51 protein-coding genes (1 of these 51 running past the window's edge) are annotated in these 57,671 nt (G+C 48.1%); 25 read left to right on the top strand and 26 right to left on the bottom strand.

The annotated features are described in order from the left end of the window. Together BTV99_RS11740 and BTV99_RS11735 are read left to right on the top strand one after the other, a co-directional pair. Window positions 1–162, top strand: partial view of a nicotinate phosphoribosyltransferase gene (locus BTV99_RS11740; protein ID WP_075102546.1) — the end only. It extends 1,233 nt beyond the left edge of the window; only the last 162 of its 1,395 coding nucleotides appear in the window; its start codon lies off the left edge, out of view; its stop codon occupies window positions 160–162. Continuing rightward, on the top strand, window positions 156–971 hold the full coding sequence (locus BTV99_RS11735; protein WP_075102545.1) for an SGNH/GDSL hydrolase family protein: 816 nt from the start codon (window positions 156–158) through the stop codon (window positions 969–971). Before BTV99_RS11740 ends, BTV99_RS11735 begins: the two co-directional genes overlap by 7 nt. A 90-nt stretch (window positions 972–1,061) precedes the next feature. Here the strand turns inward: BTV99_RS11735 and BTV99_RS11730 are convergent, their stop codons facing one another. Then, a complete protein-coding gene (locus BTV99_RS11730; protein WP_075102544.1) occupies window positions 1,062–1,340 on the bottom strand; it encodes a type B 50S ribosomal protein L31 in 279 nt (92 codons plus the stop codon). A 430-nt stretch (window positions 1,341–1,770) separates the two neighbouring features. Here BTV99_RS11730 and BTV99_RS11725 point away from each other — a divergent pair, with 430 nt between their 5' ends. Beyond that, complete coding sequence (locus tag BTV99_RS11725) at window positions 1,771–2,859, top strand: GNAT family N-acetyltransferase (RefSeq protein WP_075102543.1); 1,089 nt, start codon at window positions 1,771–1,773, stop codon at window positions 2,857–2,859. A 742-nt stretch (window positions 2,860–3,601) separates the two neighbouring features. Then, window positions 3,602–5,125 carry an FAD-dependent oxidoreductase gene (locus tag BTV99_RS11720; protein ID WP_083608643.1) on the top strand — a complete coding sequence of 508 codons (1,524 nt, stop codon included), beginning with the start codon at window positions 3,602–3,604 and terminating at the stop codon, window positions 5,123–5,125. A 194-nt stretch (window positions 5,126–5,319) separates the two neighbouring features. Here BTV99_RS11720 and BTV99_RS11715 read toward each other — a convergent pair whose 3' ends face one another. Next, on the bottom strand, window positions 5,320–6,003 hold the full coding sequence (locus BTV99_RS11715) for a TIGR00730 family Rossman fold protein (protein WP_075102542.1): 684 nt from the start codon (window positions 6,001–6,003) through the stop codon (window positions 5,320–5,322). Between the two features lie 317 nt (window positions 6,004–6,320). Between BTV99_RS11715 and BTV99_RS11710 the strand changes: the two genes are divergently transcribed. Then, the gene (locus BTV99_RS11710) at window positions 6,321–7,232 is read left to right on the top strand and encodes an alpha/beta fold hydrolase (RefSeq protein ID WP_075102541.1); all 912 of its coding nucleotides are present in this window, start codon (window positions 6,321–6,323) and stop codon (window positions 7,230–7,232) included. Between the two features lie 23 nt (window positions 7,233–7,255). On the opposite strand, the gene BTV99_RS11705 is transcribed toward BTV99_RS11710, so the two are convergent. Next, on the bottom strand, window positions 7,256–7,963 hold the full coding sequence (locus BTV99_RS11705; RefSeq protein ID WP_075102555.1) for a putative quorum-sensing-regulated virulence factor: 708 nt from the start codon (window positions 7,961–7,963) through the stop codon (window positions 7,256–7,258). Between the two features lie 200 nt (window positions 7,964–8,163). Here BTV99_RS11705 and BTV99_RS11700 point away from each other — a divergent pair, with 200 nt between their 5' ends. Beyond that, on the top strand, window positions 8,164–8,784 hold the full coding sequence (locus tag BTV99_RS11700) for a M23 family metallopeptidase (protein ID WP_075102540.1): 621 nt from the start codon (window positions 8,164–8,166) through the stop codon (window positions 8,782–8,784). Window positions 8,785–8,871: 87 nt separating this feature from the next. Here the strand turns inward: BTV99_RS11700 and phoR are convergent, their stop codons facing one another. From phoR to dtd, 3 genes are all read right to left on the bottom strand, one after another. Beyond that, window positions 8,872–9,963 carry a phosphate regulon sensor histidine kinase PhoR gene (phoR, locus tag BTV99_RS11695; protein ID WP_256713784.1) on the bottom strand — a complete coding sequence of 364 codons (1,092 nt, stop codon included), beginning with the start codon at window positions 9,961–9,963 and terminating at the stop codon, window positions 8,872–8,874. 169 nt (window positions 9,964–10,132) lie between these two features. Then, window positions 10,133–10,837 (bottom strand): phosphate regulon transcriptional regulator PhoB, encoded by a 705-nt coding sequence (gene phoB / locus BTV99_RS11690; protein ID WP_075102538.1) that lies wholly within the window; start codon window positions 10,835–10,837, stop codon window positions 10,133–10,135. Window positions 10,838–11,024: 187 nt separating this feature from the next. Continuing rightward, a complete protein-coding gene (gene dtd, locus BTV99_RS11685; RefSeq protein ID WP_075102537.1) occupies window positions 11,025–11,480 on the bottom strand; it encodes a D-aminoacyl-tRNA deacylase in 456 nt (151 codons plus the stop codon). Between the two features lie 111 nt (window positions 11,481–11,591). Here dtd and asd point away from each other — a divergent pair, with 111 nt between their 5' ends. Further along, window positions 11,592–12,428 carry an archaetidylserine decarboxylase gene (gene asd / locus BTV99_RS11680; RefSeq protein ID WP_075102554.1) on the top strand — a complete coding sequence of 279 codons (837 nt, stop codon included), beginning with the start codon at window positions 11,592–11,594 and terminating at the stop codon, window positions 12,426–12,428. Between the two features lie 277 nt (window positions 12,429–12,705). Here asd and BTV99_RS11675 read toward each other — a convergent pair whose 3' ends face one another. The 4 genes from BTV99_RS11675 to fadB form a co-directional block, all read right to left on the bottom strand. Beyond that, the gene (locus BTV99_RS11675; RefSeq protein ID WP_075102536.1) at window positions 12,706–13,359 is read right to left on the bottom strand and encodes an HD family hydrolase; all 654 of its coding nucleotides are present in this window, start codon (window positions 13,357–13,359) and stop codon (window positions 12,706–12,708) included. 151 nt (window positions 13,360–13,510) lie between these two features. After that, a complete protein-coding gene (locus BTV99_RS11670) occupies window positions 13,511–14,086 on the bottom strand; it encodes an isochorismatase family protein (protein WP_075102535.1) in 576 nt (191 codons plus the stop codon). A 269-nt stretch (window positions 14,087–14,355) separates the two neighbouring features. Then, on the bottom strand, window positions 14,356–15,528 hold the full coding sequence (gene fadA, locus BTV99_RS11665) for an acetyl-CoA C-acyltransferase FadA (RefSeq protein WP_075102534.1): 1,173 nt from the start codon (window positions 15,526–15,528) through the stop codon (window positions 14,356–14,358). A gap of 217 nt (window positions 15,529–15,745) precedes the next feature. Beyond that, entirely contained in the window at window positions 15,746–17,905 is a 2,160-nt protein-coding gene (gene fadB, locus BTV99_RS11660; RefSeq protein ID WP_075102533.1) for a fatty acid oxidation complex subunit alpha FadB, read from the bottom strand. A gap of 752 nt (window positions 17,906–18,657) precedes the next feature. On the opposite strand from fadB, the gene BTV99_RS11655 reads away from it, so the two are divergent. From BTV99_RS11655 to BTV99_RS11645, 3 genes are all read left to right on the top strand, one after another. Next, a complete protein-coding gene (locus BTV99_RS11655) occupies window positions 18,658–19,719 on the top strand; it encodes a polyprenyl synthetase family protein (RefSeq protein WP_372046642.1) in 1,062 nt (353 codons plus the stop codon). A 40-nt stretch (window positions 19,720–19,759) separates the two neighbouring features. Further along, window positions 19,760–20,578, top strand: coding sequence for a DUF72 domain-containing protein (locus tag BTV99_RS11650; protein ID WP_075102532.1), 819 nt, complete (start codon window positions 19,760–19,762; stop codon window positions 20,576–20,578). A gap of 82 nt (window positions 20,579–20,660) precedes the next feature. Then, window positions 20,661–21,467, top strand: a complete 807-nt coding sequence (locus BTV99_RS11645; RefSeq protein WP_075102531.1) for an HNH endonuclease — start codon at window positions 20,661–20,663, stop codon at window positions 21,465–21,467. A gap of 134 nt (window positions 21,468–21,601) precedes the next feature. Here the strand turns inward: BTV99_RS11645 and BTV99_RS11640 are convergent, their stop codons facing one another. After that, a complete protein-coding gene (locus BTV99_RS11640; protein WP_075102530.1) occupies window positions 21,602–22,231 on the bottom strand; it encodes a superoxide dismutase in 630 nt (209 codons plus the stop codon). Between the two features lie 505 nt (window positions 22,232–22,736). Here BTV99_RS11640 and rdgB point away from each other — a divergent pair. The 6 genes from rdgB to BTV99_RS11610 all read left to right on the top strand — a co-directional run bounded on the left by rdgB (window position 22,737) and on the right by BTV99_RS11610 (window position 30,552). Continuing rightward, the gene (gene rdgB / locus BTV99_RS11635; protein ID WP_075102529.1) at window positions 22,737–23,408 is read left to right on the top strand and encodes an RdgB/HAM1 family non-canonical purine NTP pyrophosphatase; all 672 of its coding nucleotides are present in this window, start codon (window positions 22,737–22,739) and stop codon (window positions 23,406–23,408) included. A gap of 436 nt (window positions 23,409–23,844) precedes the next feature. Further along, window positions 23,845–25,182 carry a trigger factor gene (gene tig / locus BTV99_RS11630; RefSeq protein WP_075102528.1) on the top strand — a complete coding sequence of 446 codons (1,338 nt, stop codon included), beginning with the start codon at window positions 23,845–23,847 and terminating at the stop codon, window positions 25,180–25,182. Between the two features lie 525 nt (window positions 25,183–25,707). After that, window positions 25,708–26,346 (top strand): ATP-dependent Clp endopeptidase proteolytic subunit ClpP, encoded by a 639-nt coding sequence (gene clpP / locus BTV99_RS11625; protein WP_172953052.1) that lies wholly within the window; start codon window positions 25,708–25,710, stop codon window positions 26,344–26,346. A 132-nt stretch (window positions 26,347–26,478) separates the two neighbouring features. Continuing rightward, window positions 26,479–27,750 carry an ATP-dependent protease ATP-binding subunit ClpX gene (gene clpX, locus BTV99_RS11620; RefSeq protein WP_075102527.1) on the top strand — a complete coding sequence of 424 codons (1,272 nt, stop codon included), beginning with the start codon at window positions 26,479–26,481 and terminating at the stop codon, window positions 27,748–27,750. A gap of 329 nt (window positions 27,751–28,079) precedes the next feature. After that, on the top strand, window positions 28,080–29,093 hold the full coding sequence (locus BTV99_RS11615; RefSeq protein ID WP_075102526.1) for an SDR family oxidoreductase: 1,014 nt from the start codon (window positions 28,080–28,082) through the stop codon (window positions 29,091–29,093). A 514-nt stretch (window positions 29,094–29,607) separates the two neighbouring features. Next, window positions 29,608–30,552, top strand: coding sequence for a c-type cytochrome (locus BTV99_RS11610; protein WP_075102525.1), 945 nt, complete (start codon window positions 29,608–29,610; stop codon window positions 30,550–30,552). Between the two features lie 99 nt (window positions 30,553–30,651). Here the strand turns inward: BTV99_RS11610 and BTV99_RS11605 are convergent, their stop codons facing one another. The 3 genes from BTV99_RS11605 to argS form a co-directional block, all read right to left on the bottom strand. Beyond that, window positions 30,652–31,743, bottom strand: coding sequence for a PTS transporter subunit IIC (locus tag BTV99_RS11605; protein ID WP_075102524.1), 1,092 nt, complete (start codon window positions 31,741–31,743; stop codon window positions 30,652–30,654). A 242-nt stretch (window positions 31,744–31,985) separates the two neighbouring features. Continuing rightward, window positions 31,986–32,807, bottom strand: a complete 822-nt coding sequence (locus BTV99_RS11600) for an SPOR domain-containing protein (protein WP_075102523.1) — start codon at window positions 32,805–32,807, stop codon at window positions 31,986–31,988. Between the two features lie 64 nt (window positions 32,808–32,871). Further along, window positions 32,872–34,701 (bottom strand): arginine--tRNA ligase, encoded by a 1,830-nt coding sequence (argS, locus tag BTV99_RS11595; protein ID WP_075102522.1) that lies wholly within the window; start codon window positions 34,699–34,701, stop codon window positions 32,872–32,874. Between the two features lie 478 nt (window positions 34,702–35,179). Between argS and BTV99_RS11590 the strand changes: the two genes are divergently transcribed. Further along, entirely contained in the window at window positions 35,180–35,398 is a 219-nt protein-coding gene (locus BTV99_RS11590; RefSeq protein WP_075102521.1) for a DUF2788 domain-containing protein, read from the top strand. Window positions 35,399–35,494: 96 nt separating this feature from the next. Here the strand turns inward: BTV99_RS11590 and cmoB are convergent, their stop codons facing one another. Together cmoB and cmoA are read right to left on the bottom strand one after the other, a co-directional pair. Further along, window positions 35,495–36,526 (bottom strand): tRNA 5-methoxyuridine(34)/uridine 5-oxyacetic acid(34) synthase CmoB, encoded by a 1,032-nt coding sequence (gene cmoB / locus BTV99_RS11585; RefSeq protein ID WP_075102520.1) that lies wholly within the window; start codon window positions 36,524–36,526, stop codon window positions 35,495–35,497. A gap of 60 nt (window positions 36,527–36,586) precedes the next feature. Next, window positions 36,587–37,363 (bottom strand): carboxy-S-adenosyl-L-methionine synthase CmoA, encoded by a 777-nt coding sequence (gene cmoA / locus BTV99_RS11580; protein WP_075102519.1) that lies wholly within the window; start codon window positions 37,361–37,363, stop codon window positions 36,587–36,589. A gap of 289 nt (window positions 37,364–37,652) precedes the next feature. Between cmoA and msrA the strand changes: the two genes are divergently transcribed. The 4 genes from msrA to BTV99_RS11560 all read left to right on the top strand — a co-directional run bounded on the left by msrA (window position 37,653) and on the right by BTV99_RS11560 (window position 40,875). Continuing rightward, on the top strand, window positions 37,653–38,174 hold the full coding sequence (gene msrA, locus BTV99_RS11575; RefSeq protein WP_075102518.1) for a peptide-methionine (S)-S-oxide reductase MsrA: 522 nt from the start codon (window positions 37,653–37,655) through the stop codon (window positions 38,172–38,174). Next, window positions 38,175–38,435: a hypothetical protein gene (locus BTV99_RS13235; RefSeq protein WP_083608642.1), complete on the top strand. Its 261-nt coding sequence runs from the start codon at window positions 38,175–38,177 to the stop codon at window positions 38,433–38,435. Window positions 38,436–38,454: 19 nt separating this feature from the next. Further along, entirely contained in the window at window positions 38,455–39,168 is a 714-nt protein-coding gene (locus tag BTV99_RS11565) for a DUF1499 domain-containing protein (RefSeq protein ID WP_075102517.1), read from the top strand. Between the two features lie 240 nt (window positions 39,169–39,408). Next, window positions 39,409–40,875 (top strand): lytic murein transglycosylase, encoded by a 1,467-nt coding sequence (locus tag BTV99_RS11560; protein WP_075102516.1) that lies wholly within the window; start codon window positions 39,409–39,411, stop codon window positions 40,873–40,875. 174 nt (window positions 40,876–41,049) lie between these two features. Here the strand turns inward: BTV99_RS11560 and BTV99_RS11555 are convergent, their stop codons facing one another. The 4 genes from BTV99_RS11555 to BTV99_RS11540 form a co-directional block, all read right to left on the bottom strand. Continuing rightward, window positions 41,050–41,349 carry a hypothetical protein gene (locus BTV99_RS11555; protein WP_075102515.1) on the bottom strand — a complete coding sequence of 100 codons (300 nt, stop codon included), beginning with the start codon at window positions 41,347–41,349 and terminating at the stop codon, window positions 41,050–41,052. A gap of 316 nt (window positions 41,350–41,665) precedes the next feature. Beyond that, a complete protein-coding gene (locus BTV99_RS11550; RefSeq protein WP_083608639.1) occupies window positions 41,666–42,694 on the bottom strand; it encodes a DUF4062 domain-containing protein in 1,029 nt (342 codons plus the stop codon). A 186-nt stretch (window positions 42,695–42,880) separates the two neighbouring features. Beyond that, window positions 42,881–43,930: a glutamate racemase gene (gene murI, locus BTV99_RS11545; protein ID WP_143507127.1), complete on the bottom strand. Its 1,050-nt coding sequence runs from the start codon at window positions 43,928–43,930 to the stop codon at window positions 42,881–42,883. 196 nt (window positions 43,931–44,126) lie between these two features. After that, entirely contained in the window at window positions 44,127–44,876 is a 750-nt protein-coding gene (locus BTV99_RS11540) for a DUF1285 domain-containing protein (RefSeq protein WP_075102513.1), read from the bottom strand. Window positions 44,877–45,431: 555 nt separating this feature from the next. On the opposite strand from BTV99_RS11540, the gene BTV99_RS11535 reads away from it, so the two are divergent. Then, complete coding sequence (locus BTV99_RS11535) at window positions 45,432–47,069, top strand: electron transfer flavoprotein-ubiquinone oxidoreductase (RefSeq protein WP_075102551.1); 1,638 nt, start codon at window positions 45,432–45,434, stop codon at window positions 47,067–47,069. Window positions 47,070–47,197: 128 nt separating this feature from the next. Here the strand turns inward: BTV99_RS11535 and BTV99_RS11530 are convergent, their stop codons facing one another. Continuing rightward, window positions 47,198–48,694, bottom strand: a complete 1,497-nt coding sequence (locus tag BTV99_RS11530; RefSeq protein ID WP_075102512.1) for a sodium:alanine symporter family protein — start codon at window positions 48,692–48,694, stop codon at window positions 47,198–47,200. Window positions 48,695–49,372: 678 nt separating this feature from the next. Here BTV99_RS11530 and BTV99_RS11525 point away from each other — a divergent pair. The 3 genes from BTV99_RS11525 to BTV99_RS11515 all read left to right on the top strand — a co-directional run bounded on the left by BTV99_RS11525 (window position 49,373) and on the right by BTV99_RS11515 (window position 52,291). Next, window positions 49,373–49,633 (top strand): DUF4212 domain-containing protein, encoded by a 261-nt coding sequence (locus BTV99_RS11525; protein WP_075102511.1) that lies wholly within the window; start codon window positions 49,373–49,375, stop codon window positions 49,631–49,633. A gap of 3 nt (window positions 49,634–49,636) precedes the next feature. Beyond that, window positions 49,637–51,505, top strand: a complete 1,869-nt coding sequence (locus BTV99_RS11520; RefSeq protein WP_075102510.1) for a sodium:solute symporter family protein — start codon at window positions 49,637–49,639, stop codon at window positions 51,503–51,505. Window positions 51,506–51,742: 237 nt separating this feature from the next. After that, window positions 51,743–52,291, top strand: coding sequence for a hypothetical protein (locus BTV99_RS11515; RefSeq protein ID WP_075102509.1), 549 nt, complete (start codon window positions 51,743–51,745; stop codon window positions 52,289–52,291). Window positions 52,292–52,305: 14 nt separating this feature from the next. On the opposite strand, the gene BTV99_RS11510 is transcribed toward BTV99_RS11515, so the two are convergent. The 5 genes from BTV99_RS11510 to BTV99_RS11490 all read right to left on the bottom strand — a co-directional run bounded on the left by BTV99_RS11510 (window position 52,306) and on the right by BTV99_RS11490 (window position 57,313). Further along, window positions 52,306–52,908 carry a rhomboid family intramembrane serine protease gene (locus tag BTV99_RS11510; protein ID WP_075102508.1) on the bottom strand — a complete coding sequence of 201 codons (603 nt, stop codon included), beginning with the start codon at window positions 52,906–52,908 and terminating at the stop codon, window positions 52,306–52,308. Window positions 52,909–53,138: 230 nt separating this feature from the next. After that, window positions 53,139–54,164: a 5'-nucleotidase gene (locus BTV99_RS11505; RefSeq protein ID WP_075102507.1), complete on the bottom strand. Its 1,026-nt coding sequence runs from the start codon at window positions 54,162–54,164 to the stop codon at window positions 53,139–53,141. A 259-nt stretch (window positions 54,165–54,423) separates the two neighbouring features. Continuing rightward, on the bottom strand, window positions 54,424–55,713 hold the full coding sequence (locus tag BTV99_RS11500; protein ID WP_075102506.1) for a TRAP transporter large permease: 1,290 nt from the start codon (window positions 55,711–55,713) through the stop codon (window positions 54,424–54,426). Beyond that, window positions 55,710–56,237, bottom strand: a complete 528-nt coding sequence (locus BTV99_RS11495; protein WP_075102505.1) for a TRAP transporter small permease — start codon at window positions 56,235–56,237, stop codon at window positions 55,710–55,712. Before BTV99_RS11495 ends, BTV99_RS11500 begins: the two co-directional genes overlap by 4 nt. Before the next feature lie 17 nt (window positions 56,238–56,254). Further along, window positions 56,255–57,313 carry a TRAP transporter substrate-binding protein gene (locus tag BTV99_RS11490; protein ID WP_075102504.1) on the bottom strand — a complete coding sequence of 353 codons (1,059 nt, stop codon included), beginning with the start codon at window positions 57,311–57,313 and terminating at the stop codon, window positions 56,255–56,257. Window positions 57,314–57,671 lie beyond the last annotated feature (358 nt).

Raw genomic sequence — 57,671 nt, 5'->3', positions numbered from 1 at the left:
AAAGGCCGCTTGGCGTTGATCAATCAGACCCAAGGCCAACCAAAAACCATCAAGCTCGACGACTTATCGACTGCTGACAACCTACTACGCGATGTGTATGTCGATGGTAAGCTGTTGATCGACGACAGCCTGACTACTATTCGGGAGCGTGCAGGATGGTAGCTTCTCTAAATTTATCCAAAAAAGATATGCTGCTTGCGCCAATTTATCTGTACCAAGGTATCAAGGTCAAACGTGATACGGTACGCCTCCCTGAGCCTACCGGTGAGAGATGCGGCCGGGTCACTCTAGTATCAGCGACTAAGATGCCCGCCCAAGCATCGAAGCCTGCCCTACAGTTGATGATCGTCGGCGACTCCGCAGCAGCAGGGGTCGGGACGTTGACACAGCAAGAAGCGCTGGCAGGCAAGCTAATCCCCATTCTGCAGCAACAGCCAATTATTCATAGCCAGTTTGCTGAGATTGTCTGGTCGTTGCAGGCGATGACGGGGCACACCAGCTTTGATATTTTGCGGCGATTGTATGTGCTGTCTGCGCCCAGCCAGCCTGTTGATATCATGGTTTTGAGCGTCGGGGTCAATGACACCACAGCAAACGTCTCCCCCGACCAGTGGCAACAGCAACTCGAGCAGATCATCGCCATTGCTCAGCGCAAGTTTGGCGCGCGCAAGATTGTCTTCTCTAGCCTACCGCCGATGGCGCAAATGCCAGCATTACCCGCGCCGCTCAACGCCTTTATCGGTGCCAAAGCCATGGCGCTCGATAAGGTATTACAAAACGTGTGTCAGGCTCAGGGCGGTGTACACTACATGGCGGCTGACTTTGCGATGATGGCCGAAATGCACAGCGGCAGCGGCTCCATTGATAGCGCGGCGATGTTTGCCAGTGATGGCTTTCACCCCAGCAGCTTGACTTATGGCTTGTGGGCGCAGCAGCTGGCAGCACTAATCGCACAGCTCCTTGAGCGCTAACAGATGCTGGCTGATTTGACATAAAAAAACCGCTGAATGATCAGCGGTTTTTTTATACTGCGCCATATAACATGACGCGATAAGCGCATATTACTCAGCAGAGTCAGCCGCTTTTTTGCTACGGCCACCGAATGCACCAAAGCGTTTGTTAAAGCTAGCAACACGGCCTTCAGTAGAGGTTTTACGCTGCTCGCCTGTATAGAATGGGTGCGATGCACTTGAGATATCAAGTGGGAAGTATGGGTATTCTTTACCTTCGTACTCACGAGTGGCTTTTGTGCTGACCGTTGAGCGAGTCAAGAAAAACACATCAGCGTTGGTGTCGTGAAACAAAACTTCTTGGTAGTTAGGATGGATATCTTTACGCATAATAATCTCTCTATGTCCGATGTATGTATCAGGCGGCTTGATGAGCAATCAAACACATGCTGGCATACGTAACTGAGGCACTAAGGACATGTCTAAGAGTGGCAACTGCATCACTGGCTTATTCCAGCACCCAACACCACGCCTCTGTTCACTTAGCCTTTCCCCAGCGGGAAAATCAAACCGCGATTTTAACGGTTTTTGGCATTTGATGCAAGAGCGTGTCCCAACTTTGCGCGGCATCTTTTACCCACACTAGAGCCGTGCTGGCGCTTTTACGCCGATCCCTACTAAATTAAAAACCTGTGCTCAGCCTTCTATATTCAATATATTACATAAAAGCCTTTCTCTTCTTGTTTACCCCTTGGTTTGTTGGTATATTCATATATACGGGTTTATGAATATAAAGGCAAACCTCTGAGGGAGCAGAAGGATGGATACCGTACAGATAGACTTTCTTAATATCGATCAACAGTGGGACAAAAAGATAAAACACTGTCATTTTGATATATATCATTTATCGGGCTGGGTGACGGCTTCGGCGATAGTCGATAAAGGTACGCCGATGGGACTGATGGCCACCTATAAAAACAAACAGCTTTTTTTGCCCATTATCATCCGTGAAATAGACTCGGCATACTGGGATGCAACCACCACTTACGGCTATGGTGGCCCACTGATGGACAAGTCGCTTAGTGATGCGGAGGCAGATTATATGCTGCAGGCAGTGAAAGAGCGGCTTTTTGCTAAAGGCTGCGTGTCGTTATTTATGCGCCTGCACCCTATTATCAATAAAGACTGGATACCGACGGTTGGTAAGGCTTTGACTCATGGTCTTACGCTGATGTCTGATCTGAGTCAGTCTGAGGCCGCGCACTGGAGCGAGACGCAAAACCGTCATCGCCGAGGCATCAAAAAAGCCATCAAGCACAATGTCGTGACCAAAATTGAGCGGCTGACCAAAGCCAGTGCGCTGGTGTTTTCTACCATTTATAAAGAAACCATGGCGCATGTGCAGGCCGATCAATACTACTTTTTTGATGACGATTACTTTTTTAATCTGCTAGAAAACCTACAAGAGCGGATACTACTCATCACCGCCTATCAAGACGATACGCCGATTGCGTCTGCTATTTATACCCTCTGCCGAGAGTCTGGCATCATGCAGTTTCACCTCGGCGGCACGTGCGGTGCCTACTCTCATCTGCAGCCCTCCAAGCTAATTACCCATACCGCCCGCAATTGGGGTAGAGAAAATAACTATCAAATTCTCCACTTAGGCGGCGGTGTGGGCGGGGCGCTGGATTCTTTATACGAGTACAAAAAAGGCTTTAGCTCACAAGAGTTGCTGTTTAAGACCTATAGGCTCATCATCAATCCAGACAAGTATGCCAAGCTGGTAGCCGCGCGTAGACTGACCCCAGACGAGTCACATTCAGACTTTTTCCCCTTATATAGAAAACCTGCCACTACCGTGCGTGCGGTAAAAACCGTACCAGCTGAAGCGCTCGCAGATATATAGAGCGCCCTTCACATTCGTCTTTTATACGACCATCATCTGAATCACCATCACCCTAACCGTCATAAGCCAACACAAAAAGCAGCCACCATCATGGCTGTTCTTGACTAGGGCGTATCTTCATTCTAAAAATATGGATAAAGATAAGACACATTGCTGTCAAATAAAAAAAGTGAAGACCAGTAGCGCTGTCGCTGTTTTAAGGTTTATTCACTATATAGCGCAGGCTAAAAACGCGGCGTTTGTCTCAATATATACTGTTACAAAAGCCGGATTATTTTACAAACATCAACGCTACTTGCAGCGGTCACCCCTTATCGTTTTGGCTAATTTTTATTCTAAAACCACCAGACTGCCTACCTTTTATACCACGGCGCCTTGTCGCTTTATACAGCCTATGGGTTGTCATGCTCTCGGCTCTACTGACAAAACTCATGCATGTACTTACGTATTTGTCATCTTATGCTCGCCTCAACTTTCGTAAAATATCCCCTATATTAAAACAGCTTTATACGAATGATCAGCATTGACTAACAATGACGATAAGATGTTGAAGTTGGCGATAGGCGCACGCATATTAAAAGCGACCGACCCTATAATCAATAAGTGCAGCCTAAGCGCGGCTCAGGCTATCAAGGATATGACAACGACAATGACGCAATCCGTTTATCACAACACCAACTCTAGCCATAGCGGCATACCAGCCAATACAGCCACTGATGCAGCATCGGCGAAGACGGCGGACATGCCGCGACCGGCAAAGCGTGTGGGTATCTTAGGCGGCGGCACGGCAGGCGCGACGATTGCCATTCGCTTGGCTGCATTGGGGCTTGAGACGTATGTGTTTGAAAAAAAACAATCTCTCATCGACGGCCCACCAATGTGCCACTTGCATGCCGGCGGCAACTTGTATCGCGAAATCCCTGATGAAGACTGCGTCGCCTTACTCAAGCAGTGTATCGATATTTTGCGCTTATACCCTTATACCATCGATGTGCGCCCTACCGTGTTCGCCGTCCCGACACGCGATGAAGGCTTGCCTGAGGATTTGTTACCACGCCTTGATATTTTGACAGACGCCTATCGCGAGCTGATTGCGCAGGACCCAAACAATAAAGTCTTGGGCGAGCCTGAGGACTACTATCAGCTCTATAACCATGAGCAGTTGCTGGCGCTGGCCGAGCGTGAGCAAGTCGCCATCCCTCGCACAGTCGATGAGTGGATGATACCAGTTGCCAAGTATCTGGATTTAAACAAAGTCAAGTTCCCGCTTATCGTCGTCCAAGAGTACGGCTGGAATATCTTTCGCCTTGCCGCGTCAGCACAGCTAGCATTGGCAGAGTATGAGCACGCTCATGTGTTTACCGATACCACGGTGACACAGGTCATGCCCGTCGATTGTGAAAACTGTACAAACGCCGATCACCATGTGACCAAATGGCGCATCGACTACCAATCAGCAAGCAGCTCTACAGAGGCGGTGCAAGAAGACGCGATCGAGGTCGACTACCTGATCAATGCGTGCGGATTTCGTACAGGGGTCATCGATGATATGGTCGGTGTCTCCGTCACCCGTATGGTCGAATTTAAGTCCTCCTATATCACCCACTGGGGCGAAGCTGGTGGTCAGATACCCGAGATCATCGTCTATGGCAATCGCGGCACCCCTGAGGGAATGGCACAGCTGACGCCTTATCCTGATGGTTACTTTCAGATTCATGGCATGAGTCATGCCATTACTTTGTTTGATGATGGGTTGGTGGCGTCGAATACTGACAGCGCCCAGCCCAAGCTACCGCAGCAGTACGTACACTACATCGAGGATGGCTGGGACAAAGCGCCGCTACAAGCGCGTAGCCAACAAGCCATCGATTATGTGGCGCAGTTTGTACCGACCTTTCATAGTGCTCGTAGCGTTGGCAATGCCCTGTATGGTGGGCAGCAAATCCCTGGAGAAGACGATACTTTGCGCGTCGCTGACGTCAGCTTGTACGCTGATATCCGCTATGCCCGTGCAGAAAACGTCAAAGCCTCCTCGACCTTGATTGCAGCGGATCAAATCGTCAATGAGCTGGCTGAGCTGGGTTTGGTGACAACAGATACGCCCGCAAACCGTCACCGCTATGCTCATAAATGGCCATATCTGGCGCACAACGATAGCTTAACCATCGATAGTGTGGCTCGCGAGCTGGCTGAGCAGCGCGGTTTTCCAGTGGCCATGGCGGGAGTAAACCATGGTATCCGTGAGGCCATACTGTCCAGCTTATGAGGCATCGCTGATCTTGGCTTATTTTTGCTTCTATCCCGCTCACAGCGCAGACGAAGCAAAACCCCCACTCAATAATTCAATAAAAAAAGCGCAGACCACCGTTATTGGATAGCCTGCGCTTTTTGCCCTCTGAGCGTCTTGCTCTCTGAGAGCTTTAATCTCTGGATTTGGCAGTCTTTGAGTCTTTGCACATTTTAGCTTTCGCTACCCGCCATTTTTTCGGTATCGACAGCATCGTCGATGGTGACCACAGTCTTTAGCATCTCAATCGCTTCACCGATGGTATTACATACCACCAGACGCGCCAAATCTTCTTGCTTCATAAATCCTTGCTCAGCGGTATAGGCTAAGTGATCTATCATTCGGTCATAAAACCCATTGATATTCAGAATAATCATGGGTTTTTCGTGCTGATAAAGCTGACGCCACGTGGCAATCTCCATGATCTCCTCGAGCGTGCCAAGCCCACCTGGTAAGGTGATAAAAGCATCGGCATACTCTGCCATGACGGTTTTGCGCGTGTGCATGGTGTCGGTCAAATGTAGGCGCGTCAACTGATTGTGAGCGATTTCGTGTTTGAGCATAAAGGTTGGAATCACACCGACCGCTTGAGCGCCGCCGTTGACGACCTCATCCGCCACCGCCCCCATCAGCCCGATGCTAGCACCGCCATAGACCAGACCCATGCCGTTTCTTGCCAGCGCAAGACCCAGCTCGCGAGCGGCTTGCTCATACACTTCATGATTACCTAGGCGCGAGCCACAATACACCGCAACCAGTGGCATGGTCAGTGAGGATTTATCGACGGCTTTTTCGATATTGGTGATATCTTGACTGGTGATTACTTCATAAGTGTCGTTATTGATTTTCATTTGCATAGTGTTTCCTTAATTTTTATATTATTGTTTTTAGGTGAGTGCTCAGTTGACAGATGACAATAAAAATGTGACAAAGCGCCGCTCCAGTCATAGCGTATAGAACTTACAAGTCATCATTGCCCGCCTCACCTACCCTCATTTATCTTAACATAAGCGGTGCTGTTACATGAGCTTGATATCATCAAAGCCGCGCATCAGAGCCTCATAACGGACTGACCATCACGCCGTTAGAGCCAGCCGAGCTGCCCAAACCTTGTAGCCGCCATAACCACAAAACGCCAGCCCCCACACTATAGATCAGACCATAAGGCCGACTCATGGAAGAACCGCAAAACCCCCTACCAACAGACAGCCATGTCATAACAACCGATGCCCTGAGTATCATGACTGAACGCAATCAGCCGCTAGCCGCGACAGTATATCGCCCGCAAGATACGATAAAAGCGGCGGTCATGATAGCGCCTGCCACTGGCATTAAACGTCAGTTTTATCACCACTTTGCCACTTATTTGACTACCTGCGGTTTTGGTGTAGTGACCTTTGACAACGAAGGTATCGGCGAGTCGTTAAGCACCGAGCTGTCCAAATGTGACGCCTCATTGATCAGTTGGGGGCGTCACGACCTGCCAGCCGTGCTTGATGCCCTGCAAGATGAGTTTGCCGATACCACATATCACATCATCGGTCACAGTGCCGGCGGTCAGCTGATTGGCTTGATGCCAAACTATCGGACCGTACAGTCTGTATTCAATGTCGCTTGCTCGTCAGGGCAAATCAAAAACATGGACATGCCCTATAAGCTCAAGGCCATGGGTTTTATGGATGCTTTTATTCCACTTAGTAACTTGGTATTAGGCTATACACCAGCGGATAAAATCGGTATGGGCGAGCCATTACCACGCGGCGTTGCTCGGCAGTGGCGCGAGTGGTGCAATGGCGCAGGCTATATCAAAACCGCCTTTGGTCACAGCATACATACTCATTTTTACGATGAGCTTAGCATGCCCGCTTTGTGGCTAGGGTTTAGCGACGATGATATCGCCAACAGCGACAATATAGACGACATGATACGTGTGTTTACCAAGATGCCTGCCAAAAAGCGTTTTTATACCCCACAAGATTTTGGTTTAAGTCATATCGGTCATATGCGCTATTTTAGTCGCCGCACCCATGAAAAAGCCCCAGCACTATGGCAAATGGCGGTGGACTGGTTGGAGCAGCAGTGTTAGGGCATGGCTTTTTAAGGCATGCGTCAATCTTTTTGCGCATCTTCTGCTTTGACGCGTTGGCGTAGAGCAGAGTACAGCGACGGCTGCAAATTATGAATATTACCTAGCATCCACTTGATATAGCCAATGGGCAATTCGGTGATAAGTCGGCCTTTATATTTGCCAAATGGCATCCTACTGGCAGGATTGGCTTGATTGGCGATGGCATGAGCCGCAGCAAAGTCTGTCGGCGCGATTTGTAGACGCGTGCAGCATGCTTGATACAGCAAATAACACATACGGGCGTCACCCAGCGCATCATGGGCGGCGCAGGTCAGCTCACTCGCTGCAGACTTACCCAGCAATTGCTCGATACATTTAGACTGACCGTAGTAGCGCCACTCTGGGAAGGCCACACGGGCGAGCCGCACCGTACAGATCAGCTTGGTAGTCGGACGGCCTATCACGCGCCAGTCAAAGCGCACATTATGGCCGATGAGGTAGGTGGGCAAATCAAACGCTTGTAGATCAAAACGCTCAAGACCCGCCACATCATCGTCGGTGATACCGTGTACTTTGATGACCACCGGTGAGATGGCACGGCCACTATTAAAGTACTTCATCCACTCAAACCCCGTCGCTACGTTGATGGTAGCAACCTGAATCGGTCTTGGGTCACGGCCTTGATCGGTTTCGGTATCGATAACCAAAGCAGTATCAGTCAGACTTGGTATATTGAGGCAATCAGTCATAAAGCTCGCTGTAGCGCGTTGGGTATCCATAATCGATAACAGTCTGTTTTATCCAGCGCAAACAACGCACGGTATCCCATAGACTGCCTTGTGTTTATGGGGCTAAAAGCCAAAGATAACAAGCAGATATAACAATGCGATACAAACCTGCTAGCGCAGGTCTCTTATAATATCTATGACCATACTGACAAAGGATCGCTATGATCGCCGATGGCAACAAGCCACCACCAAGGCCCAATCCACCACCGCGGCCTAGGTTTTTTCGCCGCCTGCTCAAACTGCTGATTAGAGCAGCAGTATTGTTGATGTTATTGTTTGTATTAGACAGATTATGGCCCAGCATCAGCCAGCAAACCCAATCCTTTGTCATCGCCAAATGGCAACAGCTCAGCTTATTGCAGCAAGATCTGCCAACAGAAAACAGCCTGCCCTCGCCACTGCCTCAGCAAAACCTAAGCGACACGTGGGGCGCAGCGCGCAGTCAAGGCCGCACACACGAAGGGATCGATATATTTGCCGCGCGAGGCACACCGATACAAGCGACGACAGCAGGCATCGTCAGTAAGGTTGGCGAAAACACCCTAGGCGGGCGTGTGGTGGTCATCGTCGGTCCTGGCGGCGCTGGCCACTACTATGCGCACTTAGAGGAGTATGCCGATATCGCCCCCAATGACTGGGTCGATGCGGGTGATATCATCGGCTATGTCGGCGATAGCGGCATCGCCAAGGGCACACCGCCGCACTTACATTATGGGATTTATATCCAAGGCAATGCGGTCAACCCCTACCCGCTTTTGCAAAAATCCGAGCCTGCCCGGTAGCCTGTCATGATAAGCACGACGATTGCTTGCGTATCCATCTGACATTGGCTAATAGCCATCAAATATTATATTAATAGCCATCAAACCTCAGCTAATGGCCGCAGAGCGCACGTAATTTGGCGGAAACACCGCACTAAATGTCGAGCCGCTGCCTTCTACCGACTTGATTTGTAGGTTGGTTTCATGCTGGTATAAGACGTGTTTGACGATAGCCAGCCCTAAGCCTGTGCCACCTGTGGCACGGCTACGACCCTTGTCGATACGATAAAAACGCTCTGTCAGGCGGGCAATGTGCTGCGGCGCAATACCGATGCCATTGTCCTCGACGGCGAAACGGCAACCCTCTGCTGTTTTGGTCCAGCTGATGGTGATATCGCCACCTTTTGGCGTGTATTTAATCGCATTGATCACCAGGTTGGATAAGGCACTGGTCAGATATATCTCTGAGCCGTACAGCCCATCATAGGTATCTATCTGTAGATGGATGCTATGACCGTACTCTTGATTGTAGGCCTGTGCATCATCATAGATATGAGTCAGCAGCTTGATCATATCGATATAATGCAGCTCATGAGTCTCTTCGATTTCGATACGCGATAGCAGCAATAAATCATTGACGATTCTATTCATGCGCGCTGTCTGCTGGGTCATCAGCTCAAAGCCGCGCTTCCAGTGCGGCGGCATGTCTGGCTGATCCGAAAAGTTCTCTAAATACCCCATCATCACGGTCAGCGGCGTACGCAGCTCATGCGAAACGTTGGCCACAAAGTCGCGGCGCATCTCTTCTAGATGATGCAGACGCGTCACATCGTAGATGATCAATAGCTTTTCGTCGGCAAATGGGGTCAGCTCACACTTTAAATAGCGCTCAGGCGCGCGCCATGACTTTATATGTACACCTTCGTCAGCCAGCGTCGGCGCTTGATAGTACTGACGAAACTCAGATGCGTCAATAAAGTCAAAAATACATCGGCCTTTATCTGCTGCCTGCAATAATAGTAAATCTTCAGCGGCCTGATTCCACCACTCCAGACCATCACTGTCATTGAGTAAAATCACCGCATCGCGCAGCGCCCGCAGCGCACTTCTTATTTTTTTTAATTGATCGGTGGTGTTTTGTAGCGCTATCGGCTCTGAGATATCTTGTTCGATACATTGCTTTGACATTATGTTACTCATCCATTTTTCGTGACCTATTTTTTGCCCTACTTGTTATCTCGTTATCATAATGATGATTATCTCTATCTGCTAAGTAGCCCTTACTGATAATCACTTACTGATAATTATGGTGATTATAGCTGGACTGGCAACAGAATTGCGGCGGCTATTTTGACAGTATGAGCGCCGATCACTTGGCCTCAACAACGCTTGAGAAGCGATAACCAGTACCGCGCACCGTTTGTATCAGCTTATCGCAGTCATGAGGGCGCAGCAGTTTGCGTAGGCGTTTGATATGCACATCGATGGTTCTGTCTTCGATATAGACATTGCCGCCCCACACTTGATCAAGCAGCTGGGTGCGCGTATAGGCACGCTCAGGATGACTCATAAAAAACGCCAACAACCGATATTCAGTCGGTCCGACATCGATGATTTGCCCAGACGCCATGACTCTCTGGCTTTTGGGGTCGAGGCTTAACTTGCCTATCTCAATAGTCTTGTCGGCGCTCAAAGCATTGCTACGGCGCAACACCGCTTTGATCCTTGAGATCAGCTCGCGCGTCGAAAAAGGCTTGGTCATATAATCATCTGCACCCGCATCCAGACCGTGCACCTTGCTGTCCTCTTCGCTTTTGGCTGTCAGCATGATGACGGGTATCTCAGCGAGTAGCTCATCACTTTTGAGCATACGACAAAAATCAATGCCGCTTTTGTCCCCAGGCAGCATCCAATCTAGCAAAATCAGCGCTGGCCGATGGTCGACCACTTGTTGGTGCGCCTCTGATACGTCCGTTGCCTGCAAGCTATCAAAACCGGCCATCTCTAGCGTCATTACGACCATCTCGCGGATTGCAGGTTCGTCTTCAACAATCAAAATTTGCTCATTATACATAGGGTATTCTCAGTGATAAGGGACAAAACAGACGTATAAAAAAGAGCGATAATCACTCGCCACTGCTTGCCTATTAAACGCGGTAATTGTGACAGTTTGATGACATTTGTCATTTAAGCGGCTGCTATAGACCAAGCCACTTCCCTTAAACAGACGGCACTCACCATCATGATTCACATTTGATGCTTTAGCTCACGTCTAATATAAAATTCAGTGGCCCATCATTGATACTCGCAACCTGCATGTCTGCGCCAAACTGACCCGTCGATACCTGAGGGTGCTGACTGTTGGCATAGTCGACTAGCTGAGCAAACAGTACGCGCGCTGCCTCTGGTGGCATGGCACCGCCAAAATCAGGACGCCGGCCTTTGTCGGTCTTCGCCATCAGGGTGAACTGTGATATCAGCAGCAGCCCGCCAGCGACTTGCTGGACATTTTTGTCCAGTTTGCCATATTTGGTAGGGTCATCGTCGTTTTCAAAAATACGATAGCCAAGGATTTTATCAATCATTCGCTTGGCCGTTTGTAGGTCGTCTTCAGGCCCCAAGCCGATATATGCCAGCACGCCGCGCTCGATACGCCCGACACAACCCCCATCGACGCTGACGCTCGCACCATGTACCCGCTGTATCAATGCTTTCATTTATGCTCCCCTTACCAATTATGCTCATACAAACTTAGGCCGTCCATGATAAAATATCATCATTTATTTGCCTATTTATTACTCTCTCACCTTTATTTTGGTCGCCATATTATGAATGTATTCACCACCTTGCAGCAGCTTGTCCCGCAACAAAAGCTCAGTAAAGTCGCTGGCCGTTTGGCTGCCAGTCGCCACCCCTATGTCAAGCGCACCTTTATTCGTAGCTTTGCAAAAGCCTATCATATCAGCTTGGATGAGTATGAGCGCCAAAACTTAGGTGCTTATGAGAGCTTTAATGACTTTTTTACTCGCGAGTTAAAAGCAGACGCGCGCCCTATCGACGTCACGCCGCAGGGGGTTGTCAGCCCAGCTGACGGCATCATCTCGCAGCTCGGTCAGATTGACGATCATAAGCTTTTGCAAGCCAAAGGGCGCTACTATGATATCGGCCAACTGCTGGCCGATAGCGAAGATGGACATTATTTTGCCGATGGCAGTTTTGCCACAGTCTATCTGGCACCCAGCAATTATCACCGCGTGCATATGCCGTTTGCTGGTACCTTGACCAAAACCCGCTATGTGCCGGGCACGCTGTTTTCTGTCAACAACACCACGGCTGCCAACATACCTGATTTGTTTGCGCGCAATGAGCGCTTGGTGTGTCTGTTTGATACCGCCTACGGCAAAGCTGCGGTCGTGATGGTCGGTGCGATGATCGTCGCTGGTATCGAGACAGTCGCCACTGGCAAAATCAGCCGTACCGACGATATTCAAGAGGCCGAGCACGACATGAAGCTTGAAAAAGGCGATGAGCTTGGACGTTTTTATTTAGGTTCAACAGCAATAGTCGTGTTGCCAAAAGGCGCAGAAGCCGACTGGCAAGACAGCATGCAAGCCAATAGTGTGGTAAAAATGGGACAGCTATTGGGTATGGCTAACGCTAGATAATCTGTCTGTTTTTTTAAGACAAAACCCAGTCAAGCGCGAATAATCACGCTTGGCCGGGTTTTTTAATGGCTATCTATGTGACCATAGTTGATCAATCTAAAATAAGCACAGTGCTACTGGGATGATTTTGGGCAGCATCGAAGGGTCGCAGCACGCCTATTTTTTTTGGCATCGTGTGCCAGTTTTGCGCCGCTGCCGATAGGTGCCGCGGCCAGCGTTAGCCGTACCAAACTGACCCAAGCTGACCCAAGCTGACCCAAGCGAACGATTTTATTGGTCATGCATCGATTAGCCAGCCTTGCTTGGTCGCATAGTCGATACGCTGTGACAGCCAGTCATGAATAGGCGGAAAGCTGTCTTTGATAAAGGCATGCGCGCCAGCCACCTGCGAGCGCGTCACCCCCAGCTCAATCCACGTCTGCCCGTTGGTATTGAGGTTGAGCAAAAACGGCAATAAGCGATCCACCACCCGTAGCAGCTGCGCTTCTTTGCTATCGCCTGTCTCCTGTGCTTCCCAGACCGCTGCTAAGTTAGCAATGCCATTGCCACGCTCCGCTTGCAAGCGCGCCATGCCTTGACGCTCCTCGATATGCGCCGTATGACGCGTATTGTCGTATAAAAAAGTATCACCAGCATCAATCTCACCCAAATCATGAACCAGCGCCATCTTGAGCAGCTGCTCGTGATTGACGTCTAGCGCAAACAAGTCAGCAATCGACCAACACGCCATCGCCAAATGCCAAGAGTGCTCAGCTGAGTTTTCGCGGCGGGTGGTCTGGGTGACATAGCTGCGCCGATTGACGCGCTTTAGCGCATCTAATTCTAATAAAAAATGCGTCACATCATCGATATCGATATGATCAGCAGGCGCAGTACCCGTTAAGGGGTTGTCATTTGAAGGTGTCGGGTGGATTGAATGGTTGGATGGCATGGCTCTCTCTTAAGCAATCAGCAAATGTAGCGCTCATTTTAGTACAAAACCCGACCCTAGACGCAAAAATAGCGCTGATAGCCTCAAGCGCTATTTTTATATCTGACCCACACACTTGCGGCAGCACAAACAAAGCAATTTGGACAAAAGGCTATTTGATCAAATTGCTGATGGTTTTAAACGCTGGATCTTTACTACTGCGGCACAGCTCAAACAAGATAGACTCAACCGTGCTAATCACTCCACCTGCACGGCGAATACGGCGAATGGCTTGTTTTTTATCATACGGAAATCTCGAACCGACAGCGTCTCCGATGATGACCGGCTGCATACCGTTGTCTAACAAATCAAGCGCCGTTTGCATGACGCATACATGTGCCTCTGCCCCAAACAGTAACACAATACTGCGGTTTTGCTGCGCCAAATGGTGCCATGACTCATCGTTATCACACGCACTAAAGGTCACTTTTTCAAAGCTTTTGGCATTGTTATCTGCAAGCACCTCACGAATTTCAGGCAAGGTATCGCCAAGGCCTTTTTTATACTGCTCGTTGAGCATGATAGGGATATCAAGCGCCTGCAGCCCCTTAATCAGTGTCACGGTTTTTTTGACGATATTTTCGTGATCATAGATATGCGGGGTAAGGCGCTCTTGGACATCGATCAGCATCGCTTGGGTATTTTCGCGAGCGATACGATACGTGCGGTCGGTAATCATGGTAGACATAGTACACTCCTTGTACGACTGACAATGATAGCTATATTATAGTGCTGGCTTATAGGTTTTATTCATTTCATACGCTTGTTCGCTTCACTGTTATTTAGTCATAGATTTGTAGGGGCGTCAATGCAGATAATTTTTATTAACAACTTATGCACACGTTATAAACACGTGTTTGTCATACAATTTTTAGCATGCAACCATAAAAAAAACCCCAATCATAGAGATTGGAGTTTTTGTTAAATAAACCAGACTAACATTGCTCGTTAAAAGTCTTATACACGCTCAATCACAGTGGCGATACCTTGGCCAAGGCCGATACACATGGTTGCAAGGCCAAGCTCGGTGTCAGACTGCTCCATAGCGTTTAGCAAGGTAACCGTGATACGAGCACCTGAACACCCTAGTGGATGACCCAGTGCAATCGCGCCACCATTGATGTTGACGATGTCTTGCTTGTCCGTCAGGTTCAAGGCTTTAAGTACAGATAGACCTTGGGCAGCAAAGGCTTCGTTTAGCTCGATGGTTTGCATGTCATCGACGCTCATGCCAGCGCGCTTTAAGGCTTTGTTGGTCGCAGGTACCGGACCATAACCCATGATAGCCGCATCACAGCCAGCGACAGCCATGCTACGAATACGAGCGCGAGGCTTTAGACCAAGATCTTTGGCTTTTTGCGCGCTCATGACCAACATCGCTGACGCACCGTCAGAGAGTGCAGATGACGTCGCGGCAGTCACTGTACCGCCTTTAGGGTCAAAGGCTGGACGCAGTTTTTGCATTTGCTCCATCGTCGCATCTGGGCGAATCACTTCATCGACGGTACATAGCTGCAGACGGCCATCTGCATCATGGCCTTCGATACCGATGATTTCATTATCAAAGCGGCCTTCAGTGGTCGCAGCCCACGCACGGCGATGTGACTCAAGACCAAAAGCGTCTTGCTCTTCGCGGGTGATGTTGTTCATACGGCCCAGCATTTCAGCGGTTAAGCCCATCATGTTTGAGGCTTTAGCATAGTGTTTAGAGGCTGCTGGGTTGAGATCCACGCCATGCATCATACCAACATGACCCATGTGCTCAACACCGCCGATGATAAAGACATCACCTTGACCGGTCATGATTTGAGCGGCAGCGGTATGTAGCGCCTGCATAGAAGAGCCGCATAAACGGTTGACCGTTTGGCCGCCAGCAGTCTTTGGAATACCAGCCAGCAGGCCGATATTGCGGCCGATGTTTAGACCTTGCTCTAGGGTTTGGTTGACACAGCCCCAGATGATGTCTTCGACATCGTTGGTGTCAAAATCGTTGCGCTCTACCAAAGCACGCACCAATTCTGCTGAGAGATTATCAGCACGAACATGGCGGAACATACCGTTTTTAGATCTTCCCATCGCCGAGCGTACGCCATCTACGATGACCACATCTTTTGGACTTAAAGTTGTCATACTATCTTCCTTTTCAATTTTTATTGTCAGTGTTGTCGATTTAATCAGGCTCTATAGCCATCTATCACGCGATCCGTACATCAGTACGATAACTATCTGAATGCTGTCGCGGCAGGCCAGACCTGATGAAACCGACCAAAACGGTGCGTCTGCTATTTTTTATCACCGATAGCGACGTCAGCAAACGCACCCCACTTATCCTAATACGGTATGCTCGTTACGCTGTGGCGTAAAAAGTCTCGCCAGCGGCTGCCATGTCGCGAATCTTTTGCGGCGCTTCATAGGCTTTGCCAAGGTGCGCGTATTTTTCGCATAGTGCCAAGTAGTTATCGAGACCCATTTGGTCGATATAACGGCAAGGGCCACCGCGGAACGGCGGGAAACCAACGCCCATAATCATCGCCATATCGGCCTCACTTGGCGTGCTGACGATGTTGTCCTCTAGGCAGCGTACGGTCTCATTACAGAAAGCCAGCATGGTGCGGTCAATGATGGTTTGATCATCAAACTCTTTTTTGTCGCTATCTGTCGTGGTTTTAAGTAGCTCGTAAGTGGCGTCATCAGCGACTTTCTTTGGCTTACCGCGCTTGTCGGTTTCGTACTTATAGAAACCGACGCCGTTTTTCTGACCTAAGCGCTCGTTTTCATATAGATGCTCGATCGCCCCTTTATAATCAGGCTTCATGCGGTCAGGGAATCCTTCTGCCATCACTTCTGCGCCATGTACACCCGTGTCTAGACCGACAACGTCGATTAGGTAAGCAGGACCCATCGGCCAGCCAAATTTTTCCATGACTTTATCGACATGGACGAAATCAGCGCCTTCTTTGAGCAGCAAATCAAACGCGCCAAAGTATGGGAAGAGGACACGGTTTACCAAGAAGCCTGGGCAGTCGTTGACCACCACTGGCACCTTGCCCATCTTGGAGGCCAATGCCACAGTGGTCGCGATGGCTTCTTCTGATGACTTCTCACCGCGGATCACTTCTACCAGTGGCATACGGTGTACTGGGTTAAAGAAGTGCATACCGACGAAGTTTTCTGGGCGCTCAAGTGCTTCAGCTAGATAAGTAATAGAGATGGTCGAGGTATTAGATGCCAAAATCGCATCGTCTTTTACTAGACCTTCGACTTCTTTGAGTACCGCACGTTTGACGTTTGGATTTTCGACCACCGCTTCGATAACGATATCAGTCTCAGCAAAGTCACCATAGTTCAGAGTCGGACGGATACGGCTTAGCGTTTCGCCCATTTTGGCTGGGGTCATCTTGCCGCGCTCGACCATTTTGCCAAGTAGCTTGCTGGCCTCGCCCATACCCAAATCCAATTGCTCAGACTTGATGTCTTTCATAATGATTGGCAAGCCTTTACTGGCTGCCTGATACGCGATACCGCCGCCCATGATACCTGCGCCAAGCACGGCCGCTTCATTGATTTCATGTGCTTTTTTGCTGTGTTTTTTGGCCAGTTTTTTGACCAACTGATCGTTTAAGAACAAACCGACCAAGCTCTCAGCCTGCGGGGTTTTTGCCGCTTTGGCAAAACCTGCTGCTTCGACTTCGATTGCTTTATCACGTGGCAGATTGACATGCTTTTCGATCGCTTCGATCGCGATCGCAGGCGCTGGGTACTGCTTCGGATTGGCTTTAGAGAAGATCATGCCTTTGGCACTGTTAAACGCCATCGCTTGCTCAAGCTGGTTTAGCTTTACAGGATTCAGCTTCTCTTCACGCTTGGCTTGCCAGTCAAGCTCACCTGAGATACATTTTTTGACCAGGTCAATCGCGGCGTCTTGCAAATCATCAGCAGAGACGGTCGCATCTACCAAGCCTAGTTTTAAAGCTTCTAGTGGTTTTTTTGGCTTACCTGTAGCGATTAGCTCAAGCGCATTGTCGATACCGATGACACGCGTACTACGCACCGTACCGCCGAAGCCCGGGAAGATACCTAATTGAGTCTCTGGCAGCCCGATGATGGCTTTGTCGCTCATGACGCGATATTCACACACCAAGGTCATCTCACAACCACCGCCAAGCGCTGCGCCATTGATGGCAGCTACTTTTGGAAATGGCAAATCTTCAAAGCGGTTAAAGGTATCATTGATACTCACCACCCAGTCTTTGATCTCGTTTTCTGGGTTTTTAAATGAGCCAACAAACTCTGTGATATCAGCGCCCGCGATAAACACGCCTTTGCTTGAAGTGACAATAAGGCCTTTTACGTCATCGGCTTTTTCTAAAGCACTGACCGCTTCGCCAAACTGCTTGTTGGTCTCGGCATCAAACTTGTTCACGCTCTCATTTTCGGCGTTGTATTGCATGTTGGCGATGCCATCTTCTAGCATTGTCACCGTGATGCGATTTCCTTGGTATACCATTTGAAACTCCTTGCTATATAACGAAAGCTACGTTTTGGATTACAATCAATAGCCAGTTACTGTTAGTAAAATGGGTAATAGCACTGTGCGCCGATGCTGCCACCAAGACAAACATCGTCATGACGACAAACCACTAGCGGGCGCACAGTGAAGATATCTTTGTTATCCAGCGCTCATAGTAATGTACTTATTTTTACGTCGCTTGTACAACATCGTTTGGCGCTTTGTTTATATATTACAGGTATCTACTACGGCTGTCGGTGCTGATTGGGGAGCGCCATCGCATGTAGATGCAGCGATGACGGTTTGGGCAGTCCGGCTCACTCACGCCGGCGACTGCCTTTATCAGCCCATTTCCACGGCAATTAGTGTAGGGGATTATGCCCCTCACTGTCACAAGCTAATACCATACTCACAAGTCACTCTTAAGTCGAGACTCGCCTTTACCTAGTGACTAATGTGCTTTAAGTGACCAGTTGTATACTCAGTGGACAGCCGCCTCATCACAACACATTCAATCACTAAATAAAACGGGCAATACGTAACGAGGGTTGGCTGCAGGGCGTACCGCAGTGCAGATGACATTGCCTCTTGTGTTTTTTAGCATGCTCTTTGACAAAAAACTGCCAAAAATTTGGCGCGGATATTACGCGCTTCATAAGCAGGGCCAGCTATCATGCTACACTATCGCTATTTTTCTTGTCTCTTTTATAAATGGTTGGATTATGACTGTCTCTCCTACTTCTGGCTTTATGTCTTTTTTGCGTATAAATGACGGCGCGCATGATAATACTGATCACCATATCAATAATAAAACCAAGCAATTTCATCAGATTGTGCGCACGCAGATTGCCAAAGATATCGAGGTGTTATTTGCGTATGCCAAGCTGCCAAGCCCGCTGCTGGATGCCTGCCAATATGTGATGACGGGGCAAGGTAAGCTGGTGCGTCCGCTACTGGTCGCCAGCGCCTTCGCCAGCGTGAATGATAATCGCTGGCATGGCGAGGCACAGCCTATCAGCCCAGATACCTCTGAGACCATGACGCAAGGCCGCACGGCAAACCCTCTATTAGAAAGCCTGTTAGAAAACGACTCCGATTATGATATGGCGCGCCGAGCAGCATTGGCCGTCGAGCTATTACATACCTATTCATTGGTGCATGATGACTTGCCCTGTATGGACGATGATGCGCTGCGTCGTGGTCAGCCAACCGCACATATTGTCTTTACCGAGGCAACTGCCCTACTGGCAGGGGACGTGCTCCAAACCCTCGCCTTTGAGGTACTGACCGCAGAGCTGCCGACTTTTGCGCCATTTGATGCCGCGATTGCCAGTCAGCTGCTCGCGGTATTTGCGCCGCGCGCTCGCCGTATGGTCTCAGGGCAAACGCTGGATCTCAATGCCGAAGCCAACCCCGACATTACCCAAAGCCAATTAGAAGCCGTCCACCGTGATAAAACCGGCGCGCTCATCGAAGCGGCGATGCTGATGGGCGGGATTTGTGCTGGCGCGACCGCGCAAGCGCGCATGGCGCTACAAGAATGCGCCCAGCATATTGGTCTGGCTTTTCAAGTCCAAGACGATATCTTGGATGTCACCACCAGCACCGACACCCTTGGTAAACCTGCTGGCAGCGATGAAAAACTGGATAAATCCACTTATGTCAAACTGATGGGGGTTGAGCAGGCGACCAGCTATGCGCAGTCGCTGTTTAATGACGGACGCGCCGCTATCTTGCGTGAGTTGAGCGGTAATAAGGACACCAACGCCTTATTGGCACTCATCGAATGGCTATGGTCACGTAAAAAATAAGCGTAGCAATAAACATTAAAAACGATAAAGGGTGGTCAACATGGACGGTACCCCGACACCGCGTATCTATCTTGGCACCGGCGGCTATAGCGATACCGACTTGCTTGGTACGCTGTACCCAGCCGGCACCAAAAAGACAGACTTTTTGCGCGAATATGCTCGTCAATACGGCGCGGTCGAGATCAATAGCACCTTTTACGCGCCCATCGGCCAAAAAGCCTTTGCTGGTATGATCGATAAAGCCTACGTACAAGCCGATAGCGAGTTGAAGTTTGCGGTAAAACTGCATCAAGACTTTACCCATGCGCGCAAAGGCACAAGCGAGCACGCACAAGCGTTTTTAAACGCCCTATCCCCACTCATCGAAGCCGATGCGCTCGCGCCTCTACTATTGCAATTCCCCCACGGCTTTGATCGTACTCGCGAGCATCGGCTGTATTTGGCCAATCTGGTCAGTTGGTTTAAAGACTATCCGTTAGCGGTTGAGTTTCGTCATAATGGCTGGCACACCCCGCAAGTGGTCGATAGCTTTATCAAACAAGGTCTGATCTGGGGTAGCGTCGATTATCCTAAAGTCAGCGGCCTACCGCCCTCGCGCTTGATATTTACCGAGCGTACTGGTTATCTGCGTATGCATGGTAATAATTTAAACTGGTGGGATGCGATGAGCGCCGCTGATCGTCATGATTATCGCTACTCTGAGGCTGAGATGCAGGACTGGGCGCAAGCCATTGCCAATCAACGCCAGCACTTTGATACCCTTTATATCTTCTTTCAAAACACCGTCAAGGCGCATGCTTATTATAATATTGCGATATTGAGAGAGGCGTTGGGTAGGTTTGGGTTTGAGGTGATCTAACAGAGTTTATGGACCTAATTAAAAACCAACCTCTTTTTATAGCACTCATACTATTGCTAATTTTGAAACATAAGGACATAGCGTGTATACAATAATAACTGAAAATGACGAATCGGCTTGGGCCGATGAAACTGGTGTTCTTTATCATTTCCCGAAAAGATACCAAAAGTACCTCAAACCAGGTACGAAAGTCATTTATTACAAAGGAACATTGAAGAACAAAAAATTTTCTAATAAAAGGTTGTCTGACGCGCCACACTATTTCGCTATTGCTAAAATCGGTAAAACCTACCCCGACAAAGAAAGTAGTAAAAATGATTTTTTTGCCACTATTACTGATTTCATACCCTTTAAAGAAGCTGTTTTAGCAAAATATGAGTCCAAATACTTAGAAACAATCCCTGATTCGAGAAAATCCAATTATTGGCGCGATGGAGTAAGAGCTATCGATGAGGATACTTATCAGCTGATTATCTCTAAAAGCAGGATCAATAAGGTTTCAGAGCAAAAAACAGCTTATATCTCAGATAAAAATGCAGAACATTATCAAGATTCGCTTGAATCTTTCAGTGAAGGTAAAGCATCAAAACGCTATGTAACTACATACGAAAGAAATCCTAAATATAGAAAACAAGCAATTGCTATTCACGGTGACTCTTGTACTGCTTGCGGATTTAACTTTGGAGAGTTTTATGGAGAATATGCAGAAGGCTTTATTCATATTCATCATATAGTTCCTGTTTCAGAATTTGAAACACCTAAAGAGATAGACCCAGAAACCGACTTAATTCCTTTATGCGCAAACTGTCATTGTGTCGTTCATAGAAAGAAAGACAAGACATTATCAATCCATGAAATAAGAACGTTAATAGCTGACAACTCTAAGTAAAAGATATAAATAGTCATTGTAAAGTGAAGCTGTATTAACAGCAGCAGAACATAAAAGAGCAGCCAAAAAAAAGGACGCCTCTCAGCGTCCTCTTTTTTAATTATAAAGTAATTCAAATACTTAGTGACTACAGATTATTTCTCAACACCCGCATCTTGACCTTTATATTTCGCATTTGCGTAGTCCCAGTTCACAAGTTTGTCTAGGAACGTATCTACATAGTCAGGACGACGGTTACGATAATCGATGTAGTAAGCGTGCTCCCATACGTCACAAGTCAATACCGCGACTTGACCGTGTGCCAATGGGTTATCAGCGTTACCAGTCTTCGCGATTGATAGTTTACCGCCGACTTTATCAGCGACAAGCCAAGCCCAACCAGAACCAAACTGTGAGGTTGCTGCGTTTTTGAACTCTTCGCGGAACTTGTCATAACTACCAAAATCTTCTTCGATTTTCGCTTTGAGATCACCAGTCGGTTCGCCGCCGCCGTTTTCTGGGGTCATGCAGTTCCAGTAAAACGTGTGGTTCCATACTTGCGCGGCTTGGTTAAACATGGTTTGCTTGCTGTCATCTTTTGCCGTGGCTTCGATGATCTCTGGCAATGTTTTGTCTTCTAGACCAGAGCCTGGTAGCAAATCGTTTAGTTTATTGACATACGCGGCATGGTGCTTGTCATGATGGTATTCTAGTGTTTCGGCACTGATATGTGGCTCTAGCGCGTCTTTTGCATAAGGTAGATCTGGTAGAGTAATGTTTGACATAATTATTTTATCCTTGCTTATTTGCCGCTCCTATCTCACCTGCCTCAAAGAGGCAAGCAACATACCGAGCTAAATTGGCTGAGTTTATTGTTTGAGATGAATTTTATCGCTTAATACTTTTGTCGTTTAATACATGATATTTTTACTCACGATATCACGTATTGTCACGAATCCAAAAGTAACATTAGTGTTATTTTTTGCCCGAAAGCCAAGTCTTTGACTTTGCGGGCGTTTATTAACTTAATATTTACAAGCTATAAGATATCATTCACTGAATCTTGGCACCTATTATAGCAACAGTACGCAGCAATATCAGTTACTAAATGTTATGGACGATACAACCTGTATAGCAATTGGTTATTTATCGAGCCACGCTATCGGGTTGTTTGGGCTTAACCGGTATAATAAATGGGCGGATGCGAACCACTATGCATACCTACTCTATTTAGCCTAACTCATTTACTGGTAACGTCTTTTTTGTCCCTCGACTTGATGGAATGATTTTATGAGCACTACCACAGTCCGGCTATCTGGTCACCCCGTACCATCGCAAAATGAGGCAACCGCTGCCAGCCAGTGGGTACTCGCCAGTAATAACAAAGGCAAGCTTGCTGAGTTTAAACGTCTATTTGCGGCGGCAGATTTGGATGTGACGATCGTCCCACAAGGCCAGCTCGGTATCGATGATGCCATCGAGGATGGGTTGAGCTTTGTAGAAAACGCCATCATCAAGGCGCGGCATGCCAGCCGAGCCAGCAACCTGCCTGCCATTGCAGATGACTCAGGATTATGCGTGCCCGTATTGGGCAATGCGCCTGGCATCTATTCGGCGCGCTACGCAGGCGAGCATGGCAATGATGCTAAAAACAACGCCAAGCTCATCGCTGATTTGCAGCCTATTCGCGCCGCCACGCCAGATACGCCTATCAAAGGTATGTTTGTTTGTGTGCTGGTGATGGTACGCCATGCCGATGACCCGCTGCCGATTATCGCCCAAGGTCTGTGGCATGGTGAGATCTTGCAGGCAGCGCAAGGCGACGGCGGCTTTGGTTACGACCCCCTGTTTTGGCTGCCCAAGCTACAAACGACGGCCGCCAGCCTGAGCGCCGCTGACAAAAACAACATCAGTCACCGCGGCCAAGCCATTCGGCAGTTATTGGCGCAGCTAGCGCTATGACAGTTGACGCGCTCTAAAACAGCGTTAGCGCTACTGATGCATGTCATCAAACATGAGGTAAATAGAGAACGCTTTATAGGCAAACAGATAATTTTTACTTTAATAAACAGATAGATTATACTGTTCTACTTTTAAAATTTTGTTGAAGGCCGTTATTTGCCTGTATAATTCAGCAAAAAGCGTTATTATGCGCGGCATAAACGGTTTATTATTGATATTTGATAGCGTGTACTCAAACGCTGCCTGACGGCGCTTGGCCTTATGGCATTGGCGCAGTTAGGTTATAGGGACGCCTGAGGCGATTGCTTAAAGGCCAGCTGAGCGACTGCGCGCTATCACTATCCCCTATTTATTCCAACGGCAATCAGCAGCACACGCCCGTATTTTGAGGTGCGATTGTCTATCATTATTATTTAACCCTAAAGGTGTAATTAACATGGCTACAGATTTGCAAGTCACAACCAACAAGCTATCTAATAAAGAGACTCAGCTGACGGTTAAAGTCCCCGTAGAAAAAATCCAAAACAAAGTAGAAGGCCGCATCAGCCAAGTGGCGAAAACCGCCAAAATCGACGGTTTCCGCAAAGGCAAAGTGCCAATGTCGCACATCCGCTCACAGTACGGTGCTGGCATCCAGCAAGAAGTGATCAACGATGTGATCCGTGATACGGTCTTTGAAGCGATCAAAGCTGAAGACATCCGCGCCGTTGGCATGCCAAACATCGACGACGTCAAACTAGAAGACGACTTTTTGGTGTATCAAGCCACTGTTGAGATCTTCCCAGAAATCGACGTACAAGGTATCGATGAAATCGAAGTTGAGCGTCACACGGCGACCGTCAGTGACGAAGACGTCGACACCATGATCGAAAACTTGCAAAAGCAGCGTCAAGAGTATGTTGAAAAGAAAGGCAAAGCAGCCAAAGACAACCAAGTGACCTTTGACTTTGAAGGCTCTATCGACGGCGAAAAATTCGAAGGCGGCTCAGCGGAAGACTTCAAATTGGTCATCGGTAGCAACCAGATGATTCCTGGCTTTGAAGCGGGTATCAAAGGCATGAAAGCTGGCGAAGAAAAAGTCATCGATGTGACCTTCCCAGAAGATTACCAAGCAGAAAACCTAGCCGGTAAAGAAGCACAGTTCAAAATCAATGTAAAATTGGTGGAAAGAGCCAAGCTACCTGAAATCGACGACGAGTTCCTAGAGCTATTTGGCGTGACCGAAGGCGGCGTTGAGAAGCTAAAAGAAGACGTACGCAAAAACATGGAACGCGAAATCAAAAACGCTGCGCGTAGCCAAGTCAAGCAAGCGACGTTTGATGCATTGCTAGAAAAGAACGAGTTTGACGTACCAAACGCCATGCTAGAGCAAGAAATCGAGCGTCAGCGCAACATGATGATGCAGCGTTTTTCTCAGCAGTTCGGTGCCAGCGCTGACAGCTTTGACAAAGACATGCTGCCAAATGAGCTGTTTGAAGAGCAAGCGCTACGTGCTGCCCGTCTTGGCATCATCGTCGCTCGCGTCATCGACACCAAAGGCCTAGAAGTCGACCAAGAGCGTGTCGAAAACTTCATCAAAGAAGCGGCAGAAAACTACGAAGACCCAAGCGAAGTCATCGAGTACTATACCAATGACAAGCAGCAACGCGCCAACATCGAGTCTGTGGTACTAGAAGACCAAGTGGTCGACTATTTGATTAGCCAAGGTAAAGTAACTGACAAAGAAGTCAGCTATCAAGACTTGCTCGCCGCTCAGCAGCAGCAAGCGATGTAATGTTGCTCAGTCGTCCAGCCAGACCATTACTATCATCGCTAAGTACGGATGACCATTGGTGACGACGGCTAAGGTAATACAAAGATGCCCTAACCATTGTGTTAGGGCATTTTTCTTGGTAGATAGTTATTGATGGATAGAGTACTGGCGCGTACGCCCACACTGACTGGCTTTTTATCGAGTGTTTTTCATCATCGTTTATGACCAACCCCTTGATAAATGGTTGCAGACGCCTTATTAATAGACAGTCATTTATCAATTTTCACATTAAAAAGTTACTATTACCTCAATAAAAAAGTTACCATTAGCTCAATTATTTTTTAGCGACACCTAGATGGTTTTATAGCAATAGCTTTTTGGCATCTGGCTCGTATTAGGTATAAACGGCCGTATTTACAATGATAAGCCGTCAGCAAAGCTTGGCCACTCGCTACCCTCAAACCCTTTATTTTATGGACTTATACATAGGACATCTTTATGACAGATTATGATCGCATCACCGCCAACCCGCATTTTGATATGTTGATGAGTGCGCACAACGACGTACAAAACATCCAAAGCGCTCCGCAATCTGCCTTAGTACCCATGGTGGTCGAGCAGTCTTCACGCGGTGAGCGCTCGTTTGATATTTTCTCGCGCTTGCTGCGTGAGCGTGTGATCTTTTTGACCGGTCAAGTCGAAGACCACATGGCCAATCTTATCGTTGCTCAGTTGCTATTTTTGGAAGCAGAAAACCCAGACAAAGACATTCATTTATACATCAACTCACCAGGCGGCTCAGTCAGTGCCGGTTTGGCAATTTTTGATACCATGAACTTTATCCAGCCTGAAGTATCGACCATCTGTATGGGCGGCGCGTATAGCATGGGTTCATTCCTATTGGCAGCAGGCCAAAAAGGCAAGCGTTACTCACTTGCCAATGCGCGCGTGATGATTCACCAGCCATCAGGCGGCGCGCAAGGTCAAGCGACCGATATCGAGATTAATGCCCGTGAAATCCTCAAAATCCGTGATCGCCTAAACCGCATTTTGGCTGAGCGCACCGGCCAGCCGCTTGAGAAAATCGAAAAAGACGTCGAACGTGACTTTTGGCTAGATGCGCAAGAAGCCAAAGAGTACGGTCTGGTCGATGAAGTACTAGAGCGTCGTCCGACTTCGTTGTAGGCTTTGGGCGCCGCGCCATCATCGCGATATCCGCAGCCATTTTGTTACATTTTATGCCTGAGCACTTGCTGTTTGGGCATTGATGGACATACTCAGAATACTTATAAGCTTTAAATTTTAGGAGCGCCTTTTATGGCAGAAGATAACACCCCACAGTGCTCATTTTGTGGCAAAGCCAAAAGTGACGTACAACAGCTCATTGCCTCTGACGACGCCAATATCTGTAATGAGTGCATCGAGCTATGTACCGACTTAATCGCAGACAGCGCCGAGCAGAGCGACGATAGCGATCTTGACACCTCGTGGGTCAATAAAAAACTACCAACGCCAAAAGAGATACGCGCCAAGCTTGATGAGTATGTCATCGGGCAGGACGCGGCCAAAAAAGCCTTGGCGGTGGCGGTTTATAACCATTATAAACGCCTAAAAGTCAGCCAGACTTTGGCCAATGACAACAAAACAGCCAAGATTGGCGCTGATGATGCCATGGTTGAATTGGCAAAAAGCAATATCTTGCTGATTGGCCCGACCGGCTCTGGTAAGACACTGCTCGCGCAAACCTTAGCGCGCCTGCTCGACGTGCCTTTTGCCATGGCCGACGCCACCACCTTGACCGAAGCAGGCTACGTCGGTGAAGATGTCGAGAACATCGTGCAAAAACTACTGCAAGCGGCTGACTATGATGTGAGCAAAGCTGAGCAAGGTATCATTTATATCGATGAGATTGATAAAATCAGCAAAAAAGGCGACAACCCGTCTATCACGCGCGATGTATCGGGCGAAGGCGTACAGCAAGCCCTACTCAAGCTAATCGAAGGCACAGTTGCTGCTATCCCGCCTCATGGTGGCCGTAAGCATCCACAGCAAGAGCTGATCCAAGTCGATACCAGCAACATCCTCATCATCGTTGGTGGTGCATTCGCTGGCCTCGACCAAGTGATTCAGCAACGTACCGAAAAAGGCGGTATCGGTTTCAATGCGGATGTCAGCTCAAAAGACGACAGCCGCCGTAGCTCAGATTTGCTTCAGCAAGTCGAGCCTGAGGATTTGATTAAGTTTGGTTTGATTCCTGAGCTGATCGGTCGTCTGCCGGTACTGGCCGCGCTCGAAGAGCTGGATGAAGAAGCGCTGGTGCAAATCTTGACCGAGCCAAAAAACGCGCTGGTCAAACAGTACAAGTATTTGTTTGATATGGAAGGCGCTGAGATTGAGTTTACCAAAGAAGCCCTCGATGCCATCGCCAAAAAAGCCATGGAGCGCAAAACAGGCGCGCGTGGTCTGCGCTCTATCGTAGAAAACGCCTTGCTAGAAACCATGTATGAGCTACCATCGATGAAAAACGCCAAAACCGTGATGGTCGATGAGTCAGTCATCAATGAAGGCAAAACGCCTAAAATCGCTTAATCTGAGCATGACCAAAGATAGCAGGACAAATGGTAGGCTATCTTGACAATAACCCTAAAAAAGCGTCTGGCAGCAATGCTCAGGCGCTTTTTTGTGTCGGCTCGTCTGTATGCATAAATATATATGCCCAAGCGCACAAAAGGCGTATAAAAAACCCATAAGAAACCCATAAAAAATGACAGCGGCGTTTATCAAACCTTGTCAGGGAGACGCATAAATCATGCTAAGGTAGATTATCCTTCTAAGCCCGTATCTTTGGTAGCGATAGCGCGCCTGCGACATGAGGTTTAGATACCCACCAGAATGATGATGACAAAGGATTGTTTATTATGCTCAACCACATGGCCACTATGGCAAGCTCACTACGCTGCCACCTTCCTATCGCCTCTCAAAAAAATCACGACATCGCGCCATACTATCGCGATCATGTCGCTGCTATCACGGGCGCAGGCTCTGGTATGGGCCGTGAGCTTGCCATTCATTTGGCAAAAATGGGCTGTCACCTTGCCCTATCTGATATCAATCCTGAGCAGCTGGCGCAGACCAAAGCGCTGCTCATCGGCTACGATATCGACGCTTGCACCACAGTACTTGATGTCTCAGACCAAAAAGCCGTCGCAGCTTGGGCAGAGGCGGTGATGAATGAGCACGGCAAAGTCAATTTTATCTTTAACAATGCAGGCGTGGCGCTGTATTCTACCGTAGAAGGCAGTAGTATCAGCGAGCTTGAATGGGTGATGGATATTAATTTTTGGGGCGTGGTCTATGGCACCAAGGCGTTTCTGCCTTTGATTAAAAATAGTGTCAAAGCCACTGAAACGGACAATAGCAATCACACAGACAAAAACGCCCGACAGTTTTCTGAGCATGGTCATATCGTCAATATCTCCAGTCTCTTTGGACTGACCGCCCAGCCCTCACAATCTGCCTATAATGCCAGCAAGTTTGCAGTGCGCGGCTTTACCGAAAGCTTGCGCCAAGAGCTCGATATCCAGCGCTGCGGCGTATCAGCGACCTGTATCCATCCAGGTGGTATCAAAACCAACATCGCCAATAGTGCACGCGGTAATGACAGCATCAACGACATCGGCATGCGTACTGGCCCCAAAGCCATCAGAAGTTTTAATAAGTTTTTGAAGTTCGATGCCAGTGAGGCCGCTTGGCTCATTCTGCAGGCGGTAGCGACCAACCAGCGCCGCTGCCTGATTGGCAACGATGCCAAAATGATCGATGCCGTACAGCGCGTCTTTCCCTCAGCATATAGCCAGATACTAAACGACGCCAACAAACTCTCACGTAAGCTCAAACCGAGACGTGCCAAAAAACCCAATCATGGCAGATAACTTTTTCTTGTTCTATCTGGAGTCGCCTCACTATAAAACAGACACAGTACGACTGAGGGCAGTTTTGCATCGCTTCTGTCGGCGTAGGCGCAGCAAGCCAAATTGACACTCATCGCACATGAGACAGTTACCTACTGATTGTACTTAGAATTGACACAAAAAGGCGCTTAACCCATGTGTGGTTAAGCGCCTTTTTTCGGTTTGTCGCTATCGATAGCATTGCGTTTATGATTGGCGATTTTGACCTTATTTGCGAGTAGACGCTTGCGCATAATCTGTGACACTTTACGTATTTATATACTTTAACACGTTATATTTGCTACAATTATGTTTCTAGCAACTTACTGCTTATTATCTATTTATATTGTTATTTACCAGCTAAATATTCGGCTTGATTTTTTATTGATGCAGCACTTATTCCAGACATAGATTAGGCACAGTTCTATCATCATAACGGTTAAATTACCATATAAATATATATTCAGATATTATCTTTTATAATAAGGATATTCCAGTGAAAAAATTTCTAGCAATACCGTCGCCTTTTTTGTTGGCGACTATCGTGGCTGTCGGTGCCACTGGCATCACGGCCTGTAGCGACTCAGAGACCAAGGCCGTGGACCGTGTCGAAGAAGCAGAAGCCCTCGCCCGCGTCAAATCGCTTGAAGCACGCGCCGCTGAGATTAAAAACGACATGGCTGCAAACCCCGGTGCCAAACTAAACATCAGCATGCCAGATGAGTCGACCATCCCTGATAATGAGTATGGCGCCGCTGTCCGCCGAGGGTTGGAGCTTGCCAATCACACGTACCGAGAGCTGCCAAATAACGTCGGCAACAAGCTCAACTGTACCAGCTGTCACTTAGCCAATGGCTCAGAAGCCTATGCCGCACCGTGGAATGGCCTACCGGGTATCTTTCCGATTTACCGCTCGCGTGATGCTCGCGTCAACTCGTTACAAGAACGGGTCAATGGCTGCTTTCAGCGTTCGATGAACGGCACGCCACTGGATCTAGATTCAGAGGAGATGAATGCCTTTATCTCTTATATGACATGGCTATCACAAGATATGCCAATAGGGGTATCGCCAGAAGGCCGTGGGTTTGTCAAGGTCGACAACACGCTGACCCCAGACCCCGTCAAAGGCAAGGAGATATTTGCCAATACCTGTAGCACTTGTCATGGTGACAATGGTGAAGGTCAATACAATGACGACGGCACCTATGTATATCCTGCCGTCGCTGGTGAAAATTCATTCAACGACGGCGCAGGTATGGCGCGTACCTATAAGGCAGCAGCTTTTGTCAAAGGTAAAATGCCGTTTGGTCAAGGCAATACCCTAACCGATCAAGAAGCCATCGATGTGGCCAGCTACTTCACCCACTTGCCGCGCCCAGTCAAAGCCAACAAAGACAAAGATTGGCCAAAAGGCGGCGCGCCTGTTGATGTACGCCGTTAGTAAAGGCCAGTGGTTTAGATAATAAAAGCACTCAGATAAAAAGCCCAGCTATAAATAAACTGGGCTTTTTTGCGGTATGCATAACCATCATAGTAATACTTAAGGTAGCTTCATATCACCTTCTACCAGCCAGCCCATACGCCGCATCACATAAGCGACAACACCGGCAATCACGGCTGGTAGCACAAACATCAATAACACAATCGCCGTCCATAGCTGTGCGGTGCTCATCAGTCCTTGCGAGGCCTCGATGACGCCAAACACCCCGACCAACCCCGCCGTACCCATGCCAGCGCCAGTTGCGGTACATGCCAGCCCAAAGCCGACGGTCGCAATAGGGCCGACGATGGCACTCGCGATGACCGCAGGCAATAGCACTAGTGGTTTTTTTAGTACATTGGGAATCTGTAGCATACTGGTGCCAAGCCCCTGAGAGATCACCCCACTGACACCGTTGTCCTTAAAGCTCGCTACTGCAAAGCCGATCATGTGCGCCGCGCAGCCCACCACCGCCGCACCGCCTGCCAGCCCGCCAAGCCCGATAGCAATGCATATAGCCGCGCTGGAGGTGGGAAGTGTCAGCAAAATCCCCACCACCACAGCAATCACAATCCCCATCAATAAAGGCTGCAGCTCAGTGGCTGCTTGGATACCTTGTCCAATAGCGCTGACGGCAGCGACGATGGGCGGATTAAGAAGGGCACAAACCAGCAACGCCACACTACATACCACCAATGGCACCAATAAGATATCGAGTTTGGTTTTACCTGCGATCCATGTACCAGCGCGATACGCAAATACCGATGCCAAATACGCGCCAATCGGATTGCCGGGTATGGCGACAAAAGTCGCAGGAGCACCTACCTGAGCGGTAAATAGCGTCCCTGCCATTAGCGCCTCGGAGTGGGCACCGAGCATACCAGCGACCAAGCAGCTGAGCATCACCAGCGTCGGTGCTTTTAGATAGTACGCAATACCCACGCCGATACCCGCCCCCATCATGACTGAAGCCAGCTTGCCGACAGCCACCAGTGCTGGCAAATTTAACCAACCACCGATTTGCGAGATAATAAGACCAGCTATCAAGGTGACAAACAAGCCCAACGCCATGCCAGTAAAAGCATCAATAAAATACTTTTGAAAAAAAGCCTTAATGACACCGTGGGGTGCTACTGCGTGCGATACAGTCATAGCCATGCTCTTTGTAAGTTTTGGAGATAAATTGCGATCAAACAAGGAAAATAGCACCGTTAATATCGGAATATTGACCAGCTGTTTGATGATTTTTGATAAAATTTGGCCATTTTAGCCCATTTAGATAGCTATCAAGTGAATTGAAGACACGCCCTAAAATAAACGATAAAAAAGGCGTCGCTCGTACCAGTAAGCGACGCCTTTGTTTATAAACGAGTCATCCTCCTAAGCTGCCGATGCTAGCGGCGCTGTTCGACGATGATAGAGTCGATGCCGTTATTTTGTAGGCGCTGCTGGGCGGTGGTCACCGCTTGACGATTATTCATCGGCCGTGAGATGACCTGATAGATGGGCAAACCATTACCTGTGGTGTTTTTTACCACTCTTGCATCGACACCTGCCATCAGTACTTGGGCGCGGCGACGATCTGCTTCATCAGCATCACCAAAGCTATTGATCTGCAAAATGTAGGTAGCTGCCGGTTTGGCAGCCTGTACGCTAGCGGTCCCGGCACCTGAGTTATTGCTACGGTTAGCGCCATTACTATTGCTAGTAGGCGCAGGGCCATCGTAAGTGGCGTCTTCTTCGACAATGACAATCTCATCACTGTTTTCGCCAGTTGCCGCGCCATTGCCCTGATTAGGCGCTGTCGCTGTACCATCCGCGATACCGAAATTGCCTGACTCATCCTCACGACTGGCGCTACTATCCTGCGGCTGAGTGACGACCACATCCGGCTCAAAGGCATTGATATCGCCTATTGCACTGTTGCCCACCTCGGCGATGTCTTCATCAGGAATCGTCGCCATTTCTTGACTGGGCAATATGTCATAAAACTCATAATCACCATTATCCGTGTCAGTATCGACACGCGGCTGTACCTGACGGTCTGGGTCATCGCCGGCGGCACTATCTGCTGGACTAAAATCAAACAATGGCGAGAGGTAGATAAACACCCCAATCATCAAGGTCAGTATCGCCCCGACGAACATCCATAATAAGCCTGACACACTACTGGTTTTGCGCTTTTCGGTCGCGCCTTTAGGTTTTTTGGCTAGCATGGATCTGGTTCTCCCTACTGAATTTAACTATCATTAAATTACGCTTATCAGCCGTCTCTTTATACTACATGCTAGACGGGGCAGACAACCCTAACAAATTAAGTCCGTTGGACAATACTTGACGCACCGCTTTTGACAACCGTAGACGCGCCTGCATCAATGCCATCTCATCAGTGCTTGGTGTCTCACCTGATGTCAAGCTCACCGGCAAGATGCGGTTGCTGTCGTACCAGCCATGAAACAGCGCCGCCAGCTCTTTTAGATAATTGGTCAAGACGTGCGGCTCGTAGCCAGTCGCCGCGCGCGCCAAGGTCGCAGGATAGCCTGCTAGCAGCTTGATCAACTCATCTTCGTTCGGAGCGCTTAGCCTCGTTTGCTGCGCCTGACCGATGGCATCATCTACCACAAAGCCACTGTTTTCAAGCTTCTCTAACACGCGGCAGACACGCGCATGCGCGTACTGAATATAATAGACTTGGTTGTCTTTACTTTGCGACTTGGCCAGCTCCAGATCAAAGTCCACATGCACTTCAGGCTTACGCGCCACATAATAAAAACGCGCCGCATCGTTACCCACCTCAGAGCGCAGCTCGCGCAAGGTGACAAATTTGCCTGAGCGTGACGACATTTGTACTTTTTCACTACCGCGCCATAAGGCCACAAACTGTACCAATACCACATCGAGGCGCGCCTCATCGATGCCAAGCGCAGTCAGCGCCGCTTTTACCCGCGGGACATAACCATGGTGGTCTGCGCCCCAGACGTTGATGACTTTATCAAAGCCGCGGTCAAACTTGTTTTTGTGATAAGCAATATCAGAGGCAAAGTACGTCGTTTGCCCATTGGCGCGGCGTACCACTCGGTCTTTTTCATCACCAAAATCGGTCGATTTAAACCAAATATTGCCATCTTTTTCATACAGATAGCCTTTGTCGTCTAGTATCTGTAAGACGGGCTCGATCTCGCTATCGATTGAGCGCTCGCTAAACCAGCACTCATAACGCACCCCAAAGTCATTTAAATCATCTTTGATATCCGCCAAGATACTGCTCAGCGCCGCGTCTAAAAACAGCTCATAACCCTCACCTAGCAAGGATTTGCTATTGGCAATCAGACCATCGATATGCGCTTCTTTGTCGCCTGATACCAGTGTTTTTTCACCATCGGCATTGGTATCAAAGATAGCATCTGCTGGTACGTCTTTGGCGACGTCAGCGAAAGGATGAACGTAGCTGTCACCATGCTGCACCTTTAGAGTCTGTGCGATATCTCGGACATACTCGCCTTGATAGCCATTGACCGGAAAAGTCACCTGCTCGCCATTGATCTGCAAATAACGCAAGTAGGTGCTGGTTGCCAAAATATCCATTTGACGACCAGCATCATTGACGTAGTATTCACGCGTGACGTCATACCCCACCGCCTCTAGCAAATTGGCCACGCTCATACCGAACGCTGCGCCGCGGCCATGACCGACATGCAGGCTTGAGGTTGGATTGGCAGAGACAAACTCGACTTGGATTTTTTGCCCGGCAAATTGCTCGCTTAGACCAAAGCGGTCTTGTAGCTCAAAGATATCTGCTAATACTGCAAACTTGGCATCACTGTTCAAAAACACATTGATAAAACCAGGGCCGGCGATTTCGACTTGGCGGATGTCTTGATTATCAGGCAACGCGGCGACGATTTTTTCTGCCAGCATACGCGGATTACTCTTGGCTGCTTTGGCTGCCGTCAGCGCGATGTTACTGGCAAAATCACCATGGCTCAAATCCTTGGTACGGGTAATCTGGCTATTGTTTTGCCAATCAGCAGGCAAGATGTCTTGCGCCTGTAAGGTTTGAACAGCTTGGTCAAATAATGCGGTTAAGGTATCGATTTGGGCTTGTGACATAGGGTATAAACTCAGTTAAATAAACAACAAAAACGGTATAAAACATGACGAATGCGAGCAGTCGATATGGGATTATTATAATAACGACGGGCTAGGCAAAAGAGACATTAGTACTAAAAAACAAGTAACCTATAAATATAACAATCTTTGTGCTGTATTGCACTATTTACGATGAAATTAGTGTCAAAATACAACACTTTAAGCCCAATTTGCCCCTCACCCTTGGCTATCTGATAAAGACGGCGCGCACTGCGCTAAGCGTGACGAAACATCGAGCATTATGATTGTAGCGTTACTGTTGTCCAAGGCTTTGTGGTAGTTTATACCCAGTACATTCCACGCTATAATGATGGTTTGTATTGCTGTCTTGCTGTAGTGAAGCAATACGTCCCATCGGAGCCGAGTCGCCTGTCATCATCCAGACGATAAAATAATAAAGACAATCAGACAACGCGTCACCACTTTATAGGACTATTTTATGTTTGCTATTGCTGCTAGTACCATCACCAGCTGGGGATTGTACGTCTTACTACCAATATTTATCGCCTTTTTATTTTTTATTATGTGGGACATCTCTAAAAAATCTGAGGCTGGACGCGCTGGGACGTTTTGGATCTTTTTGGCACTGGGTGCTGGGTTTGTGGGCTTTTTACTCAAGCTCTTATTAGAGGTCGCCTTTGAGAGATGGTTGATCTAACCAATGCTCTAGGGCATATCCTCAATTCAACCGACAGTCATCCAAATGGGTTCGAAGCGGTTAAACAGCGACTAAACACTGCACTGTTTTACTGTGCTATTTTTTGGCAATAATGGTCGCGCGCATCGGGGCAGGATAGCCTTCTACAGTCTTTGTTCGGTCATTAGGATCTAAAAAATCTGCTAGGGAGTGATACGTCATCCATTCGGTTTGGCGCTGCTCATTGGTCGAGGTCATGGCCACATCGACGCAGCGCACGTCTGTAAACCCTGCTTTTTCAAGCCAGCCGATTAACGCTGCGACAGAGGGTAAAAAGTACACATTATTCATCTGCGCGTAGCGGTCATGCGGCACCAGTACAGTATTGGCATCGCCTTCGATTACTAACGTCTCAAGCACCAGCTCGCCGCCTTTGACCAGCTGCCCCTTTAGCTGTTGCAAATGCTCAAAGGGTGACTGGCGATGATAGAGCACTCCCATACTAAACACCGTATCAAATAGCTGACTGTGCTCAGGTAAGGCTTCGAGTGGGACGGGGATATAATGCGTTTTATAACTATCAGCCGCGCCGACAAAATGCCGAATCGCCATAAACTGATGATAAAACAAGCAAGAGGGATCGATGATAATGACCGTCTCCGCGCCAGCCCCTGCCATACGCCAGCCATGATACCCAGAGCCGCCGCCGACATCGAGCACGCGCCGTCCTTTTAAGGTGCCCAAATGCGGCGCAACTCGCTGCCATTTCCAATCACTGTGCCACTCGGTATCGATCTTGATACCTGACGCATCATCGCCGATTTGACCACCGATCTGAAACGGCCCTTTGCGCCATGGCATCAGCTGCTTTAACAGCGCCGTTGTTTGCTTGCGCTGCGAGTCACTCAGATTTGCCTCAATGGTCAATACATCAGTGTTTAGATGGGCAGCATCGACGACCAATTCTGGCAAACGCGCCACCGACGCCTGATAAGCCGGCGCGTGCGCATAGTTGGCTTTGTCTTTGATGGCACCCAGCCATGTTGGCAACTGGGTCAGCCACTCATAAGCCGTCGGCTGCTGCTGCGCAAGTGTTAGCAAGGTCAAATACAGCTCACGTTCGGCGCGCAAGATAGTGTCATTAAGCATAAAAGCGAATTACCATGTGGATCAAAAAGTAAGGTTAAAAATTGCGTCCTCAAAGAAAGGCTATTTAAACGCCACAATCGAGACAAAGTTCAAAAACTGAAACCACGTCAGATGCCGTGCAAAACCCACCTTATCCAAACGCTGATGGTGCCCGTCTAAGGTATCGGTGATAAGGACGTTTTCTAGCGCATTACGCTTGCCGCTGATTTCCATCTCGGTATAGCCATTAGCGCGCTTAAAGTCATAATAGCGCTCAACCAGCCACGCATCATACTGCTCATCAAACGCATGGGTTTTTTCAGTCAACACCAATATACCGCCCTCGCTCAGTGCGTTATAGATATTCTCTAACACTGCCACTCTATCGGCGGCTGGCAAAAACTGTAGCGTTAAATTTAAAATCACCATATCGCATGGCTCAAGTGTCACATCGCGGATATCGGCGGTGACGACTTCGATATCGTGCTCAGGATAGTTATCATTGAGCACAGTCGCCGCTTTTGTGGTCATCGCAGGCGAGATATCTATCGCTTTAATCTGTAAATCCTGCGGCGCAAACTCCCCAGCCAGCGCCATGCTAGCCGCACCAAGTGAGCACCCCAAATCATACACACGGCTGACACGGCGGCCATCATCGCCTTGCTGACGGTACTTGCAATGACGCCGAGCAAAAATAGGCAACATCGCCAGCACCTGCCCATAACCTGGTACACTACGGCGAATCATATCTGGAAAACACGCCACCACCTGCTCATCAAAAGAAAAGCGCGCCGCTTTATCGAGAGGTGTGGTAAATAAAGTGTCATGCTTGATAGTGGCAGGATTGGATTGGCTCATGGGGCGACTCGTTTTGATAATAGCAAAAGCCCATTATAACATTACTGTTTGTTACTTATCGCCATCAGATGCCCTGCTAAGCTAAATAGGTCATGCTAAGGGCAATCAATTAATGATTGAAGCAGTCGTTAAACCAACCGTATCATTGAGTTGATAGAGTCTTTAAGCAGGTCGTTGAAAGTTGAAACACGACCATCTGCGACCAACATTTACACCAGTAGCGCTATGTCACTTTTAGAGTGAAGTGATTATATAACCTGATCATCTCTTTATAATAATAGGAAAAATTATGCAAACCATTATCTTAGGCGGTGGCTGCTTTTGGTGCACCGAATCGGTCTTTTTGTCCGTAAAAGGGGTAGCGTCCGTGACCTCAGGCTATATGGGCGGCGACGCAGTATCGGCCAACTATGAGGCCGTCTGTAGCGGCACTACAGGTCATGTGGAGGTTATCAAAGTCGATTTTGATGACACTGTTGTCCCTCTGGAGGTGATACTTGATGTGTTTTTTGCCACTCACGACCCCACAACCAAAGATCGTCAAGGCAATGATGTCGGCAGTCAATATCGTAGCGTGGTGTTCTATACAGACGATGAGCAAAAACCAACCGTCGATCGCACCATCAACAAACTGCGCGATATGGGCGTCAACGTCGTCACAGAAGTCCATCCTGCTATGACGTTTTATAAGGCTGAAGAGTCGCACCAAGACTTTTTTAATAGAAACCCAGGCCAAGCCTACTGCAACTTTGCCATCCCGCCCAAACTTGCCAAACTGCGTAAAGAGTTTAGCGAATATATGGTCAATTAACTGACGCGCCATCACGGGTGCATCATTCGGCTAAAGGTCAGCTGGCAGGACGCACCTTTACGCTATGGGTCGCAGTTATTACTCACGCTTATTTATGATCAAGATAAAAAAGACGGACCACCCTTCTCAGTAGATGAAGCAAGCATTCAGCAGTATTATGGACAGTATTATCAGATTGATGAAGTAGAAACACCTCTGCTACTATCGGCTCTATGCCTGATCTATCTGTCACAGAGCATGGCTGGCTACTCACAGCAATAGACAATCATAGAGAGATTTGATGAAAATTTTTATCAGCTTCGTCAGCCTGATGGGTTTGTTATTGGTCGTACTGCCAGGGCCATTATATAAATATGGCGTCGTGGATTTGGGTACCGCCTTTGCCGGATTTAGCTTGGCAATGCTCGCAGGCGGTGCGGCACTGATCATGTTGCTATTACAAGCGTTATTCAAACGCCACACGCTCAGCTTTCGCACCACCATCATCACTATGCTGCTAGCGAGCAGCTCGATCCTCATACCGCTCACCATGCTGCACAAAGCCAAAAGCGTACCACCCATTCATGATATTTCAACCGACCTTACCAACCCGCCTAAATTTGTGGCCATCATTCCTTTGCGGGCTGACGCGCCAAACCCTGCGACATACTCTGGCACCGAGAGCGCAGCACAGCAGCGCATCGCCTATCCTGACTTGAGCACATTAAGCTACCCACAATCCAAATCTACGCTGCTCACAGCCTGCGAACAAACCGCCAGCAATCTGGGCTGGGAGCTGGTGGTGATAGACGCAGACACCGGTATTGTGGAGGCAACAGATACGACGCCTTGGTTTGGTTTTCAGGACGATGTGGTGATACGTATCACCGATGCAGGTAGCAAGCGGCTGGTCGATATTCGTAGTAAATCACGAATTGGTGGCAGCGATTTGGGCAAAAATGCAGAGCGTATTCGTCGTTTTATCAAAGAGCTGGATAAGGTTTTAGAGTCGTAGCGACATCCTTTAGAAGCTTGGCACGCAGCAAAAATCGCTTGTAACCTCACACCTACGTCAATTTATAGTAACAGGGTGCTGCGACCGCTTTTCTTTATTATGCAGATTGGTTACTCTAAGTAAATATGACGGTTTTGCGCTTTATGCTGTTTTATTGATCGCTCTTATTTATAACCATTACTTATCATCACGTCCCATCGCCACTTCTCATAATAATTTTGACGTTTATAGGATATTCTCATGCGTTTGACTCCTCTTTCGACCCTATCCATGCTGGCTGCTGCTATTGGTCTGAGCTTTGCCAGCACTGCCCAAGCGGCCAAACCACCAGCGCCAGACTTGTCCAATAGCGAGTTTCAGCAGTGTCTAGATAGGCTAAAAGGCTCTAGTAAGTTTCGCGGCGTAGACAGCTTTACCTTCAACAACTATCGCCCAGCTCAGCCTGATCCGAGCGTTATTCAGTCGCTTAACTATCAGCCCGAGTTTCAAAAAGATGTCTGGGATTACCTATCGGCGCTGGTGGACAAAGAGCGCGTCGAAGATGGTATTCGTGCCAAGCACCAATGGCGTGATACGCTGCGCCAAATTGAATCGCGCTATGGCGTAAAAGCCGAGCACGTCCTTGGCGTCTGGGGCGTGGAGTCCAACTTTGGTCAGACACTAGGTAAAAAACCGCTATTTGAATCCTTAGCGACTCTCTCCTGCTTTGATCGTCGCCAAAGCTACTTTCAGGGGGAGTTTGCCAACGCGCTCAAAATCGTCCAACGCGGTGATATTGCACCAAACGACATGACAGGCTCGTGGGCGGGTGCCTTTGGGCAAACGCAGTTTATGCCGAGCACCTTTTTGGAGCTGGCCGTCGACTTTGATGGCGATGGTCGCCGCGACCTCGTCAATAGCGTCCCTGATGCGCTAGCCTCTACCGCCAACTTTTTGGACAACCGTGGCTATCGTACAGGGGAGCCGTGGGGTTATGAAGTCAAACTCCCTGATGGCTACTGGGCGGCGTCCAATCGTAAAAACAAAAAATCCATGAGTCACTGGCGCAGCCAAGGTCTGACATTGGCAAATGGTAGCCCGCTGCCCTATGATTTGAGTAGTGCAGGACTGCTATTACCAGCTGGTATAGAAGGGCCGGCGTTTTTGGTTGGTAAAAACTTTGATACCTTTTACTCGTATAACGCGTCAGAAAACTACGCATTGGCCATCGCGCACTTGTCAGATCTGATCACGCGCGAAGACAGCAGCAAGACGGACTTTATCACTGCGTGGCCCACAGATGACCCAGGTATCAGCCGCCAACAAGCCAAAGACATTCAGCAAGCACTGCTCGATGCTGGCTATGATATTGGCGGTGTCGACGGCATCATCGGTGACAACACTCGTACGGCGATTCAGCAATACCAGACCAGCCGCGGTATCTTCCCTGCTGATGGCCGTGCAGGGCAAAAATTTTATCGTGCTATTATTGGCAGTGCGGCCCCAAGCCCGCGCTCGTATGGTCACTCACACTCTCAGCCAACCAATAGCCAACCCCTAAACCCAGCACCCGCCGATCGTATGGGGCAATTGATCCAGCAACAGACCACCGCGCCAAGCGCTTACTCTCAGTCGCCGCAGCCCTCTACGTCTAGCAACCCGCGCTATCGCCGCGTGATCGGCAGCGACGGTACTATCAAGCTGGTACGTATTGATGAAGGCTCATAACCGCTAGGTTTTATCGCGCTCCCTCTGATAGCAAAAAGGCCACGCTATAGCTAGCGTGGCCTTTTTATGTGTTTTAGGACGAGACCTTTAGGACGGTACATTTAACAGATAAGTCTTTAGCGTTGTCTTTTTGACAAACCTACGTTTTGATCCTTTGATTATAGTGACGCGGCGTTATACGATAGGCGGCGGATTGGGCTTACCATTGTCGCCATCCCAGTTTTCCCGTGCCTTGTCGTCTAGGTCAGCAGGGGTTTTTGGCTCCCATTTGCCATTTTCTTTCCATGTTTCATCACCCCAATCCGCATCTTCTTCTTTTCTATCCAAGTCTTTGTAGGCTTGGCTAGGGTCAATGCCGCGGCGTTTCATATCGGCAACTTGCTCTTCTAGGGTGCGAAACTGATCGGCATCATGCATGGCCTTTTCTAAGCCGTCGATTTCATGGTTTCGTTCATCATATTTAGAGTTGCTCATGTCTACTCTCCTTAATTATCCAGTGATCGTCAATGATACGTATCTCAGCGCTATTGTATGATGTGTTATCGTTTTAGTGATTTTGTTCTTTAGTCATTTCGTTCATGGCATTCGACTGTCGACTGAACGTGCGCTGACTCATGATTCTTATTATCACCAGTCCTGCCCAGATTCACAACCTCTGCCACGTATGCTTTGTATTACAAAACGTAGTCGCGCGCAGATGCTTGCGGCATATCTGCTCGAGACAGCTATCACTAGAGGACTGCTAAGAAAAATAAGTTACCAAAGAAGAGAAGAATGTAAAAAAGGCAGATTATGACTGAGACGGGGTATTTTTTAACAAGTTTTTTGCATAAAAAGTCAGCTTCCATAGCTCCTGCGATACCCGTGTGCCATAGGTAGTCAGCTGTATCCAATTGGCACTGACCAGCTGACGCTGCAAGACGTTTAAGTCGTCTTGTGATATCTGACAGCGCGCGACCGCGTGGACATTTGGCATGTCTTGCTTGACGTCTGCTTCAGCTTTTGATGCTATCAGTCGGTTGATGGCGGTTTGTAGACCATAGCTAGAGAACGTCGAGGGAATTTTTGATAAGGCGCTCAGCACCTCTTGCCATGTCAGCGTCATCGGCCGTGTCACATCTGTCAGGTTACCCCCTGCATAGGCTTGCGCACTATAAGAGACCTCAAAGGACTCTGTCAAAACGATGAGGTTACTGACATTATCTTCTGCAAAGCTGGCTTTGGGCTGCTCATGAGGGTAGGCAAGATTATGTTGGGTCAGGCTGTGTTTGTTGATGGCTTTTTTGGCGGACGGCCGCTCAGCGGTTTTTTGCGTAGTAGCTTGTTTGCTAAACTCAATAACCTCGTCACTGGCCTTTATCCAGCCGCCCGTGACTTTATGCGCAGCAATGATGGTGTAATAGGCTTGTACCAGCAGGCTTTCGATTTCATCAGCATGGTCATAATAGTATATGCGATTGTCTTGCTTGGTCACTGCGTTGATAAATTCTTGTAACTGGCGGCTAATGGCGCTGTCTGGCGGCTGGTTTTTGATTAAGACCAGTAGAGGCTTGAGCTTGGCTTTGGCATTTAGATAGCTCAAATGCATTTGGCTGACGCCGGTTTTTTGTACGGTACCGTAGCTATCACCGATTACCATCAACGCATAATCACAGGAGTCGATGCATTGACGCCCATATACCGACGCCTTTGACAGTTGGCTTGACACATCATAAGTCAAAAAAGCGCGCGCCTGAAAAAATATCGCTAGGTTGTCCAGTACCAGCAATTGATCATTATCAGCGCATATGACGTGGATATGATAGCGACGGTTTGGCACAATCACCTCTAAGCTTCAGTCATGACATAAGTAACAAGCAGATAAAATAAAGCACAAATATCTTGTTTTGCACAGACTAGCATAAACTTATAGAAATGGAATTATTTTATTTCGACTACAGCAGCTTCATCGTCATATAGGCGCGCCTGACACTCAAACCGCTGATCAGAAACTCCATAATAGCACTTATTTAGAAGCGTATTGCAAAACGGTCTCTTGTCCGACCAATTGTTTTATCAAAGCGCCCAACGTATCATCATATTTGCTGGCATAAAAAGTCAACGGCAGTCGAACAACAGGCGATATTTGATGGTTTGTCGCTATCGCTCGGTGAGCGTTGCTGTCATTCTCGCTATCATCATTGCAATCTTCATTGATATGGTTATAGCCATTGCCTTTAATATTAGCACTTGCCAATAGCTGATTGCTCAGTAACAGCTGCTTGACCCGCTCTGCAATCGCCTGTCCTGAGTCCACTACCTGTATCGATAACTGCTGGCGCGCAATTTCCTCCAACAAAAAACCCTTAAAAAACGGATAATGCGTGCACCCAAGGACCAACTGATCGATACCAGCTTGCGCAAAGACTGTGAGCTGCTGACGTAAACGCCGCGCGGTCTCGTCCGCCTCTGGCATGCCCGCCTCCACCCATGGCACTAGTAGAGGGTCAAAGTACTTAGTCACTTCTACATTATTGGGCAGGGCAAACGCATCGATAACCTTGTTTAGTAACGCACCATTTAAGGTCGCCTTGGTCGCCAGCACCGCCACGCGATGGGTAGTGCTGGCCAATACCGCCGGTTTTAATGCTGGCACCAATCCCACAATAGGCAGCTGCGGATAACAACGCCTAGCCGTCTCTAGCGCATAGGCAGAGGCACTGTTGCACGCGATAACGATAAGTTTACAGCCTTGCTGATACAGCCACTCGATCGCTCTTAATGTCAGCCTCTCAATATCAGTGCTGTCACGATTACCATAAGGGACATGTAGCGTATCGGCATAATAGACATAGCGCTCAGCAGGCAGCTGCTCGGCCAGATGCAGATACACAGACAGACCGCCTACCCCCGAGTCAAACAAGCCTATCGGTGCGCTTGGGTCGGCATGATAAGTCGTTGCCTCAGCTGCCACCGCATGAGCAGCGGCCTGCCGGATAGCCGCTGTCTTCATGTGTTTGGCTAGCACAGCCTCAGGATGCGCCCTATCCACGCTTAGCGCGTCATTTTCGCTCATACCCTTCATGGCTGTACTGTCGTTTTTTTGGTCATATCGGTATCTTTATACTGCTGATTGCGTGACTTGTCGGTAGTCAATCAAACTGCTACACGTATCCTGTCGCGCTTTGCTATTTATTGTTTTTGCTACAAAGTAGCAAGAATTTAAGCCTTTGATGGCTTAAAAAAGCATTGGTCTTTTAAAAATTGATATGTTAAGGCATCGATAATTGATAGCATTGCCCGCCACTTTGTAAGGTTAATATCGTCTCGCCGTTTTGCTCTGTCAGCTCACCAATCTCAGCCAAATGATAAAACGTATTGCGGCCGATCAGCGCCATCAAGCCATGCCTGACGGGCATATACGGACGTATTTGCTGCTCGGCGGCTTGTTGCTGATGGTCTTTGGCATTTTGTGCATTATTGGCTTGAGCGCTGCTGGCCTGAGGCTGACTCTCGGCATGCTTGTCTGATACATTAGGATTATACGCCTTTAAGACGATTTTGTGCTCGTCATCTAAGCGAACGACATCGCCTGTGGTCGTGGTAAACTCCAACCAGCGCAGGCCTGCCTCCTCAACGACACCCACATCGTTGATCAATAACGGCGCATCTTCAACTTGAATACGAATTTTTTGTACAGGCGTCTTTAAAAAATACTCTGTTTTGCCCTGATTTTCTTCTTTCCACAAAATCGTGGCAAACAGACTCACCAATGACTCTCTGGTCATTTGCCCGCCTTCGTGCCACCACTCGCCATTTGCCTTGATCACCAAATCCATATCCGTCACTTGCTCAGGATGCCAGCGCTCTAGTGGCGGTATGGCTCGCCCCTCGCGCACCCCAGCAGTGGTCTTTAGATACTGGCTCAATGCGTCCATACTATTTAGGTCTGATGGCACGTCGTTTGGGGCTTGTGGCGTATCGTTTTGGTGTTTATTGGCTTGCTTGTTATGGCTATCCATCTTATGATTTCCTATCTAGTATGCAAAGTTTGGCAAATCTATTATGACTATAAATTTTAGTTTCAGGTATGATGAATCTTTGTCGTCAATCAATCATCATAATTAGCTCATTATTTTAATTTTACCTTAACATCGATACTCACAAATGCGTATCGTGTTTGTAGGACTTTTCTTTTATAATGAGTAACGATTTTTCATTTACGTGTTTTTATTTACATGGTTAAGTGGGTGCTGTATCAATGAGGCGTTTTTTAAAGCGTTGATATCTTTGCATAAATGGTTTTTCGCAAAGAGCCCAGCTCATTGTTATTGATACGGCGCAGACAGTTTTTATCGGGCAGCCATATGTCGAGTGACGTTAGCGCCACAAGTCTATTATTTAATTGTTAAGCTAATGATGCCCTGAGATAAGCCACCATAAGTTTAGGAGTAGGTATGCAAGAGCAAGACAATCAAAAGCCAGTCGTTGATGGCGATACGGTAGCGACAGATACGGTCGAGCAAGACGTGCAAACACAAAGCGTGGCTGCAGAGCCTGAGATAGAACGCGAGTCTATGGAGTTTGATGTCATCATCGTCGGCGGTGGTCCTGCAGGCTTGTCTGCGGCTATTCGTCTGCGTCAGCTTGCCATTGAGGCGGGCAATGATGAGTTTATGGTTTGTGTGGTCGAAAAAGGCTCTGAGTTTGGCGCTCATACCTTATCTGGCGCAGTTATCGAGCCACGCGCGCTCAATGAGCTCATCCCTGACTGGAAAGAAAAAGGTGCCCCGCTCAACGTACCTGCGACCGAAGATCGTTTTTATTATCTCAATTCAGCCACGCGCTCGACCAAAGTACCTGACCCTTTAATCCCAGCACCGATGCACAACGGTGGCAACTATATCGTCTCGCTAGGCAATGTGGTGCGCTGGCTTGCCGTACAGGCAGAAGAGCTAGAAGTGATGATGTTCCCAGGCTTCCCTGCCGCCGATATCTTATATAATGATGACGGCTCAGTACGTGGTATTTTGACAGGCGATATGGGTGTGGCAGCTGACGGCGAGGCCAAGCCAAGCTTTGAGCCAGGCTATGAGCTACTGGCCAAATACACCATCTTTGCTGAAGGTAGCCGCGGTCACTTGGGCAAACGTTTAATCAGCCGTTTTAGTCTCGATAAAGACGCCGATCCTCAGCATTATGGTATCGGTCTAAAAGAGCTGTGGGAAGTGGCACCTGAAAAACATGAGCAAGGCGTGGTCATGCACGGTCTTGGCTGGCCATTGACCGAAACTGGCTCGACGGGTGGCTGGTGGCTGTACTTCGACGAAAACAACCAAGTCAGCTTTGGTTTGGTGGCAGATTTGTCTTATCACAACCCATACATGTCGCCATTTGATGAAATGCAGCGCTTAAAGACGCACCCTGTTATCAAAAACGTCTTAGAAGGCGGCAAGCGTATTTCCTATGGTGCGCGCGCCCTGACCAAAGGTGGCCTAAACTCTCTACCAAAATTCACCTTCCCAGGCGGCGTGTTGGTCGGTGACGATGCTGGTTTCTTAAACCCAGCCAAAATCAAAGGCACGCACACCTCGATGAAATCAGGCATGCTCGCGGCTGAGGCGATTTTTGAGGCGCTGCAAGCCGACCGCCAGCACGACGAAGTGGTGGCTTATACCACTATGTATAAAGAGTCATGGTTATATCAAGACAACTATGAATCGCGTAACTTCTCCCCTGCGATACATCGCATGGGTCTGTTTATGGGCGGCGCCTTTACTTTTATCGAGCACAATCTATTAAAAGGTAAAATGCCACTGACCCTGCATGACAACATCCCTGACTATGATCAGCTAGAGCGTGCCAACCATGCCTATCAGCCGACCTACCTAAAACCAGATGGTAAGCTGGTATTTGATAAGCTGTCATCGGTATTTATCTCTAATACCAACCACGCAGAAGATCAGCCAACACATCTTAAGCTCACTGACCCAACGGTGCCAGTGTCGATCAACCTACCTCTCTATGCCGAGCCTGCGCGTTTGTACTGCCCAGCGGGCGTCTATGAAGTGGTCAAGGATGCCGAAGGCGCAAAATTCGTCATCAACGCGCAAAACTGCGTACACTGTAAGACTTGTGATATCAAAGATCCATCACAAAACATCACTTGGGTCACGCCAGAAGGCGGCGGTGGCCCCAACTATCCAAACATGTAATGGTGTTGGAGAGCCTTGAGCAGTCATCTGCTCACCGCTGAGCAATAAAAAACCGCCCTTAATTTATAAGGGCGGTTTTTTAATACTTATACATTCAATGTCTCAATTAAATGACGCGACAACCCATCTTAATCTGTCCAAGCGTCACGGTTGGCTTCGTCTTTTAATTTGACAAAATCATCAGGGTCAAATTTGATTTGTGTACCTGATTTGCCTTCTTTGATTTGACGCTCGTAGTCACGCAGTATGCGTAGCGCCACAGGAGACAAGAGCAAAATAGCCACCAAGTTGACGAGTGCCATCATACCCATGGATAAATCCGCAAAGTTCCAAATCGCGGGCAAGCTGGCGATAGCACCAATAAACACCATTCCCAGTACCATAAAGCGGAATATCATGATCATCACTTTGGCGTTTTTGGCGCCTGAGATAAACTCAAGGTTCGACTCGCCATAGCTGTAGTTGGCAATGATGGAAGTAAAAGAAAAGAAGAAAATGGCAATGGCGACAAAGATAATACCCAAATCACCCACGTACTGCGACAACGCCAGCTGCGTCAGCTGAATGCCTTCTTGCTCGACATTGGGGTCGACCACGCCTGATAAAATGATAATAGAAGCCGTTGCGGTACAGATCACCAGCGTATCCATAAACACGCCGAGCATTTGCATAAACCCTTGCACCGCGGGATGGTCAGGATGGCTTTTAGCCGTAGCTGCCGCATTGGGTGCCGACCCCATGCCTGCCTCGTTAGAAAACAGTCCGCGTTTGATACCGTTGATCATCGCCTGAGCGATACCATAACCGATGACCCCGCCCGCCGCTTGCTCAAATCCGAAAGCTGATTTTACGATCAAGGCGATGGCAGCTGGGAATTGGCTAAAGTTAGTGATGATAATAAACAGTGCCAATAAAATATACAAAATCGCCATGATAGGGACGATTTTGCCCGCGATACGAGCCACCGAGCGCAACCCTCCAAACACCACAGGCGCGACCAGTGCCACCAATACAAGGCCTGTCATCCATGTTGGCACGCCAAAGGCTTCGTTGGTCGCTTGTGCGATGGTGTTGGACTGTACGCCATTGAAAGCAAGACCAAAGGCCACGAGCAGACACAGTGAGAAAAATATCGCAAGCCAGCGTTTACCCAAGCCTTTTTCGATATAGTAGGCCGGTCCGCCGCGATACACATTGTCGTTGTGAGGAACTTTGTATGCTTGGGCGAGAGTCGACTCGATAAAGCTGGTCGACATACCAACCAGCGCGGTCATCCACATCCAAAACACTGCACCTGGGCCACCGAGATAAATCGCAATCGCAACCCCTGCCAAGTTACCCGTACCCACACGCGCCGCCAGCGACGTCATCAATGCTTCAAATGAGCTGATACCACCATTTTTTCGTCCTTGGTTAGAGACGCGCAATAGCTTCCACATATGACCAAAGTGGCGAAACTGAATAAAACGTGTCACGACAGTAAAATACAGACCTGCGCCAATCAGTACAAACATCAGCAGACCATACCAAGGGTTACTGGCAATCAACCAATCGTTGTTCCCCCAGATAATACTGACACCATAATTTACGAGGCTGTTAAACCACCCTACTATCCCTTCACTCATATCAACTCCTCGTGAATATTTTTTAAAACTTGCTTATTTTTTGCGTTTTATATCAAATAAACGCCATTAAAACCAGCATACCATGCTCAGTCGTCAAATCTGCTGTGCATTTTATAGAGATTCGGTGCGCCACGACCATCACGTTTACTTATCGATTCAAGATATTTATTTTTAAAATAAATACTGCAGGCTCCTCCCATCCTATAGAATGATAAAAGTAACCAATTTACTCCAGAAAGTAAGCCAGCGGTGATGGTTTTTACATACTGTCATCCATCTATCAGGTTTTTATTAATAATGGTTATGCAGGATTTTTGGTTTATGCCGATTTGTTTGCAGTGACGCAGACTTGAAAGTGATAGACTAAATTTTATAGGCATTGTGACTTATTGAATATTCACTTATTGTCATGATTGTTTGGCATACTAAAAACTTTAAGACGCTTGTCAGGAAGACGAGACGGTAATCAAAGACAGTGGATGGTCTGCCCCCCTCCTTTCTTCCTCAAATATTGTTTGTTATAGCGCTCTTAAATACAGTGATCTTGGCAAATAGTCATCATGCTAAATCAGCCCTCGCGTTATCTGATCGTCAGTGTGTGCTTGTCAGATGTCATTATCAGACTGACGAGACTGAGATCAATCATGATATTTTAGGTAAGACAAAAGGAGTTGTCCTATGGAAAACCACAACGATCCATCCGGCTATTGGCGTGCCAATGTCCGTTTCATTTTAGGCAGCCTTATCATTTGGGCATTATGCTCGTATGGCTTTGCTATTCTCTTACGTCCTCTTTTGGCAGGTATAAAAATCGGTGGTACTGATTTGGGCTTTTGGTTTGCCCAGCAAGGTTCTATCGGAGTTTTTATCGTCTTAATTTTTTTCTACGCTTGGCGTATGAATAAGCTGGACAAACAATATGGCGTAGATGAGGAATAGATCATGAGTCAGTATGTGATTAACATTATTTTTGTGGGTCTATCCTTTGCGCTGTATTTCGGCATTGCGATTTGGGCTCGTGCTGGGACCACCAGTGAATTTTATGTGGCAGGCGGCGGCGTCCATCCTGTCGTCAATGGTATGGCGACTGCTGCTGACTGGATGAGTGCCGCGTCATTTATCTCGATGGCAGGTCTTTTGGCCGCGGGCGGCTACGGTGCCTCTACCTATTTGATGGGCTGGACAGGAGGTTATGTCTTACTGGCCATGCTGTTAGCGCCTTATTTACGTAAGTTTGGGAAGTTTACGGTACCAGACTTTATCTCCGATCGCTTTTATTCCAAGACAGCGGCGATGATTGCGGTGGTTTGTCTGATTGTAGCATCGACCACCTATGTTATCGGACAGATGACTGGTGCAGGGGTTGCTTTCTCTCGCTTTTTAGAAGTGGAGAATGATACAGGTCTTATCATTGCCGCAGTGGTGGTGTTTTTCTACGCAGTACTAGGCGGTATGAAAGGCATTACCTATACACAGGTCGCTCAGTACATCGTCCTGATGATTGCCTATACCATTCCGGCTGTCTTTATCTCGCTTGAGCTGACCGGCAACCCTATTCCAGGTTTGGGTCTTTTTTCTACGCATGCTGAGTCCGGCGTGCCTATTTTGACCAAGCTTGATCAGGTGGTCACTGATCTTGGTTTTACTGCTTATACTGCTGATGTGCCAAATAAGCTTAACATGGTACTGTTTACGCTATCACTTATGATTGGTACAGCAGGCCTACCACACGTTATCATTCGCTTCTTTACCGTACCAAAAGTCGCTGATGCGCGCTGGACAGCTGGCTGGACGTTGGTCTTTATCTCATTGCTATACTTTACCGCGCCGGCGGTGGGTGCCATGGCCCGTCTGAACTTAAACGACACCATCTATCCACAAGGCGTTGATCAGCCGGCACTGCCTTATGAGCAGCGTCCTGACTGGATGCGCACATGGGAAGATACGGGTCTGATTAAGTACAACGATCTAAACAACGATGGCCGTATTCAACGCTACTTTGATAGCGGTCTTGGTGAGGCAAAACTTGCGTTAGCAGCCGCGCAAGCAGAAGGTGGCGATGTCTCCGCTGCTACGGCAGAAGTCGCCAAGGCGCAAGCCGCTCACGATCAAGAGCTCGATGGACGCTTTGCTGAAGCAGGTTGGGCGGGTAATGAGCTGGATGTCAATAACGATATCTTAGTCTTGGCCAACCCAGAGATTGCTCAGCTGCCACCTTGGGTGATCGGTCTTATCGCTGCTGGTGGTTTGGCAGCCGCGCTATCGACCGCGGCAGGATTGTTGCTGGCCATCTCGTCTGCTATTAGTCACGACTTAATCAAACGAAACCTCAACCCAAACATCACTGATAAAGGAGAGCTACAAGTTGCTCGAATCTCTATGGCGATTGCGATTGTGGTGGCAACGTGGCTTGGCCTAAATCCGCCAGGGTTTGCCGCACAGGTGGTGGCCTTGGCCTTTGGTATCGCTGGCGCCTCCTTGTTCCCAGCACTGATGATGGGTATCTTCTCAAAACGCATCAATAATCTGGGCGCAATCTTTGGGATGCTCGCCGGCCTTATCACGACCTTGGTATATATCTTTGTCTTTAAAGGCTGGTTCTTTATCAGTGGTACTGCCAACTTCCCCGATACCGCAGAGTACTGGTTGTTTGGTATCTCACCGCTGTCGTTTGGGGCCATTGGCGCGCTGATTAACTTTGCAGTCGCCTTTATCGTTTCTTATTCGACAAAAGCGCCACCGCTGCACATCCAAGAGCTGGTTGAAAGTGTTCGCTCTCCGCGCGGCGCTGGCGGTGCCATCGACCACTAGGCGTACGAGCCATGTGGGCTCTATAATCAAACCACGCTAAAAGGATAAATGTTGAACGTCACTTCTTTTCTTGGAATGATTATAGATATCATACGTAAAGTGTCACTCACAGGCAGACGCTGCTTGTGAGTGATTTTTTTATCCCTTTAGGTGCAGAATAAGTCTTGGATGGTTGCCAGATTTGTTTTTGCCTAAATAAAACGCAAACCGCCCTAACCCGTTAAGAAGGAAGATTTTATGCTTTTTGAGTTTATTGCCACCATGGCCGCAGCGTTTGGTATGGCTGGACTGGCACTGATCATAACTCACCTTAGTAAACTGGCGGGCAAACGCGCGCCAAAGTGGCTGGTGCCACTCTTTGCAGCGATTGGCATTTTTACCTTTCAAATTCACCAAGAATACAACTGGTATTCTCAACAAGTCAGCAAGTTACCCGCGGGCGTAGAGGTGGTCAAAACAGCAGAGAGTCGCACTTGGTTTCGGCCTTGGTCTTATGTCAAGCCGCAAATACTGCGTTTTATCGCCGCAGATATCAAAAATGCCCGTGTCCAAGTAGACAATGCGGATATGCACTTAGTCACTCTTTATTTGTTTGAAAGACGTAGAAGCGTACAAAAAATCCCGCAAGTCATCGATTGCGCGGCGCCTGCGCGTGCAGATTATATATTGCCAAAAGCAGGCAGCACCCTATCGCTTGATGAGCATGTGCAGCAAACCAGCACATGGCACCCATTGACCAAAGCGGATTCTTTATTTATCCGTGTTTGCACAGATAGTAATCCATAACGCCTCTGGCATGTTTAGCGTATAGAGCCTACCTGATAGGTATGTTTGGAGCCGGCACCCAATAGCAGACCGGCGCACAAGCCGCCGAAATGCGCGGCAAATGAAATGCCTTGCTGCGGCATCAAACCTTGCTTGATAATCAACCAATAGCCTGTACCCATGACAATACAAGCGAGCAGGTAGCCCCAACGTCTGGCAAATACCGCGCCGCCGATCATATACCCAATCATGGCAAAGCATAGCCCCGATGCGCCGATATGAATAGAAGACGGCGAACCGATGACCCAAGTGACCAGCCCTGAGGCAATCACCAGCTTAATCACCGTACGATAGGCGTTTTTTTCAAACAAGCCAAATAAAAATAAAATCTGCAACAACGTGATGGTATTGCCCAATAAGTGAGAAAAGTTGCCGTGCATTGTCCATGAAGCGACTATCCCAATCATGCTACCCACATCTAAGGCGCGCGGTACAATACCAAACACATTCCAGATGCCAAAAAAGACCGTTTCATTTAAAAAAAACATCCCCCACATTGGCATCAGCACAAAAGCATATAGTCCGATGACTTGTTTGACCCGTGTCATGATGAGAGAAAATAACTGCTGCCCATTCATATCGTGACCTGCCCTTGACTCTATGCTTTGTATTTAATATTTATGCTATAGTCGATTCTAAATAAAACAGATATAGTCAATACACTCTAAAAATGACATAGCACTACTGGGATGCTATTTTTAAACGTAGGTTGCGCAGCCTCTGGGAACGCAGCACGCAAGTAAAATTTATACCAGTAGCGCGTTTAAATCCATAACAGTTTTACATTCAGCTAACTATACATTGTCTGTCAACGTGGAACTGGTATAAATAGCAGACTGTTTTCTTTATCAGCGGCCAAATAGCTATCACCATGCAGCAATGAGGCTGAATGATAAGGCACCAAAGCCGTTGGGATAAAACGGCGCGCCGCATCGATATGCTGGATTGAATCATCAAAAAAGATATGCGGCGCAAAGGTTCTGAGCACCGCTGTCTTTTCTAGTCCACCCAAAAAAAACGCCATATCGACATTGACGCCCCACTCTCGCAATGTTTTGATGGCCCGCAGATCGGCAGGGGCATTGCGAGCGGTTACCAGAGCGATTTTTATCGGAGAGTAGCTAAGCCCTGCTGGCAGACGCTCTTGCAAGTTTGAGAGCTTAATTAAGAGCTCGGCATAAGGCCCCTTCTCTATCGGCAAATCCCGCATTTTGGCTTCACGGTCATGAAAGGCGCGTAACCCTTTTTGCTTATAAAGCAACTCACCTGAGTCATCAAAGAGCACTGCATCACCATCAAAAGCGATACGCAGCTGCTGAGTATCCAGCTCATAAGTATTGACAGGTGTCGCATCCAAGATGGCACACGCACAAATATTGGCATCCGCAACTTGCTGCGCGTCCTCGCGATTGGTGGTCAAAAACAAGTCCACATTAAAATCATCGATATAAGGCGCCACCGGGCTACCTGAGATAAAAGCCGATCGAGAAATATTGAGGCCATGCTCACGAATGGCATTGAGAACCTGAATACCAGTATCAGGGCTGCTTTTTGAGACGATAACCACCTCAACCAGCGGCGCTTCTAGCTCAGTTTCTTGACTGTCAGACTGACAGTATCTGTTCAGGTTTAGCAGCGCTTTTATCAGGGGATAGCCTGCACCAATGCTCAAAGGGTCGTTTTCGCGCTCCGTCATATAATCGCGAAACGCTTTAATGGCCGTATCAGGATGCTGCACTAATAACTGCGACAAATAGCTCTCAGATTCCGTTAAATCAAACAGCGCCGTCGCAGAGACCGCTACAATCAACGTATTACTAAAATCAACTGCCATAATAAAAGGCTCTCACTTGTCAGGCTCCATGGTAGAGTTTATTGTAACAAGGCGCTACCAGAAGATATATGGCACTTTTATGACTAGCGCTGGCATCGATAGCGAGCGTTATCGTTCAATTATTACAACAAGAAAAGCCATATTGCTTTATAAACAATATGGCCATTTAAACACAGTTACCGTTTAGGCTATTATTTGAAAAAGATAGCGTTGTCGTTCGCGACATGTCTTGCCTATCTTGTACGTTAGCCGCCTCCCTTTATGCTAGCAGTACCAGAGAAATCGCAGGGAACGCCACCAAAATCACCAAGCGAATCACATCGGAGACAATAAACGGCGCTACCCCTCGAAACATATCGGACAGCTTAATATGCGGAGCCATCGCCTTAATCACAAAGATGTTCATGCCCATCGGCGGCGTAATCAACCCAAGCTCTACCGTCAGTACCGCGATGATACCAAACCATACCGGATCAAAACCTAAGGCTACGATGATCGGATACACCACCGGAATGGTGATGACCAGCATCGCCAAGGCATCCATAAACAGCCCTAATAAGAAGTACATGATCAAAATACAAATCAGCACCACCATCGGACTCACTGCCAAGGTACCAATCCAGCTCGCTAAGGTATATGACAATCTAGAGACTGAGATAAAGTAGCCCAGTGCCTCTGCACCTAGTAGCATAAAAAATACCACTGCAGATAATGCTAAGGTTTCAATCAACGACTGCTTTAGTCCCTTCATACGCATGCCTTTGGCAAACGCATAAGCCCAAGAAACGAACGCCCCGACGGCAGCGCCTTCCGTTGGAGTAAACAACCCAAAGAAAATACCAGCGATAATAACGATAAAAATAAAGCTAAAGGGAATGAGTCCTGTCAACGCTACAAGCTTGGCTTTCCATGAGGTAGATTCACCGCGCTGCGCCAAGTGTGGTTTCCAGCGCACCATGATCATGACAGTGATCGAATACATGACCATGCCTAGCATACCGGGCAAAAATCCTGCAATAAACATGTCACCGACCGACTGCTGGGTCAAAATGGCATAAACCAGTAAGGCAATACTGGGCGGAATCATAATCCCAAGCGTACCACCAGCCGCTAAAATGCCGCAGGCAAAGCCTGGCTGATAGCCATACTTCTCCATTTGCGGTAAGGCCACTTTGGTCATGGTAGAGGCGGTCGCTAACGATGACCCCGAGATTGAGGCAAAGATACCCGATGAACCGATACCGGCGATCCCCAAACTGCCCCTAACACCGCCAAAGATGGTGCGGGTTGCTTCAAACAATTTGCCTGCCATACCAGAATGAGTGGCAAAGACACCCATCAAAATAAATAATGGAATGGCACTAAAGTCATATTTGGCTAAGACATCTACAGGAAGGTCTTTGAGCATTTGTACAGCACCACTCGGTGCCGTCACAGTACCAAAGCCGACCAGACCAACACCAAGCATAGCAAGGGCAACGGGTACTCGTAAAACGACGAGTAGGATCATGACGATTAAGCCGATGGCTCCAACGATTTCTGGACTCATGCGCCTGTCTCCTCAGCGTCAAAAAACTCGCCTGTCTTAAAGATATTGATGGACTCGATCAAGGAGCGAATGGCCAGCAAAGCACTTAAAAAGGCGCTGACAAGATAAATGGGCATCATTGAAATTCGCAAATCCTGGGTGACTTTGCCAAACTCGATAGCATCAACGGCGCTCTCAAACAGCCCACAAGCAAAGACGATACCGATGACAAAGAATCCCAGCATAAAGACGCCCATCATGTAACCTTTGATAGACTTGGGCATCTTTTGGGTGAAAACATCAACAATGATTTGTGAGCGTTCGACAAAAGCGGCAAAGGCAGCTAATAGCGCAAACAGCATAAAATAAGAAACAATCTCGACGCTGCCTTTGACAGTGAAACCAAACTCACCACCGGTGAGCTTGAAGATATAACGGGCGGTAACATCTAGCATGGTGGTCAAAACGATGATGATCAGACTGATACCACCGATGAGCTGACATAGCCGTGAGATGAATGTACTGATTTTGACCAAGTAGGCCATGCGGCGACTCCTTTAGGTTAGACCTTGCAGGCGGCGCTGGCAGCTTTGGCTTTTTCGTAGACACTATCTGCATCTAGGCCCAAAGCATTTACATCTTTGAGATATTTCTTTGTGCCTTCTAATAATGGGCCTCGCCAATCTGGATCATTTAATGGATCTGGAATCTCCACAATCTCATCGCCTTTAGCTTGGGCCGCTTGTATTGCCATAGCGTCATGTCTATCAAATACTTCACCTACCTTTTTGGCAAGCACCATGCCTGAGTTGTTATCAAGAACTTGTTTTAAGTCATCAGGCAGGGCGTTATATTTGTCCTTATTCATAGTGACCATCAAGGCAGAGCTATAAAAAGGAATATTGGTATGATATTTGGTGATTTCATCGATTTTAAAAGCTGTCACAGCTTCCCACGGAAAGCTCAGACCATCAACGACACCGCGCTGTAAAGAAGTATACATATCATTGGCAGGCAGACCCACAGGCGAGGCTCCAGCACTTTCTATGATATCACCAGCGACCGCAGAAGGACGACGAATACGCATTCCCTTCATATCTGCTGGCGTGCGTATTAGCTTATCGGTCGTGTGCAAAGAGCCAGGTCCAGCACCATACATAAAGAGGAGATGTGAGTCTTCATACTCACCGGCCAAGGTGCCGTCATCATAGAGGGTTTGTAGCATACAGCCCATCTGTGTGGCAGAATTGGACAAACCTGGAAGCTCAGCGATCTGCGTTAATGGAAAGCGTCCGTTGGTATAACCATGTGCTTGTGAGCCAATATCTATGGTGCCTTTAGCAGCGGACTCATAGGTCACGTCAGCTTTTGCAAGACCTGCTGAAGGGTATAGCTCAACTTTTAGTCGGCCATCAGAATCAGTTTCGATCTGCTTTGCCCAGGGTTCAAAGACTTCTGTACTGATTGAGGAGGTTGCAGGCCAAAAATGAGAAAAACGTAGAACAGTGGTTTCTTGAGAATTTGCTGACACACCATCGGTACTATCCGCAGATTGATTTGAACAACCAAAAAGACTCGCGGCAGCTAATGCACCAATCGAAAAAAGAGGAGCTAACTTCATTATCAATTCCTTTTGATAACTGTAAGAATAAAAGTCAAAGACAAACTTAGTATTTATCTCGTCAAATCATTTATGACGCTACAAGCCTAAAACATCCTTTTATAGACCTGTAATAAATATTACTATTTAAAATTAGCAGTTATAATGATATAAGTCAAATCATTTTGGATGCTTAAACTTGTTATTGAGTCAAAAGCCGCTTACTAGAACCAAAGCTAATAGCAGTTAACAGTTTTAGATAAAAAAGCCCCCTAACAATCAAGTTAGGGGGCTTTTAGGGTATAGGGAGCTGACGATGACCTACTCTCACATGGCCGGAGCCACACTACCATTGGCGCAACGATGTTTCACTTCTGAG

It is taken from the genome of Psychrobacter sp. Rd 27.2, from assembly GCF_001921755.1.
Taxonomy (GTDB): domain Bacteria; phylum Pseudomonadota; class Gammaproteobacteria; order Pseudomonadales; family Moraxellaceae; genus Psychrobacter; species Psychrobacter celer.
Note: the sequence above shows the minus strand (reverse complement) of the source record. Positions and strands in the feature narration are given on the sequence as shown.

Bases quoted from the DNA above. Each gene is read 5' to 3' on its own strand.
- BTV99_RS11735 (WP_075102545.1), top strand. From the start codon at position 156: ATGGTAGCTTCTCTAAATTTATCCAAAAAAGATATGCTGCTTGCGCCA.
- BTV99_RS11730 (WP_075102544.1), bottom strand. From the start codon at position 1,340: ATGCGTAAAGATATCCATCCTAACTACCAAGAAGTTTTGTTTCACGAC.
- BTV99_RS11725 (WP_075102543.1), top strand. From the start codon at position 1,771: ATGGATACCGTACAGATAGACTTTCTTAATATCGATCAACAGTGGGAC.
- BTV99_RS11720 (WP_083608643.1), top strand. From the start codon at position 3,602: ATGCCGCGACCGGCAAAGCGTGTGGGTATCTTAGGCGGCGGCACGGCA.
- BTV99_RS11715 (WP_075102542.1), bottom strand. From the start codon at position 6,003: ATGCAAATGAAAATCAATAACGACACTTATGAAGTAATCACCAGTCAA.
- BTV99_RS11710 (WP_075102541.1), top strand. From the start codon at position 6,321: ATGGAAGAACCGCAAAACCCCCTACCAACAGACAGCCATGTCATAACA.
- BTV99_RS11705 (WP_075102555.1), bottom strand. From the start codon at position 7,963: ATGACTGATTGCCTCAATATACCAAGTCTGACTGATACTGCTTTGGTT.
- BTV99_RS11700 (WP_075102540.1), top strand. From the start codon at position 8,164: ATGATCGCCGATGGCAACAAGCCACCACCAAGGCCCAATCCACCACCG.
- phoR (WP_256713784.1), bottom strand. From the start codon at position 9,963: ATGAGTAACATAATGTCAAAGCAATGTATCGAACAAGATATCTCAGAG.
- phoB (WP_075102538.1), bottom strand. From the start codon at position 10,837: ATGTATAATGAGCAAATTTTGATTGTTGAAGACGAACCTGCAATCCGC.
- dtd (WP_075102537.1), bottom strand. From the start codon at position 11,480: ATGAAAGCATTGATACAGCGGGTACATGGTGCGAGCGTCAGCGTCGAT.
- asd (WP_075102554.1), top strand. From the start codon at position 11,592: ATGAATGTATTCACCACCTTGCAGCAGCTTGTCCCGCAACAAAAGCTC.
- BTV99_RS11675 (WP_075102536.1), bottom strand. From the start codon at position 13,359: ATGCCATCCAACCATTCAATCCACCCGACACCTTCAAATGACAACCCC.
- BTV99_RS11670 (WP_075102535.1), bottom strand. From the start codon at position 14,086: ATGTCTACCATGATTACCGACCGCACGTATCGTATCGCTCGCGAAAAT.
- fadA (WP_075102534.1), bottom strand. From the start codon at position 15,528: ATGACAACTTTAAGTCCAAAAGATGTGGTCATCGTAGATGGCGTACGC.
- fadB (WP_075102533.1), bottom strand. From the start codon at position 17,905: ATGGTATACCAAGGAAATCGCATCACGGTGACAATGCTAGAAGATGGC.
- BTV99_RS11655 (WP_372046642.1), top strand. From the start codon at position 18,658: ATGTCTTTTTTGCGTATAAATGACGGCGCGCATGATAATACTGATCAC.
- BTV99_RS11650 (WP_075102532.1), top strand. From the start codon at position 19,760: ATGGACGGTACCCCGACACCGCGTATCTATCTTGGCACCGGCGGCTAT.
- BTV99_RS11640 (WP_075102530.1), bottom strand. From the start codon at position 22,231: ATGTCAAACATTACTCTACCAGATCTACCTTATGCAAAAGACGCGCTA.
- rdgB (WP_075102529.1), top strand. From the start codon at position 22,737: ATGAGCACTACCACAGTCCGGCTATCTGGTCACCCCGTACCATCGCAA.
- tig (WP_075102528.1), top strand. From the start codon at position 23,845: ATGGCTACAGATTTGCAAGTCACAACCAACAAGCTATCTAATAAAGAG.
- clpP (WP_172953052.1), top strand. From the start codon at position 25,708: ATGAGTGCGCACAACGACGTACAAAACATCCAAAGCGCTCCGCAATCT.
- clpX (WP_075102527.1), top strand. From the start codon at position 26,479: ATGGCAGAAGATAACACCCCACAGTGCTCATTTTGTGGCAAAGCCAAA.
- BTV99_RS11615 (WP_075102526.1), top strand. From the start codon at position 28,080: ATGCTCAACCACATGGCCACTATGGCAAGCTCACTACGCTGCCACCTT.
- BTV99_RS11605 (WP_075102524.1), bottom strand. From the start codon at position 31,743: ATGACTGTATCGCACGCAGTAGCACCCCACGGTGTCATTAAGGCTTTT.
- BTV99_RS11600 (WP_075102523.1), bottom strand. From the start codon at position 32,807: ATGCTAGCCAAAAAACCTAAAGGCGCGACCGAAAAGCGCAAAACCAGT.
- argS (WP_075102522.1), bottom strand. From the start codon at position 34,701: ATGTCACAAGCCCAAATCGATACCTTAACCGCATTATTTGACCAAGCT.
- BTV99_RS11590 (WP_075102521.1), top strand. From the start codon at position 35,180: ATGTTTGCTATTGCTGCTAGTACCATCACCAGCTGGGGATTGTACGTC.
- cmoB (WP_075102520.1), bottom strand. From the start codon at position 36,526: ATGCTTAATGACACTATCTTGCGCGCCGAACGTGAGCTGTATTTGACC.
- cmoA (WP_075102519.1), bottom strand. From the start codon at position 37,363: ATGAGCCAATCCAATCCTGCCACTATCAAGCATGACACTTTATTTACC.
- msrA (WP_075102518.1), top strand. From the start codon at position 37,653: ATGCAAACCATTATCTTAGGCGGTGGCTGCTTTTGGTGCACCGAATCG.
- BTV99_RS11565 (WP_075102517.1), top strand. From the start codon at position 38,455: ATGAAAATTTTTATCAGCTTCGTCAGCCTGATGGGTTTGTTATTGGTC.
- BTV99_RS11560 (WP_075102516.1), top strand. From the start codon at position 39,409: ATGCGTTTGACTCCTCTTTCGACCCTATCCATGCTGGCTGCTGCTATT.
- BTV99_RS11555 (WP_075102515.1), bottom strand. From the start codon at position 41,349: ATGAGCAACTCTAAATATGATGAACGAAACCATGAAATCGACGGCTTA.
- murI (WP_143507127.1), bottom strand. From the start codon at position 43,930: ATGAGCGAAAATGACGCGCTAAGCGTGGATAGGGCGCATCCTGAGGCT.
- BTV99_RS11540 (WP_075102513.1), bottom strand. From the start codon at position 44,876: ATGGATAGCCATAACAAGCAAGCCAATAAACACCAAAACGATACGCCA.
- BTV99_RS11535 (WP_075102551.1), top strand. From the start codon at position 45,432: ATGGAGTTTGATGTCATCATCGTCGGCGGTGGTCCTGCAGGCTTGTCT.
- BTV99_RS11530 (WP_075102512.1), bottom strand. From the start codon at position 48,694: ATGAGTGAAGGGATAGTAGGGTGGTTTAACAGCCTCGTAAATTATGGT.
- BTV99_RS11525 (WP_075102511.1), top strand. From the start codon at position 49,373: ATGGAAAACCACAACGATCCATCCGGCTATTGGCGTGCCAATGTCCGT.
- BTV99_RS11520 (WP_075102510.1), top strand. From the start codon at position 49,637: ATGAGTCAGTATGTGATTAACATTATTTTTGTGGGTCTATCCTTTGCG.
- BTV99_RS11515 (WP_075102509.1), top strand. From the start codon at position 51,743: ATGCTTTTTGAGTTTATTGCCACCATGGCCGCAGCGTTTGGTATGGCT.
- BTV99_RS11510 (WP_075102508.1), bottom strand. From the start codon at position 52,908: ATGAATGGGCAGCAGTTATTTTCTCTCATCATGACACGGGTCAAACAA.
- BTV99_RS11505 (WP_075102507.1), bottom strand. From the start codon at position 54,164: ATGGCAGTTGATTTTAGTAATACGTTGATTGTAGCGGTCTCTGCGACG.
- BTV99_RS11500 (WP_075102506.1), bottom strand. From the start codon at position 55,713: ATGAGTCCAGAAATCGTTGGAGCCATCGGCTTAATCGTCATGATCCTA.
- BTV99_RS11495 (WP_075102505.1), bottom strand. From the start codon at position 56,237: ATGGCCTACTTGGTCAAAATCAGTACATTCATCTCACGGCTATGTCAG.
- BTV99_RS11490 (WP_075102504.1), bottom strand. From the start codon at position 57,313: ATGAAGTTAGCTCCTCTTTTTTCGATTGGTGCATTAGCTGCCGCGAGT.